Origin of the sequence: Subtercola boreus, from assembly GCF_003399635.1 — a bacterium.
In the GTDB taxonomy this organism is placed as follows: domain Bacteria; phylum Actinomycetota; class Actinomycetes; order Actinomycetales; family Microbacteriaceae; genus Subtercola; species Subtercola boreus_B.
Genome location: NZ_NBXB01000019.1, coordinates 1 through 55,177 on the forward strand (window position 1 = coordinate 1; position 55,177 = coordinate 55,177).

At 68.0% G+C, this 55,177-nt stretch carries 59 protein-coding genes, 1 tRNA gene and 1 rRNA gene; 44 read left to right on the forward strand and 17 right to left on the reverse strand.

The genetic code is table 11. The features are described 5' to 3' along the window. Nucleotides 1–8: 8 nt before the first annotated feature. The 24 genes from rrf (at nucleotide 9) to B7R22_RS19460 (ending at nucleotide 25,585) form a co-directional block, all read left to right on the forward strand. Nucleotides 9–125, forward strand: a 5S ribosomal RNA gene (gene rrf, locus B7R22_RS06325). A gap of 173 nt (nucleotides 126–298) precedes the next feature. Next, nucleotides 299–1,342 carry a hypothetical protein gene (locus tag B7R22_RS06330; protein ID WP_253258915.1) on the forward strand — a complete coding sequence of 348 codons (1,044 nt, stop codon included), beginning with the start codon at nucleotides 299–301 and terminating at the stop codon, nucleotides 1,340–1,342. Continuing rightward, nucleotides 1,314–2,336 carry an HAD-IIA family hydrolase gene (locus B7R22_RS06335; protein WP_437184138.1) on the forward strand — a complete coding sequence of 341 codons (1,023 nt, stop codon included), beginning with the start codon at nucleotides 1,314–1,316 and terminating at the stop codon, nucleotides 2,334–2,336. The genes B7R22_RS06330 and B7R22_RS06335 overlap by 29 nt, the downstream gene beginning before the upstream one ends. A gap of 21 nt (nucleotides 2,337–2,357) precedes the next feature. Beyond that, nucleotides 2,358–2,531, forward strand: coding sequence for a hypothetical protein (locus B7R22_RS19145; RefSeq protein WP_172582242.1), 174 nt, complete (start codon nucleotides 2,358–2,360; stop codon nucleotides 2,529–2,531). Continuing rightward, entirely contained in the window at nucleotides 2,524–3,378 is an 855-nt protein-coding gene (locus B7R22_RS06340) for a TlyA family RNA methyltransferase (protein WP_437184139.1), read from the forward strand. The genes B7R22_RS19145 and B7R22_RS06340 overlap by 8 nt, the downstream gene beginning before the upstream one ends. Next, nucleotides 3,375–4,292, forward strand: a complete 918-nt coding sequence (locus B7R22_RS06345; RefSeq protein WP_253258917.1) for an NAD kinase — start codon at nucleotides 3,375–3,377, stop codon at nucleotides 4,290–4,292. The genes B7R22_RS06340 and B7R22_RS06345 overlap by 4 nt, the downstream gene beginning before the upstream one ends. Continuing rightward, nucleotides 4,285–6,084 (forward strand): DNA repair protein RecN, encoded by a 1,800-nt coding sequence (gene recN / locus B7R22_RS06350; protein WP_253258918.1) that lies wholly within the window; start codon nucleotides 4,285–4,287, stop codon nucleotides 6,082–6,084. Before B7R22_RS06345 ends, recN begins: the two co-directional genes overlap by 8 nt. 30 nt (nucleotides 6,085–6,114) lie before the next feature. Continuing rightward, nucleotides 6,115–7,818 carry a CTP synthase gene (locus B7R22_RS06355; RefSeq protein ID WP_301182596.1) on the forward strand — a complete coding sequence of 568 codons (1,704 nt, stop codon included), beginning with the start codon at nucleotides 6,115–6,117 and terminating at the stop codon, nucleotides 7,816–7,818. Between the two features lie 11 nt (nucleotides 7,819–7,829). Continuing rightward, nucleotides 7,830–8,477 (forward strand): NUDIX domain-containing protein, encoded by a 648-nt coding sequence (locus B7R22_RS06360; protein ID WP_116410942.1) that lies wholly within the window; start codon nucleotides 7,830–7,832, stop codon nucleotides 8,475–8,477. A gap of 17 nt (nucleotides 8,478–8,494) precedes the next feature. Next, nucleotides 8,495–9,421 (forward strand): site-specific tyrosine recombinase XerD, encoded by a 927-nt coding sequence (gene xerD, locus B7R22_RS06365; RefSeq protein WP_437184141.1) that lies wholly within the window; start codon nucleotides 8,495–8,497, stop codon nucleotides 9,419–9,421. Between the two features lie 242 nt (nucleotides 9,422–9,663). Further along, entirely contained in the window at nucleotides 9,664–10,572 is a 909-nt protein-coding gene (locus B7R22_RS06370) for a ParA family protein (protein ID WP_116410944.1), read from the forward strand. After that, on the forward strand, nucleotides 10,556–11,401 hold the full coding sequence (locus tag B7R22_RS06375; RefSeq protein ID WP_437184140.1) for a segregation and condensation protein A: 846 nt from the start codon (nucleotides 10,556–10,558) through the stop codon (nucleotides 11,399–11,401). The genes B7R22_RS06370 and B7R22_RS06375 overlap by 17 nt, the downstream gene beginning before the upstream one ends. Continuing rightward, a complete protein-coding gene (scpB, locus tag B7R22_RS06380) occupies nucleotides 11,391–12,029 on the forward strand; it encodes an SMC-Scp complex subunit ScpB (RefSeq protein WP_116410945.1) in 639 nt (212 codons plus the stop codon). The genes B7R22_RS06375 and scpB overlap by 11 nt, the downstream gene beginning before the upstream one ends. Beyond that, nucleotides 12,013–12,873: a pseudouridine synthase gene (locus B7R22_RS06385; protein WP_116410946.1), complete on the forward strand. Its 861-nt coding sequence runs from the start codon at nucleotides 12,013–12,015 to the stop codon at nucleotides 12,871–12,873. The genes scpB and B7R22_RS06385 overlap by 17 nt, the downstream gene beginning before the upstream one ends. Further along, nucleotides 12,866–13,948, forward strand: coding sequence for a prephenate dehydrogenase (locus tag B7R22_RS06390; protein WP_116410986.1), 1,083 nt, complete (start codon nucleotides 12,866–12,868; stop codon nucleotides 13,946–13,948). The genes B7R22_RS06385 and B7R22_RS06390 overlap by 8 nt, the downstream gene beginning before the upstream one ends. Before the next feature lie 35 nt (nucleotides 13,949–13,983). Beyond that, a complete protein-coding gene (gene cmk / locus B7R22_RS06395) occupies nucleotides 13,984–14,712 on the forward strand; it encodes a (d)CMP kinase (protein WP_116410988.1) in 729 nt (242 codons plus the stop codon). After that, nucleotides 14,690–16,228 carry a ribosome biogenesis GTPase Der gene (gene der, locus B7R22_RS06400; RefSeq protein ID WP_116410947.1) on the forward strand — a complete coding sequence of 513 codons (1,539 nt, stop codon included), beginning with the start codon at nucleotides 14,690–14,692 and terminating at the stop codon, nucleotides 16,226–16,228. Before cmk ends, der begins: the two co-directional genes overlap by 23 nt. A gap of 145 nt (nucleotides 16,229–16,373) precedes the next feature. After that, entirely contained in the window at nucleotides 16,374–16,934 is a 561-nt protein-coding gene (locus tag B7R22_RS06405; RefSeq protein WP_116410948.1) for an MOSC domain-containing protein, read from the forward strand. 60 nt (nucleotides 16,935–16,994) lie between these two features. Then, nucleotides 16,995–17,068 (forward strand) — tRNA-Pro (locus B7R22_RS06410). A gap of 82 nt (nucleotides 17,069–17,150) precedes the next feature. Then, nucleotides 17,151–19,175 (forward strand): amidase, encoded by a 2,025-nt coding sequence (locus B7R22_RS06415; RefSeq protein ID WP_116410949.1) that lies wholly within the window; start codon nucleotides 17,151–17,153, stop codon nucleotides 19,173–19,175. 55 nt (nucleotides 19,176–19,230) lie between these two features. Further along, a complete protein-coding gene (locus B7R22_RS06420; RefSeq protein WP_253258919.1) occupies nucleotides 19,231–21,711 on the forward strand; it encodes an ATP-binding cassette domain-containing protein in 2,481 nt (826 codons plus the stop codon). A 357-nt stretch (nucleotides 21,712–22,068) separates the two neighbouring features. Further along, nucleotides 22,069–22,893 carry a DUF3320 domain-containing protein gene (locus B7R22_RS06430; RefSeq protein ID WP_116410950.1) on the forward strand — a complete coding sequence of 275 codons (825 nt, stop codon included), beginning with the start codon at nucleotides 22,069–22,071 and terminating at the stop codon, nucleotides 22,891–22,893. A gap of 475 nt (nucleotides 22,894–23,368) precedes the next feature. Beyond that, the gene (gene ligD, locus B7R22_RS06435) at nucleotides 23,369–24,397 is read left to right on the forward strand and encodes a non-homologous end-joining DNA ligase (protein ID WP_172582244.1); all 1,029 of its coding nucleotides are present in this window, start codon (nucleotides 23,369–23,371) and stop codon (nucleotides 24,395–24,397) included. A gap of 297 nt (nucleotides 24,398–24,694) precedes the next feature. Next, the gene (locus tag B7R22_RS19460) at nucleotides 24,695–25,585 is read left to right on the forward strand and encodes a hypothetical protein (RefSeq protein WP_216363406.1); all 891 of its coding nucleotides are present in this window, start codon (nucleotides 24,695–24,697) and stop codon (nucleotides 25,583–25,585) included. Between the two features lie 134 nt (nucleotides 25,586–25,719). Here B7R22_RS19460 and B7R22_RS06445 read toward each other — a convergent pair whose 3' ends face one another. Beyond that, complete coding sequence (locus tag B7R22_RS06445) at nucleotides 25,720–26,343, reverse strand: TIGR00730 family Rossman fold protein (protein WP_116410951.1); 624 nt, start codon at nucleotides 26,341–26,343, stop codon at nucleotides 25,720–25,722. Between the two features lie 171 nt (nucleotides 26,344–26,514). Between B7R22_RS06445 and B7R22_RS06450 the strand changes: the two genes are divergently transcribed. Continuing rightward, on the forward strand, nucleotides 26,515–26,910 hold the full coding sequence (locus B7R22_RS06450) for a hypothetical protein (RefSeq protein WP_116410952.1): 396 nt from the start codon (nucleotides 26,515–26,517) through the stop codon (nucleotides 26,908–26,910). Continuing rightward, on the forward strand, nucleotides 26,900–27,112 hold the full coding sequence (locus B7R22_RS06455; RefSeq protein ID WP_116410953.1) for a hypothetical protein: 213 nt from the start codon (nucleotides 26,900–26,902) through the stop codon (nucleotides 27,110–27,112). The genes B7R22_RS06450 and B7R22_RS06455 overlap by 11 nt, the downstream gene beginning before the upstream one ends. Nucleotides 27,113–27,160: 48 nt before the next feature. Here B7R22_RS06455 and B7R22_RS06460 read toward each other — a convergent pair whose 3' ends face one another. Continuing rightward, a complete protein-coding gene (locus B7R22_RS06460) occupies nucleotides 27,161–28,237 on the reverse strand; it encodes an ATP-dependent DNA ligase (protein ID WP_116410954.1) in 1,077 nt (358 codons plus the stop codon). A gap of 49 nt (nucleotides 28,238–28,286) precedes the next feature. Beyond that, entirely contained in the window at nucleotides 28,287–28,751 is a 465-nt protein-coding gene (locus B7R22_RS06465; RefSeq protein WP_116410955.1) for a helix-turn-helix transcriptional regulator, read from the reverse strand. Nucleotides 28,752–29,071: 320 nt separating this feature from the next. Here B7R22_RS06465 and B7R22_RS06470 point away from each other — a divergent pair, with 320 nt between their 5' ends. The 11 genes from B7R22_RS06470 (at nucleotide 29,072) to B7R22_RS06510 (ending at nucleotide 37,729) form a co-directional block, all read left to right on the forward strand. Beyond that, nucleotides 29,072–29,686: a hypothetical protein gene (locus B7R22_RS06470; RefSeq protein WP_147305320.1), complete on the forward strand. Its 615-nt coding sequence runs from the start codon at nucleotides 29,072–29,074 to the stop codon at nucleotides 29,684–29,686. Nucleotides 29,687–29,695: 9 nt separating this feature from the next. Continuing rightward, on the forward strand, nucleotides 29,696–30,565 hold the full coding sequence (locus B7R22_RS06475; protein ID WP_116410957.1) for an LLM class F420-dependent oxidoreductase: 870 nt from the start codon (nucleotides 29,696–29,698) through the stop codon (nucleotides 30,563–30,565). Between the two features lie 345 nt (nucleotides 30,566–30,910). Continuing rightward, entirely contained in the window at nucleotides 30,911–31,210 is a 300-nt protein-coding gene (locus B7R22_RS06480; RefSeq protein ID WP_116410958.1) for a hypothetical protein, read from the forward strand. A gap of 72 nt (nucleotides 31,211–31,282) precedes the next feature. After that, nucleotides 31,283–34,447: a helix-turn-helix transcriptional regulator gene (locus tag B7R22_RS06485; protein WP_116410959.1), complete on the forward strand. Its 3,165-nt coding sequence runs from the start codon at nucleotides 31,283–31,285 to the stop codon at nucleotides 34,445–34,447. A 100-nt stretch (nucleotides 34,448–34,547) separates the two neighbouring features. Continuing rightward, nucleotides 34,548–34,700, forward strand: a complete 153-nt coding sequence (locus tag B7R22_RS19150; protein WP_172582245.1) for a hypothetical protein — start codon at nucleotides 34,548–34,550, stop codon at nucleotides 34,698–34,700. 59 nt (nucleotides 34,701–34,759) lie between these two features. Next, on the forward strand, nucleotides 34,760–35,236 hold the full coding sequence (locus tag B7R22_RS06490; protein WP_116410960.1) for a VOC family protein: 477 nt from the start codon (nucleotides 34,760–34,762) through the stop codon (nucleotides 35,234–35,236). A 4-nt stretch (nucleotides 35,237–35,240) separates the two neighbouring features. Continuing rightward, on the forward strand, nucleotides 35,241–35,798 hold the full coding sequence (locus tag B7R22_RS06495) for a mycothiol transferase (RefSeq protein ID WP_253258920.1): 558 nt from the start codon (nucleotides 35,241–35,243) through the stop codon (nucleotides 35,796–35,798). Between the two features lie 131 nt (nucleotides 35,799–35,929). Next, complete coding sequence (locus tag B7R22_RS06500; RefSeq protein ID WP_216363407.1) at nucleotides 35,930–36,760, forward strand: SDR family oxidoreductase; 831 nt, start codon at nucleotides 35,930–35,932, stop codon at nucleotides 36,758–36,760. An 88-nt stretch (nucleotides 36,761–36,848) separates the two neighbouring features. Continuing rightward, nucleotides 36,849–37,145 (forward strand): NUDIX domain-containing protein, encoded by a 297-nt coding sequence (locus tag B7R22_RS20195; RefSeq protein WP_367379181.1) that lies wholly within the window; start codon nucleotides 36,849–36,851, stop codon nucleotides 37,143–37,145. Nucleotides 37,146–37,172: 27 nt separating this feature from the next. Beyond that, on the forward strand, nucleotides 37,173–37,349 hold the full coding sequence (locus B7R22_RS20200; protein ID WP_367379182.1) for a hypothetical protein: 177 nt from the start codon (nucleotides 37,173–37,175) through the stop codon (nucleotides 37,347–37,349). Between the two features lie 167 nt (nucleotides 37,350–37,516). Further along, nucleotides 37,517–37,729: a hypothetical protein gene (locus tag B7R22_RS06510; protein ID WP_116410962.1), complete on the forward strand. Its 213-nt coding sequence runs from the start codon at nucleotides 37,517–37,519 to the stop codon at nucleotides 37,727–37,729. Here the strand turns inward: B7R22_RS06510 and B7R22_RS06515 are convergent. The 11 genes from B7R22_RS06515 to B7R22_RS06565 all read right to left on the reverse strand — a co-directional run bounded on the left by B7R22_RS06515 (nucleotide 37,654) and on the right by B7R22_RS06565 (nucleotide 46,633). Next, a complete protein-coding gene (locus B7R22_RS06515; RefSeq protein ID WP_116410963.1) occupies nucleotides 37,654–39,183 on the reverse strand; it encodes an FAD-dependent monooxygenase in 1,530 nt (509 codons plus the stop codon). The two genes, B7R22_RS06510 and B7R22_RS06515, sit on opposite strands and share 76 nt — an antisense overlap. A gap of 168 nt (nucleotides 39,184–39,351) precedes the next feature. Then, entirely contained in the window at nucleotides 39,352–40,011 is a 660-nt protein-coding gene (locus B7R22_RS06520) for a hypothetical protein (protein WP_116410964.1), read from the reverse strand. A 212-nt stretch (nucleotides 40,012–40,223) separates the two neighbouring features. Continuing rightward, on the reverse strand, nucleotides 40,224–41,183 hold the full coding sequence (locus B7R22_RS06525; RefSeq protein ID WP_116410965.1) for an NAD-dependent epimerase/dehydratase family protein: 960 nt from the start codon (nucleotides 41,181–41,183) through the stop codon (nucleotides 40,224–40,226). Beyond that, nucleotides 41,180–41,620: a MerR family transcriptional regulator gene (locus B7R22_RS06530; protein ID WP_116410966.1), complete on the reverse strand. Its 441-nt coding sequence runs from the start codon at nucleotides 41,618–41,620 to the stop codon at nucleotides 41,180–41,182. Before B7R22_RS06530 ends, B7R22_RS06525 begins: the two co-directional genes overlap by 4 nt. A 101-nt stretch (nucleotides 41,621–41,721) precedes the next feature. After that, the gene (locus tag B7R22_RS06535) at nucleotides 41,722–41,949 is read right to left on the reverse strand and encodes a hypothetical protein (RefSeq protein ID WP_116410967.1); all 228 of its coding nucleotides are present in this window, start codon (nucleotides 41,947–41,949) and stop codon (nucleotides 41,722–41,724) included. 147 nt (nucleotides 41,950–42,096) lie between these two features. Beyond that, entirely contained in the window at nucleotides 42,097–42,447 is a 351-nt protein-coding gene (locus tag B7R22_RS06540; protein WP_116410968.1) for a VOC family protein, read from the reverse strand. Nucleotides 42,448–42,704: 257 nt separating this feature from the next. Then, nucleotides 42,705–43,238 (reverse strand): alpha/beta fold hydrolase, encoded by a 534-nt coding sequence (locus B7R22_RS06545; RefSeq protein WP_116410969.1) that lies wholly within the window; start codon nucleotides 43,236–43,238, stop codon nucleotides 42,705–42,707. An 86-nt stretch (nucleotides 43,239–43,324) separates the two neighbouring features. Next, nucleotides 43,325–43,690, reverse strand: a complete 366-nt coding sequence (locus B7R22_RS06550) for an META domain-containing protein (RefSeq protein ID WP_253258921.1) — start codon at nucleotides 43,688–43,690, stop codon at nucleotides 43,325–43,327. 26 nt (nucleotides 43,691–43,716) lie between these two features. Beyond that, nucleotides 43,717–44,895, reverse strand: coding sequence for an amidohydrolase (locus tag B7R22_RS06555; RefSeq protein ID WP_116410971.1), 1,179 nt, complete (start codon nucleotides 44,893–44,895; stop codon nucleotides 43,717–43,719). Nucleotides 44,896–44,978: 83 nt separating this feature from the next. Continuing rightward, nucleotides 44,979–45,179 carry a DUF4194 domain-containing protein gene (locus B7R22_RS06560; protein WP_216363408.1) on the reverse strand — a complete coding sequence of 67 codons (201 nt, stop codon included), beginning with the start codon at nucleotides 45,177–45,179 and terminating at the stop codon, nucleotides 44,979–44,981. Then, nucleotides 45,176–46,633: a DUF3375 domain-containing protein gene (locus B7R22_RS06565; RefSeq protein ID WP_116410972.1), complete on the reverse strand. Its 1,458-nt coding sequence runs from the start codon at nucleotides 46,631–46,633 to the stop codon at nucleotides 45,176–45,178. The genes B7R22_RS06560 and B7R22_RS06565 overlap by 4 nt, the downstream gene beginning before the upstream one ends. Before the next feature lie 41 nt (nucleotides 46,634–46,674). Here B7R22_RS06565 and B7R22_RS06570 point away from each other — a divergent pair, with 41 nt between their 5' ends. From B7R22_RS06570 to B7R22_RS06600, 7 genes are all read left to right on the forward strand, one after another. Next, nucleotides 46,675–46,968, forward strand: coding sequence for a VOC family protein (locus tag B7R22_RS06570; RefSeq protein ID WP_147305321.1), 294 nt, complete (start codon nucleotides 46,675–46,677; stop codon nucleotides 46,966–46,968). A gap of 66 nt (nucleotides 46,969–47,034) precedes the next feature. Then, nucleotides 47,035–47,613: a TetR/AcrR family transcriptional regulator gene (locus B7R22_RS06575; RefSeq protein ID WP_172582246.1), complete on the forward strand. Its 579-nt coding sequence runs from the start codon at nucleotides 47,035–47,037 to the stop codon at nucleotides 47,611–47,613. A 143-nt stretch (nucleotides 47,614–47,756) separates the two neighbouring features. After that, a complete protein-coding gene (locus tag B7R22_RS06580; protein ID WP_116410975.1) occupies nucleotides 47,757–48,176 on the forward strand; it encodes a hypothetical protein in 420 nt (139 codons plus the stop codon). After that, nucleotides 48,173–48,745, forward strand: coding sequence for a DUF6036 family nucleotidyltransferase (locus B7R22_RS06585; protein WP_116410976.1), 573 nt, complete (start codon nucleotides 48,173–48,175; stop codon nucleotides 48,743–48,745). The genes B7R22_RS06580 and B7R22_RS06585 overlap by 4 nt, the downstream gene beginning before the upstream one ends. Nucleotides 48,746–48,815: 70 nt before the next feature. After that, complete coding sequence (locus tag B7R22_RS06590; protein ID WP_116410977.1) at nucleotides 48,816–50,045, forward strand: FAD-binding domain-containing protein; 1,230 nt, start codon at nucleotides 48,816–48,818, stop codon at nucleotides 50,043–50,045. Nucleotides 50,046–50,220: 175 nt separating this feature from the next. Continuing rightward, complete coding sequence (locus tag B7R22_RS06595; RefSeq protein ID WP_116410978.1) at nucleotides 50,221–50,559, forward strand: transcriptional regulator; 339 nt, start codon at nucleotides 50,221–50,223, stop codon at nucleotides 50,557–50,559. Next, nucleotides 50,556–51,203, forward strand: a complete 648-nt coding sequence (locus tag B7R22_RS06600; protein ID WP_253258922.1) for a nucleotidyl transferase AbiEii/AbiGii toxin family protein — start codon at nucleotides 50,556–50,558, stop codon at nucleotides 51,201–51,203. Before B7R22_RS06595 ends, B7R22_RS06600 begins: the two co-directional genes overlap by 4 nt. Before the next feature lie 349 nt (nucleotides 51,204–51,552). Here B7R22_RS06600 and B7R22_RS06605 read toward each other — a convergent pair whose 3' ends face one another. From B7R22_RS06605 to B7R22_RS06615, 3 genes are all read right to left on the reverse strand, one after another. After that, nucleotides 51,553–51,861 carry a hypothetical protein gene (locus B7R22_RS06605; RefSeq protein WP_116410979.1) on the reverse strand — a complete coding sequence of 103 codons (309 nt, stop codon included), beginning with the start codon at nucleotides 51,859–51,861 and terminating at the stop codon, nucleotides 51,553–51,555. Nucleotides 51,862–52,385: 524 nt separating this feature from the next. Continuing rightward, nucleotides 52,386–53,669, reverse strand: coding sequence for an exonuclease domain-containing protein (locus B7R22_RS06610; RefSeq protein ID WP_172582247.1), 1,284 nt, complete (start codon nucleotides 53,667–53,669; stop codon nucleotides 52,386–52,388). Nucleotides 53,670–53,774: 105 nt separating this feature from the next. Then, nucleotides 53,775–54,056, reverse strand: coding sequence for a hypothetical protein (locus B7R22_RS06615; RefSeq protein ID WP_116410981.1), 282 nt, complete (start codon nucleotides 54,054–54,056; stop codon nucleotides 53,775–53,777). Nucleotides 54,057–55,177 lie beyond the last annotated feature (1,121 nt).

The following is a 55,177-nucleotide window of genomic DNA, read 5'->3' on the forward strand; positions in this document are numbered from 1 at the left end:
GACAGTGTTTCGGCGGCCATAGCGAGAGGGAAACGCCCGGCAACATTCCGAACCCGGAAGCTAAGACTCTCAGCGCCGATGGTACTGCAAGGGAGACCTTGTGGGAGAGTAGGACACCGCCGGACCCTAATTACGAAAGAAGCCCAACCCTCACCGGTTGGGCTTCTTTCGTTTAACCCACTTCCACCTGCTGCTCAGAGCCGCTCGCATCACCCTTCTCGACGGACCGGGCTTCTGCTGTTTCGACGGGTAGACTCGTTCCACATCTACACAGCGCGCACCAGACGACAGGAGTGTCATGAGCGATTCGCCAGACAGGGAGAAGCGGCCCGGGCGTCGACAGGACGGTGCGCGATCCGACGGGCCCCGGGGCGGGTCCGATCGGCCGAGAGGCACCCGCCCGCCCCAGAAGTCGGGTGAGAAGAAGCTCTGGACGACTGACGGCAAGCCGGCTCGGAGTGCCGCCCCCGGCGCGAGGGACAAAGCCAACCGCGGAGGCTACCGCGATGAGGGTCTCACCCCCGAGGAGCTCCGACAGCGTGAGCTCCGCGCCGTGCGGCCGCACCACGACGATCCGGACGTTCCCGAAGACGTCTCGGTGAAGGAGCTCGACAAGGGCGCGTTCAACGAGCTGAAGACACTGTCGAAGGAGAACGCCGACGGCGTTGCCAAACACCTCGTCATGGTGGCCCGGTTGATCGAGAGCGATCCCGAGCTGGCCCACAAGCACGCGACATCCGCGTCCCGTCGGGCTGGCCGCATCGCCATGGTTCGGGAGACCCTGGCGATTACGGCCTATGCCACTGGGGACTATGCCCTGGCGATTCGGGAGCTCCGCACGTATCGTCGTATCTCGGGTTCGAATGAGCAACTCGCTCTCATGGTAGACAGCGAACGCGGTCTCGGACGCCCCGACCGGGCGCTCGAACTCGGTCGGTCGGTTCCCCGTGAGAGCCTGACGCCCGCCACCCAGGTCGCTGTGGCGATCGCCATGTCCGGTGCGCGACTCGACCAGGGGCAGCCCGAGGCTGCACTCGCCGAGCTGCACATTCCGCAGCTCGATGCCAAGCGTGCCTACACCTACAGCCCTGAGTTGTTCTGGGCCTATGCGGAGGTGCTCGACGACCTCGGCCGGCAGAGAGAAGCAGCCGAGTGGCGGGAGAACGCCGACCGGGCCGAAGCGGCGCTGTACGCGGCATCCACCGACGAGGACGACGATCTGGTCGAGGTCTTCGAAGAGGACGGCTCGGACGACGATGCGACGCCTGCCCTGGCGCACGACACGACGGAAGACACGACGGAAGACACGACGGTTGAACCTGTTCCCGACACGAAGGAGTAGAGCTGTGGCATCCACCCCTCTCGATGGAGTCGACGTCATCCTCGCGGATCTCGACGGTGTGGTCTACACCGGCAGAAACGCGATCGAGCATGCTGTGGAGGCCCTGGGCCGGGCTGTGCGCGATGGTGTGGCTGTCGGCTACATCACCAACAATGCCTCGCGTACCGACGTGCAGGTGGCAGAACATCTGACCAGCTTCGGGCTCACCGTGGCTCCACGGGATGTCGTCACGAGCCCCCAGGTAGCAGTGCTGCTGTTGGCCGCGCTGGTGCCCGCTGGTTCGACGATCCTGGTGGTCGGTGGCGAGGGTCTCACGAGCGAGGTCGAGAAGGCCGGTTTCAGTGTCACTCGCCAGGCGTCCGACAACCCTGCTGCGGTCATCCAGGGCTTCGCGCCGACGGTGGCCTGGAGCGATCTCGCGCAGGCGAGTTTTGCACTGCACACGGGCATCCCGTGGGTGGCCACGAACACGGACTGGACCATTCCGGTGGAGGGCGGCATCGCACCGGGCAACGGAACCCTCGTCTCGGCCGTGCACACCGCGGTCGGCACACTGCCGGTCGTCGGCGGCAAGCCCGAGAAGGCGATCTTCGACGTGGCGGTGGAACGATTCGACGCGAAGACGCCGCTCTTCATCGGCGACCGTCTCGACACCGACATCGTGGGCGCCAATCGGGCAGGCATGAGGTCTGTACATGTGCTGACCGGGATCGACGGACCCAAGCAGCTTCTGGCCGCCGACAAGGACTTCCGCCCGACGTTCGTTCTGGACGATCTGCGCGGGCTGTTCGAGCCGTACCCCGTGACGGAGTTCTCGAAGGACGGCAACACGGCAACGGTCGCTTCGGCGGTCGTGCGCCTGAAGGGGAACGCGATCGAGGTCGTGCGACGGGGGGAGAGCCCGGTCGACAGGCTGCGTGCAGCGTCATCGCTCATCTGGGCATCCGGTCGCCCCATCTACGGTCTGGAGGTCGCGCCTGAGCTCTACAGCTGAGGCGTCGGGTAGCCTGAAGGGGTGACGGACGAGAGCAGCGAGGTCGGCGGTGAGGCGCTCGAGGGTGAGCTGCTGACGCGCCTGCGGGTGATCGAGGACCAGCCGCTCGCGGCGCGTTCGACCGCCTACGTGCAGCTTCACGACGAGTTGCGGAGCCGCCTCGAGGGCGGAGACGCCCCCGGTTCGCGTGCCTGAGCTGGAGGACGGCGACGGCCAGGCCGTGGGCTTCGCCGAGGGCAGCCGGCTCGATTCCGCGCTGGCGTCCACCGGTCTGGCGCGCTCCCGCAACCACGCGGCACAGCTGATCGCCGACGGCTTCGTGAGCGTCGACGGCGTCGTGGTGGTCAAGCCGTCGGCGAAGGTGTTCGGGGGGCAGGAGCTGCGGGTCGAGGGCAGCGACCACTATGTGAGTCGAGGGGCGGGCAAGCTGGTCGCTGCGCTCGACGCGTTCACCGGTGTTGTCGTCGAGGGGCGGCTGGCTCTGGATGCCGGCGCGTCCACCGGCGGGTTCAGCCAGGTTCTGCTGGAGCGGGGCGCGCGGGCTGTGCTCGCCGTCGATGTCGGACACGGCCAGCTGTCGCCGGTGCTGGCGACGGATGCCCGGGTGAGCATGGTGGAAGGGTACAACATCCGCTACGGCACGCGGGAGTCGCTCGCCGCGGCGTCGGGCGTGACGGAGGCTCCCGCCCTGGTGGTCGCCGACCTGTCGTTCATCTCCCTCGTCACCGTGCTGCCGGCTCTCGTGGCCCTCGCTCGGCCCGATGCGGACTTCGTGCTGCTGGTCAAGCCGCAGTTCGAGGTGGGCAGGACGGGCATCCGTGAAGGCGTCGTGCGAAACGCCGGGCTTCGGGCGGATGCCATCACCGGGGTGCTCTGGGCGGCCTTCGACGCGGATCTCGGCACGGCGGGGCTCATCTCGTCCCCAGTCATCGGAAACGCCGGGAATCACGAGTATCTGGTCTGGCTGAGCGCCTCGGCCGGAACCAATCCGACAGAATGGTTGCACCGCGCACATTCACTTTCAGGAGTCCAGACGTCGTGACGACACCCCGCTACTTCCTCGTCGTGCTGCACACCGGGCGACGCGATTCGGTCGACGCCGCCGTGCAGGTCTGCGACCAGCTGGCGGCCTCCGGGGTGACCCCGGTGCTCTCGCCGAGCGACCTCGACGACATCGCGGGGCGTCTGACCGATTCGTCGATCATCGCCCTGCTCGGGGTCGATGTTGAGACGGCCGGGCTCGAATTGGTGATCGTTCTGGGTGGCGACGGCACCATCCTCCGCGCGGCAGAGGTCGTGCGCGGCTGCCCGGTTCCCCTGCTGGGTGTGAACCTCGGGCACGTGGGGTTCCTCGCCGAGAGCGAACGGGAAGACCTGAGGGCATCGGTCGAGCGGGTTCTGCACGGTGACTACATCGTGGAGGAGCGCATGACGCTCGACGTCGTCGTCACGCATCGCTCCGAGGTGGTTCATACGGGCTGGGCCCTGAACGAGGCGACCGTCGAGAAGGCGAGCCGGGAGCGGATGATCGAGGTGGTCATCGAGGTGGATGGCCGGCCCCTGTCGAGCTTCGGGTGCGACGGGGTGGTCATGGCCACGCCGACCGGTTCCACCGCCTATGCGTTCTCGGCCGGCGGGCCCATCGTCTGGCCGAGCCTCGATGCGCTGCTGTTCGTGCCGCTGAGCCCGCACGCACTGTTCTCCCGTGCGCTGGTGATCGGCCCCGAGTCGGTGCTCGCCGTCGAGATGCTCGAGCGCACCCCCGGTGCCGGTGTGCTCTGGTGTGATGGTCGGCGGGGATTCGACCTGCCCGCGGGCTCCCGCATCGAGTCGCGGAGGTCGGCGGTGCCGGTGCGGCTCGCCCGGCTGACCCATGGCCCGTTCTCCGACCGGCTGGTGCGCAAGTTCGCGCTGCCCGTCGACGGTTGGCGTGGCCCGGTGGAACGCCATGAGTGAGGCGGCGGGCGGTGTGATCGACGAGATCACGATCCGCGACCTCGGTGTGATCGCCGAGGCGGTGCTACCGCTCGGCCCCGGGTTCACGGCGGTGACCGGGGAGACCGGTGCCGGCAAGACGATGGTGGTGCAGGCGCTCGGCCTGCTGATGGGTGAGCGGGCCGTGGCCGGCCAGGTGCGGGTGGGCCGTGCGCAGAGCTGGGTCGAGGGGCGCTGGCGCGTTCCGCTCGACGGGGTCGTGGCCGACCGGGTGCGGGATGCCGGGGGCGAGGTCGAGCCGATCGAAACCGATCCGATCGAATCCGGGGCGATCGAAACCGAGGCGGGCGAATCCGGGGCGGGCTCGCCGGATCGCGGTGTGCTGGCCGAGCTGATCCTCTCCCGCTCGGTGTCGGGCGAGGGCCGGAGCCGGGCGATCGTCGGTGGGCGGAGCGCTCCGGTGGGAGTGCTGGGTGAGCTCGGCGAGAGCCTGGTGGTGGTGCACGGCCAGTCCGACCAGCTCAGGCTCCGATCATCCACCGAGCAGAGATTCGCGCTTGACCGATTCGCCGGGCGCGCGTTCCGCGAATCGCTCGAGGGCTACGAAGACGCCTTCCGCTCCTGGCAGGCCCTGCGGGACGAACTCGAGACACTGGTGACGCAGCGCGAAGCGCGCATCCGGGAAGCCGAGACGCTGCGTGTCGCCGTGACCGAGATCGATGCCCTCGCGCCGGTGGCAGGGGAGGAGGAGTCGCTTGCCGAACGCGCCAGTCGGCTCACGAACCTCGAAGACCTGCGGCTCGCGGCGGCTTCTGCGCGGGAGTCGATCTCCTCGAACGAGCTCGACGGCCGGGCCGACACGGTGGGCCTGCTCGACTCTGCGCTCCGCCAGCTCGAGCGGGTGGTGGCCCATGACGGTGCACTGCAACCGATCGTCGAGTCGTTGGCCAGTGCATCGTTCCTGGTCGCCGAGATCTCGACCCAGCTCTCGAGCTACCTGGCCGAACTCGACACCGATGGCGGCACGGAGCTCGACGAGGTACAGGACCGCCGCGCGGCCCTGTCGGTGCTGGCGCGCAAGTACGGCCCGACCATCGACGACGTTATCGTCTACTTCGAGGGTGCCGGGCCGCGCCTGATCGAGCTCGACAACGACTCCGACCGCATCGAGGAACTGACGGATGCCGTCGCGGACGCCCTGGGCCTTGCCGAGACGCTCGCCGCCGACGTGAGCGACGCACGGATCGAGGCGGCCGGCCGGTTGAGCGGTCTGGTGTCCGACGAACTCACGGCACTGGCAATGGGCGGATCGCGTCTCGTGGTCGAGGTTCTGCCGGGAACGGAACTCACCCCGACCGGCCGCGACACGGTGCACTTCCTGCTGGCCTCCCACGCCGGGGCCGAGCCGCGGCCGCTCGGCCGGGGGGCGTCGGGCGGTGAGCTCTCCCGCATCATGCTCGCGATCGAGGTGGTGCTGGCGGCGACCGATCCGGTTCCCACGTTCGTGTTCGACGAGGTCGATGCGGGCGTCGGGGGAGCATCCGCGATCGAGATCGGCCGACGGCTCGCTCAGCTGGCCCGTGGATCGCAGGTCATCGTGGTGACCCACCTGGCGCAGGTCGCCGCCTTCGCGACGAACCACCTCTCGGTCGTGAAGGACAGTGAGGGCGCCGTCACGGAGTCGAGTGTGAGGCAGCTCACCGGCGAAGACCGGGTGGCCGAGATGGCGCGGCTGCTGTCGGGGTTGCCTGACTCCGAGAGCGGGCTCGCGCACGCCCGCGAACTGATCGAGCTGGCAGCGACAGGTCGGTGACGGGCATCCGTACTGTTAGAGTGGAACTCCGTGGATGATGATCAAAACGGAACGCTGTTGAACGCTTCGACCAAGTCGGACAAACTGACGAAACATATCTTCGTGACCGGCGGTGTCGTCTCCAGCCTCGGCAAGGGGCTCACGGCTGCCAGCCTCGGAAACCTCCTCACGGCGCGCGGGCTGCACGTCGTGATGCAGAAGCTCGACCCGTATCTGAACGTCGACCCGGGAACGATGAACCCGTTCCAGCACGGCGAGGTCTTCGTGACCGACGACGGGGCGGAGACCGACCTCGACATCGGGCACTACGAGCGCTTTCTCGACATCAACCTGAACCAGGCCGCCAACGTGACGACGGGCCAGATCTACTCGACCGTCATCGCGAAGGAGCGGCGGGGCGAGTACCTCGGCGACACCGTGCAGGTCATCCCGCACATCACCGATGAGATCAAACGCCGCATGCGCCTGCAGGCACAGGGCGAGAACGCACCTGACGTGATCATCACCGAGATCGGCGGAACGGTCGGTGACATCGAGTCGCAGCCCTTCCTCGAGTCGGCCCGCCAGGTGCGCCACGAGCTCGGCCGCAGCAACGTGTTCTTCGTGCACGTGTCGCTGGTGCCGTACATGAACGCGTCGGGTGAGCAGAAGACCAAGCCCACGCAGCACTCCGTCGCCGCACTCCGGTCGATCGGCATCCAGCCCGACGCGCTGGTGCTGCGGAGCGACCGGCCCGTCTCCGACCCCAACAAGCGCAAGATCGCGCTGATGTGCGACGTCGACGAAGACGCGGTTGTGAACGCGATCGACGTGCCCTCGATCTACGACATCCCGACGATGCTGCACGACCAGAAGCTCGACGCCTACATCATCGACCACTTCGGCCTGACGACGAACGACGTCGACTGGTCGGGATGGTCCGCCCTCCTCGAAGCTGTTCACGAACCCAAGCACGAGGTCACGATTGGCCTCGTCGGCAAGTACATCGACCTGCCCGACGCCTACCTGTCGGTCACCGAGGCGCTGAAGGCCGGCGGGTTCGCCCACCGCACCAAGGTCAACCTGAAGTGGATCGCCTCCGATGAGTGCGAGACGCCCGAGAAGGCCGCGAAGGAGCTCGGCGATCTCGACGGTATCTGCGTGCCCGGCGGTTTCGGGGTGCGCGGTATCGAGGGCAAGCTCGGCGCGCTGCGCTTCGCCCGCGAGAACGGGCTGCCCACCCTGGGCCTCTGCCTCGGCCTCCAGTGCATGGTCATCGAGTACGCCCGGAACGTGGTGGGTCTGAGTGACGCCTCGTCGAGCGAGTTCAACCCCGACACTCCCTTCCCCGTAATCGCAACGATGGCCGAGCAGGTCGACATCATCGCCGGCGGCGACCTCGGCGGCACCATGCGACTCGGGCTGTACGAGGCGAAGCTCGCTCCCGGCTCGCTGGTCGAATCGCTCTACGGTGCGCCGACCATCGAGGAGCGCCACCGTCACCGCTACGAGGTCAACAACCACTACCGGGGCCAGATCGCCGATGCCGGCCTGTGGTTCTCCGGCACCTCGCCGGACGACCACCTCGTCGAGTTCGTCGAGCTGCCGAAGGATGCCCACCCGTACTATGTGGGAACCCAGGCGCACCCCGAGCTCCGGTCGCGCCCGAACCGCGCGCATCCGCTGTTCGACGGGCTCATCTCTGCCGCGCTCGAGCGCCAGGAGGCGACCCGCCTGTTCCCGACCGACGCCTAGGAAGGCCCGTTGTGACCGAGAGCATCCCGTCGCCGCTCCGCGATGAGCCCGACGACCAGCGGATCACGTCGAGCGAGGTCGTCTTCGACGGCAAGATCTGGGACGTGCGGCGGGAGACGTTCGTCTACAACGGCGCCGACACCGTGCGGGAGTTCGTCGACCACACCGGCGCTGTGGCGATCGTCGCGCTCGACGAGAACGACCGAATGCTGCTCATCAAGCAGTACCGGCACCCGATCCGGGCCCGGGAGTGGGAGATCCCGGCGGGGCTGCTCGACATCGCGGGGGAGGACTTCCTGGTGGGTGCAAAACGCGAGCTCGCCGAGGAGGCCGACCTCGAAGCCGACCGCTGGAACGTGCTCACCGACTACGCGACCACGCCCGGTGGCAACAACGAACTCATTCGCATCTACCTGGCGCGTGAGGTACGGCCGACCGCCGACGCGTTCGAGCGCGAAGACGAGGAGGCCGACATCGAGGTGCGCTGGGTCGACCTCGACGAGGTGGTGGATGCCGTGCTCAGCCGTGAGCTGCAGAATCCGAATCTCGTGATCGCGTCGCTCGCGCTCGCTGCGAGCCGTTCACGCGGGTGGGTCTCGCTTGGTGCAGCCGACGCGCCGTGGCCGGAGTACTCGCGGCTGCACCCGACCGCCTCCTAGCGGCCGGGCGGCTGCCGGTGTCGGCGATCGACGACGTGATCGACGGGTATCTCCGCCACGTCACGATCGAGCGGGGGCTCTCGGCCAACACGCTGGCCGCCTACCGGCGCGACCTCGGGCGGTATGCGGCGTGGCTGGCGGCCGCGTGCATCCAGAGCCCGCAGGCGGTCGGTGAGGCGCACATCGCTGCCTTCACGCGGCAGTTGCAGACGCTTCCCGAGGCGGGAGTCGCCACGAAACCGCTGGCCGCGACATCCGTGGCCCGCATTGTGTCGTCTGTGCGGGGGCTGCATCGGTTCCTGGCCGAGGAGGGCACGACGGTGACGAATGCCGCGCGGGAGATCAAGCCGCCGAAGCTCGGTCTGCGGCTGCCGAAGGCGATTACGATCGCCCAGATGACGACACTGCTCGAGGCGACGGCGGGGGACGATCCGCTTGCGCTGCGGGACAGGGCGCTGCTCGAGCTGCTGTACGCGACCGGCGCGCGGGTCTCGGAGATCGTGGCGCTGAACGTCGACGATGTGGGGAGCCACGACGACTTCGTGCGGGTGGTCGGCAAGGGCAGCAAGCAGCGGGTGGTGCCGGTGGGGAGCTTTGCGCGGGCAGCGCTCGACGCGTACCTGGTGCGGGTGCGGCCGCTGTTCTCCGCTCGCGGCCGGGCGACCCCCGCCCTGTTCCTGGGGCTCAGGGGCGACCGGTTGAGTCGGCAGGGCGCGTGGCTGGTCATCCAGGCGGCGGCGAAGCGCGCGGGGCTAGAGACGCACATCTCCCCTCACACGTTCCGGCATTCGTTCGCGACGCACCTGATCACGGGCGGGGCGGATGTGCGGGTCGTGCAGGACCTGTTGGGGCACGCCTCGGTGACGACGACGCAGATCTACACGCAGGTGACCGCCGACACGCTGCGGGACATGTACCAGACGGCGCATCCGCGGGCGCGGTGAGTACAGCGCGGTGACGCCGGCGGCGTGAGACACCTGCGCGCCGGTGAGACCTGCGCGCGCGTCTCACGTGGGTGCAGGTGTCTCACCTCGGGTGGGTGGGGTGGGGTGGGCGCGGGTGCGGGCGAGAGCGGGGTGGGGCGAGAGGGGCGGCTCGCGGCGCGGTTCGCCGGGTGGGGCGGCGCGCGCGAGTAGAATCGTGGCACCGCCCTGGGAGAGGTCGGGGTACGTGAGGAGCACCGCCTGTGACGGCCAAGAACAACGCCAGTGCACCCAAGCAACACGGTGCCTCTGAGCTTCCGGGCCTCGAGGCGCCCGTTCTCGGCCCGACCGGCCGCCCGAAGCGGGTGTTCCCGCAGCCCGCGCCGCTGAAGAGCCACGGGCCCGCGCGCATCATCTCCCTCTGCAACCAGAAGGGCGGCGTCGGCAAGACCACGACCACCGTCAACCTCGGGGCGACGCTGGCGGATGACGGGCGACGCGTTCTTGCGATCGACTTCGACCCGCAGGGCGCGCTCTCGGCCGGGCTCGGCGTCGACACGCACGACAGCCTGACGATCTACGACCTGCTGCTCGGCACGGAGAAGGACCCGCGCAAGGTCATCCGGTCGACGAGTGTTCCGAACTTCGACATCATCCCCGCGAACATCGACCTGTCGGCCGCCGAGGTGCATCTCATCAGCGAGGTGGCCCGCGAGACGATCCTTGCGCGGGTACTGCGGAAGGTCAGCGACGACTACGATGTCATCCTGATCGACTGCCAGCCCTCGCTCGGCCTGCTGACGGTGAACGCGCTGACCGCGAGCCACGGCGTGCTGATCCCTCTCGAATGCGAGTTCTTCGCGCTTCGCGGTGTCGCCCTGCTCGTCGAGACGATCGAGAAAGTGAAAGACAGGCTGAACCCTGCCATCAAGCTCGACGGCATCCTCGCGACGATGTACGACCCGCGCACCCTGCACTCCCGCGAGGTCATGCAGCGGGTGGTCGACGCGTTCGGCCCCGACGTGCTCGAGACGGTGATCGGGCGAACGATCAAGTTCCCCGACGCGAGCGTCTCCGGCACCCCGATTACCCAGTTCGCCCCCGATCATCCGGCGGCGACTGCGTACCGCCAGCTGGCCCGAGAACTGGTCTTCCGTGGCGCGGTCGCCTAGGGCCGTACCGGTTGCTGAGAGTGGGGCCCCGGATGTCGCGCCCGCCGCTCCCGGGTTCTCGCTGAGTCTTTCGAACTTCGAGGGGCCGTTCGACTTGCTGCTGTCGTTGATCTCGAAGCACGAGGTCGACATCACCGAGATCGCCCTGAGCGCGGTGACCGACGAGTTTCTGGGCTACCTCCGGAACCTCGACTCCGAGGAGGAGTTGGAGCGGGCATCCGAGTTCCTCGTCGTGGCGGCGACGCTGCTCGACCTCAAGATCGTCGGACTGCTCCCGCAGGGTGAGCTTGTGGACGCCGAGGATGTGGCGCTTCTCGAGGCGCGGGACCTGCTGTTCGCCAGGCTTCTGCAGTACCGGGCGTTCAAGCAGGTGTCACTGTGGTTCGCCTCCCACTTCGACGACGAAGGTCGTCGGCACGCGCGCGTAGTGCGGCTGGAGGAGAAGTTCCGGCAGCAGACGCCCGAACTGGTGTGGTCGCTCAGCCCCGACGACTTCGCGGCGCTCGCCGTGCTGGCGCTGACGCCGCGCGAGGTTCCGGTCGTCGGGCTCGAACATCTGCACGCACCGCTGGTGAGCATCCGGGAGCAGGCGGCGCACGTCGTGGCGACGCTCCGGTCGGGCGAGACGGTGTCGTTCCGGCGGCTGATCGAGGGGATCGTCGAGAAGGGGATCGTCGTGGCGCGGTTCCTCGCGGTGCTGGAGCTCAACCGGCACGCGGCGATCGCGTTCGAGCAGCTCGAGCCGCTGGGGGAGCTGACGATCCGGTGGACCGCCGAACACTGGTCGGAAGAGAACCTCTCGAACCTGGGGGCCGACTATGACAACTGAGACGGTGGCAACTGAGACGGCGTCGACGGAGGCCGCCCCGGCATCGCCCCGCGAGCAGGCTCCGGATGATCATCCGCTCGATCTTGAACGGGCGCTCGAAGCGATCCTGACGGTCGCCGATGAGCCACAGAGCCTGATGACCCTGGCGACGGCACTCGCGAGACCCGTAGCCGCGGTACGGCAGACCATCGAACGGCTGGTCGCCGACTACGACGGGGAGAACGGGGGAGTGCGGCGGGGGTTTGAGCTGCGCGAAGTCGCGGGCGGCTGGCGACTGTACGTGCGGAGCGAGTACGACCAGGTCGTTCGCGACTTCGTGGTGACCGAGAACCCGTCCAAGCTCTCCCAGGCAGCCCTCGAGACGCTCTCGGTGATCGCCTACAAGCAGCCCATCACGAGGAGCGCGATCGCGTCGATCCGAGCGGTGAACGTGGATTCGGTCGTGCGCACCCTGCTCGGCCGCGGCCTCATCACCGAGGTCTCGACCGACGGCGAGACGGGCGCCATTTACTATGGAACGACAGACGTGCTCCTGACCCAGCTCGGTATCAACTCGCTTGACGAGCTCCCCAAGATCTCACCACTCCTCGCCGATGGTGCGGAAGGTTTCGATGACCAGTTCCAGTGAAGACGAACGCACGGGCCCCGAGGGTGTGCGCCTGCAGAAGGTTCTGGCGGCAGCCGGCGTGGCATCCCGTCGCGTGTCGGAAGAGCTGATCACAGCCGGCCGGGTGCGGGTCAACGGCGAGGTCGTGCGGGAACTCGGGCGTCGCATCGACCCCGACAGCGACAAGGTCGCCGTCGACAATACGGCCGTGCAGCTCGACACGACCAAGCGCTACGTTCTGCTGAACAAGCCGGTGGGTATCGTCTCGTCTCTCGCCGACCAGCACGGTCGTCCCGACCTCTCACGGTTCACCTCGCAGTACGAGGAGCGGCTCTTCAACGTGGGCCGGCTCGATGCCGAGACGAGCGGTCTGCTCATCCTGACCAACGACGGTGAGCTCGCGCACGTTCTGGCGCACCCGTCGTTCGGGGTGCTGAAGACGTACATCGCCCAGGTCGAGGGTCGCGTCGCGCCGCAGACGATCGCGAAGCTGACGAAGGGCGTCGAACTCGACGACGGGCCGATCGTGGCCGACAAGGCACGCCTGCTCGGCTCGTCGAACTCCTCCAGCCTGGTGGAAGTGACGCTGCACTCCGGCCGCAACCGCATCGTGCGCCGGATGCTCGAGGAGGTCGGCCACCCGGTCATCGAACTCGTGCGGCGGCAGTTCGGCCCGTTGCATCTCGGGTCGCTGAAGGCCGGGGAGCTGCGGGACCTCACGCGCGAGGAGCTCGGGGCGCTGCTGACGCTGTCGCGGGAGGCGAAGGCCGGGCCGGAGGCGGGCGCTGCTGGCGCTGCTGGCTCGGCGGGAGCAGCCGGCACGGCTGGCGCTGCGGGCTCGAAGGGTGCAGCCGATCGTGGTTGAGAGCCGGCTCACCGGCTCCGTGCGTGTCGTCGGCGCCGGATTGCTCGGCACCAGCATCGGTCTCGGCCTCCGCGCCCGCGGCGTCGACGTGATCGTGGCCGACGCATCGCCCACCCACGTGAGCATCGCGGTCGACTACGGCGCGGGTCGCCCGGCGGCTCCGGATGATCACCCCACCCTCATCGTCGTGTGTGTTCCGCCCGACGTCACTGCTCACGTCGTCGCGGCCGAACTCGAAGCCTTCCCGCACGCGACGGTCACGGATGTCGCGAGCGTCAAGCTCAGCGTGCTGCACGAACTCCGGGCATCCGGAGCCGACGTCTCGCGCTACATCGGCACCCATCCGATGGCCGGTCGCGAGCGGGGCGGGCCCCTGCAGGGGCGCGCCGACCTCTTTCTCGGGCGACCCTGGGTCGTCGCCGCGCACGACGGCATCTCGTACCAGCGGGGAGGGGTCATCGACGACCTCATCCTCGATCTCGGAGCGACGCTCATCGAGATGACGCCCGAGGCCCACGATGCGGGCGTGGCGCTGGTCTCGCACGTTCCGCAGGTGGTGTCGACGCTCATGGCGCGGCGGTTGGCCGACGCTCCGGCAGCCGCGGTGAACCTCGGGGGGCAGGGGCTTCGCGACGTGACCCGGGTTGCGGCGAGCGATCCGGGGCTCTGGGTGCAGATCCTGGGGGCGAACGCGGGGCCTGTGGTGGGCATCCTGAAGTCGTTCCGGTCGGATCTCGACCGCGTGATCGAGACGCTCGACGCGCCCGAGGCCGTGGGTGCCCGGCGTCGGCTCGCCGAAGAGCTGCTCGGTGGCAATGTCGGAGTGGCGCGCATCCCGGGCAAACACGGGCAGGACCGGCGGTTTGCCCAGCTGGTGGTGATGGTGGATGACCGGCCAGGCGAGCTCGCCCGGCTGGTGAGTGACATCGGTGAGGCCGGCGTGAACCTCGAAGACCTCCGGTTGGAGCATTCGCCGGGCGCACAGATCGGACTGGCGGAGATCGCCGTGGTACCCGAGGCTGTGGCGGGGCTGACAGAGTGGCTCGGCGGACGCGGCTGGCGGATCGCCGGATGACGGATTCAGATGAGGACAACGGACAGGTGCGCGGCATGACGGAACGAGACACCCGGGACGGGCATCCGGGAACCCCCGTCGTCGTCGCGATCGACGGCCCGGCCGGCAGCGGCAAGTCGAGCGTCAGCAAGGCCGCCGCGCGAGAACTCGGCTTCGCCTACCTCGACACCGGGGCCGCCTACCGGGCGCTCGCGTGGATGCTGCTCGACCGGGGCCTCGACGCCGAGAACCCCGAGGTGGTCGTCGCGTCGCTTCCCGAGTTCGCATTCGCCATCGGCACCGACCCCGACGACTACTTCGTGAAGGTCGGCCCCGATGACGTGACGATCGCCATCCGTGAGCCGTGGGTGACGAGCGAAGTGCGGCTCGTGGCGCGGCTGCCGGAGGTGCGTTCGTTCCTCACCGCGCTGTTCAGGAGCACCATGGCGGCGACATCCCGGCCCGGCATCGTCGTCGAGGGGCGAGACATCACGACGGTCGTCGCACCCGATGCCACGAGCCGGATCCTGCTCACCGCCTCGGAAGACGCTAGAATGAAGAGGCGTTCAGCAGAAATTGTCGGATCGACAGCCGCCGTTGTCGGCGAACAGCTGAGATCTCGTGACCGGGCTGACTCCCGGGTCGTCGACTTCATGAATGCCGCAGACGGGGTCACCACCGTCGATTCAACCGAACTCGACTTCGGCCAGACCGTGCAAGCGGTGGTTGCAGTTGTCACTCTTGCACGAACGAAGGCTTCAGATGGTCAATATACACAGCGCTGACAAAGACACCGACGGCGAGTACGACGAGTACCCCCAGGTCTCGAACGCGATCGTCGAGCGTCTCAGCGACCTCGACGAAGACCTCGTCACGAGGCGTGCGGATGCCCTGCGGAGCGGCCTCGCCGACTACGACCTCGGCGACGAAGACCTCGCGATCCTCCAGGCTGCCAGCGACGACCCCGATGCGATCACCTACCTGCCGGCCCTGCCTGTTCTCGCGATCGTCGGGCGACCGAACGTCGGCAAGTCGGCTCTCGTCAACCGCATCATCGGCCGCCGCGAGGCCGTCGTCGAAGACACGCCCGGCGTGACCCGCGACCGCGTGAACTACAAGGCCGAGTGGGCCGGGCGTCACTTCACCATCGTCGACACCGGTGGCTGGGAGCCGGATGCCCGCGGCATCGACGCGTCCGTCGCCGCCCAGGCCGAGATCGCGATCGACCTCGCCGACGCCGTGCTCTTCGTGGTCGACGCGAACGTCGGCCCGACCGCGACCGACGAGCACGTCGTGCGCATGCTCCGGAAGACCAAACGCCCCGTCTTCGTGGCGGCGAACAAGATCGACGATGTGCGCCAGGAGCCGAACGCGGCCTCCCTCTGGTCGCTCGGTCTCGGCAACCCGTACCCCGTCTCTGCGCTCCACGGCCGCGGCGTCGCCGATCTGCTCGACCAGATCATGAAGGTGCTCCCCGAAGTCTCGGCTGTCGCCAAGCAGGAGGTGGGCGGCCCCCGCCGCGTCGCCATCCTCGGTCGGCCGAACACCGGCAAATCGTCGCTGCTCAACCGCGCTGCGGGCGAGGAACGTGTCGTCGTGAACGAACTCGCGGGCACCACCCGCGACCCCGTCGATGAGCAAGTCGAGATCGCGGGCAAGATCTGGCGCTTCGTCGACACCGCGGGCATCCGACGCCGTGTGCACCTGCAGCAGGGCGCCGACTTCTACGCGTCGCTCCGTACGTCGGCCGCGCTCGAGAAGGCCGAGGTCGCGGTCGTCATGATCGACGTGTCGCAGCCGATCAGCGAGCAGGATGTTCGCATCATCGACCTCGTGCTCGAATCCGGTCGCGCACTGGTGCTCGCCTTCAACAAGTGGGACCTGCTCGACGACGAACGCCGTCGCTACCTCGAACGGGAGATCGAACAGGATCTCGCCCACGTCTCGTGGGCGCCGCGCGTGAACATCTCGGCGAAGACCGGGCGTCACATGGAGAAGCTGGTTCCGGCCCTGGAACTTGCACTCGAGTCGTGGGACACCCGGATTCCGACCGGAAAGTTCAACGCGTTCCTCGCCGAGCTCACGGCCGAGCATCCGCACCCCGTTCGCGGAGGCAAGCAGCCGCGCATCCTGTTCGGCACCCAGGCGTCGTCGCGCCCGCCGACCTTCGTGCTGTTCACCACCGGGTTCCTCGACCCGGGCTACCGCCGATACATCACCCGTCGCCTCCGCGAGATCTGGGGCTTCGAGGGCAGCCCCGTGAACGTGAACATGCGGGTGCGCGAGAAGCGCAAGCGCTGACGCGCCTCTCCTCCCACCTCCCGCCCACCCCCCTCTCAATCGAGTGGGCGGTTTGGGCCCCAAAGTCTGCGATTTAGGGCCCAAACCGCCCACTCGATTGGCGTTTCGGGGTTGGTAGGGTGGCCTGGAGAGGTCGGAGGCTTTTGTGGGCGTGTTGGTGGCGGCGTGCGTGGTGCAGGGGTTACGGGCCGACGCGGGCAGCGTCGGGGTGACCGCGATCGACAAGCGTGCGGTCGAGGGGCCCGTGCGGGTGCGTCCGCTCGGGCTGCACGCCGACGTGCAGGCCAGCCGCAAGCATCACGGTGGGCTCGACAAGGCGCTCTACGTGTACTCGGCCGATGACGCCGCGTACTGGGAGTCCGAGCTCGGCCGGCCGCTGTCGGCGGGCTGGTTCGGCGAGAACCTGCGCGTATCCGGGATCGACGTGTCGGGCGCACGCCTCGGCGAACGTTGGCGCATCGGCGCCACCGTCGTCGTCGAGGTCACCACGCCGCGGACCCCCTGCCAGACGTTCGCCCGCTGGGTCGGGGGAGCGGATGAACGGGGTTGGGTCAAGCGTTTCGCCGCCGCCGCGCGCCCCGGCGCCTACCTCCGGGTGGTGACACCTGGCTCGATCGAGGCCGGCGACGAGATCGAGGTCGTCTCGGTTCCCGAGGATGCGCCGACCATCGTGCAGGTGTTCACGGGCGAAGCCGCGCTGGTCTGACGCACCGGTTCGCGGGTGCCGCGCGGGTGGGCTAATATGGACAAGTTGTCATCCCACCCACGGGCTGTAGCGCAGCTTGGTAGCGCACCTGACTGGGGGTCAGGGGGTCGCAGGTTCAAATCCTGTCAGCCCGACAACACGAAAAGGGCCGCCCTCCGGGGCGGCCCTTTCTTGGTTCCCGGGCTGGGAGGATGGGGGTGACGAAAGGCGGGCGACGTGCAGCGGATCGATGTGGTCGAACTCAGCATCAGCGAGATGAAGGCGGCGCTCGACGAGGGCCGGGTGACGAGCGTCGAGCTCGTGTGCGCGTACCTCAACCGCATCGCCTACTACGACCGCACGGGGCTGTGCCTGCACGCGATCGCGGTGCTCGACCCGACCTGCCTCGAGCAGGCGGCAGCCTCGGACGCCCGCCGCGCCGCAGGCCAGCCGGTGGGTGCGCTGGAGGGCATCCCGTTCACCGTGAAGGACAGCTACAAGGTGAAGGGCCTGACCGTGGCATCCGGCAGCCCCGCGCTCGCCGAGCTGGTGGCGACCGACGACGCGGCATCCGTGGCCCAGCTGCGTGCGGCCGGGGCGGTGCTTCTCGGCAAGACGAACATGCCCCCGATGGCCGCGGGCGGCATGCAGCCGGGGCTCTACGACTACGCACGGAGCCCGTACCACCCGCAGTACCTCACGGCGGCCTATGGATCGGGTTCCTCGAACGGATCGGGTACAGCGACCGCGGCCAGTTTCTGCGCCTTCGGCATGGCCGAGGAGACGGTGTCATCGGGGCGCGCGCCGGCCTCGAACAACTCGCTGGTGGCGTACACGCCCTCGCGCGGGGTGCTGTCGATCCGCGGCAACTGGCCGCTCAGGCCGACCTGCGACGTGGTGGTTCCGCACACCCGCACGGTCGCCGACCTGCTGCTGCTGCTCGATGTGCTCGCTGTCGGGGATCCGGATCGCTCGGGCGACTTCTGGCGACAGCAGAGCGCGGTGGAGCTGCCGGCACCCGAAGAGGTGCTGCCGCATCCGGTGTCGAGGCCCCGCCCCTCGCGGCTCGACGGCCTGCGGATCGGTGTGCCGCGCCTCTATATCGGTGAGGATGCCGCGCCCATCGACCCGCCGGTCATCCGGCCGAGCGTGCGGGCGCTCTGGGACCGGGCAGCCGACGACCTGCGGGCGCTCGGTGCCGAGGTGGTCGAGGTCGATTTTCCGGTGGTGTCGAACTACGAGGAGGACCGCCCCGAGGCCGAGGGTCTTGCAGCGCGCGGCCTGGTGCCGCAGAACTGGCGGGCGCTCGAGGGCGGGCCGATCACGGCGATGGCGCTCGACGCGTTCCTGCGCGACAACGCCGACCCGCACCTCTCGAGCTGGGCGGACGTCGACGGTGACACGGTGTTCCCCCTCGCGGACGCCCCTGTTCCGGTCTGGATCACCCGGGCGCGCGGCGGCTTCGATTGGCAGCGTCTCGCCGAACTGGTGAAGCAGGGCCTGCCCGCGACCTTCGACGAGGTGCCGGGCCTCGCGCACCTGCTGCGTGGCCTCGAGCAGGCCCGCACGGTCGACTTCGAGGAGTGGATGCTCGCCCAGGGGCTCGACCTCGTGGTCTTCCCCGCCGCCGGAGATGTCGGCCGGGTCGATCTGTTCAGCCGTCCGGAGAGCCTCGAGGCGGCGTCGCGGAATGGCGTCGTGTATTCGAACGGCAACCGCGTGCTGCGGCACCTCGGCATCCCGACCGTGACTGTTCCGATGGGGTTCATGGGCGACATCCAGATGCCCGTCGGCCTCACTTTCGCGGGTGCCGCCTACAGCGACGACCGGCTGCTCGACTCTGCGTCGGCGTACGAGCAGGCGACGCTGCGGCGGCAGCCCGCGTTCCTGACGCCGACCCTGCCGAGCAACCAGATCGATGTGGATGTCCCGGGCGACGCGCGGGGCGGGGTTGATGCTCGGGGCGAGGCCGCTTCGGCGGCGATGACGTCGACGCTGACCATCGTCTCCGTCGAGGCGCGCGACCGGTCGTGGGAGGTCGACGTGCGCGTCGGTGACGGCGAGGGCCCGGCCCGGGCATCCACCACCCGCGTGTGGGCCGACGGGCACATCCTGCGGGCCGACCCAGCGGAACCGGGGCGCTACCGGGGCACGGTGTCGCTCTCGCGGGCCCGCCTGACCGACGAGCTGATGGTGCTGGTGAAGACCGGCAGGTCGGCGGCGTCGCTGGTCTTCGCGGCGCTGCCACCACTCGCACCGTAGCCTCCGCCTCCAATGACATGAGCGAATGTCGGAAGCCTTCGCTAGCATCGGTGCCATGACCGATACCCGCCACGCAGCCGACAGCCACGACCTCATCCGGGTGTTCGGTGCGCGCGAGAACAACCTCAAAGACGTTTCGGTCGACATTCCGAAGCGACGGCTGACGGTCTTCACCGGGGTCTCCGGATCGGGCAAGAGCTCGCTCGTGTTCGGCACTATCGCCGCCGAGTCGCAGCGGCTCATCAATGAGACGTATCCGGCGTTCGTGCAGAGCTTCATGTCGAGCCTCGCACGGCCCGACGTCGACGGACTGACCGGTCTCAGCGCCGCGATCATCGTCGACCAGGAGCGGATGGGGGCGAACTCACGATCGACCGTCGGCACGGCGACCGACGCGAATGCGATGCTGCGCATCCTCTTCAGCCGCCTGGCCGAGCCGCACGTGGGGCCGTCGTTCCACTACGGTTTCAACAGCGCCGAGGGCATGTGCCCGCGCTGCGAGGGGCTCGGCGAGGTGAACGACATCGACGTCGACGAGCTCGTCGACCGGTCCCTGTCGCTGCAGGATGGCGCCATCAAGGTGCCCGGGTACACGGCCGACGGCTGGTACGTGCGCATCTACACCGAGTCGGGCTTCGTCGACGGGGCGAAGAGGGTCGCCGACTTCACGCCGCAGGAGCTCGACGACTTCCTCTACAAGCCTGCGACGAAGGTCAAGATCGTCAACACGAACATGACTTACGAGGGTCTCGTGCCGAAGGTGCAACGGTCGATGCTGTCGAAAGACCGGGACTCCGTGCAGCCGCACATCCGCGCCTTCATCGAGAGGGCCGTCACGTTCACAACCTGCCCCGAGTGCCACGGCTCGCGCCTGAAGTCGGAGGTGCTCGCCTCCACGATCGACGGGCAGAGCATTGCGGACTGCACGGCGATGCAGATCAGCGACCTGAGCGTGTTCGCGCGGGGTATCACCGGCGCATCCGTCGCGCCGATCATCGAGACGCTCAGCCAGACCCTCGACTCGTTCGTCGAGATCGGGCTCGGCTACCTGAGCCTCGACCGCACCAGCGGATCCCTGTCGGGTGGGGAGGCCCAGCGGGTGAAGATGGTGAGGCACCTGGGCTCCAGCCTGACCGACGTGACGTACGTCTTCGACGAGCCGACCGTGGGGCTTCACCCGCACGACATCCAGCGGATGAACGGGCTGCTGCTGCGCCTTCGCGACAAGGGCAATACGGTGCTGGTCGTCGAGCACAAACCGGAGACGATCGGGATCGCCGACCACGTGATCGACCTGGGGCCGGGGGCCGGCACGAACGGCGGGGAGATCTGCTTCACGGGCACGGTGACGCAGCTGCGGGCATCCGACACCCTGACCGGGCGGCACCTCGGCGACCGCACGCGGCTGAAGGCCTCTCCTCGCGTCTCGCGGAAGGTGCTCCAGATCCGGGGTGCGACGCGGCACAACCTCCGGAACGTCGATGTGGATGTTCCCCTCGGTATTCTGACGGTGGTGACGGGGGTTGCGGGGTCGGGTAAGAGCTCGCTGATCCACGGGTCGATTCCGCGGGGCGCGGATGTGGTGTCGGTCGACCAGGCGCCGATCCGGGGTTCGCGGCGCAGCAACCCGGCGACCTACACGGGTCTGCTCGACCCGATCCGCACGGCATTCGCCAAGGTGAACGGGGTGAAACCGGCGCTGTTCAGCGCGAACTCCACCGGCGCCTGCCCGAACTGCAACGGCGCGGGGGTGATCTATACCGACCTGGCGATGATGGCCGGGGTGGCGACGGTCTGCGAGGAGTGCGGGGGAGCGCGGTTCCATGCGCAGGTGCTCGAGTACCGGCTGGGCGGGTCGAACATCGCGGAGGTGCTGGCGATGTCGGTGGCCGAGGCGGCGGCGTTCTTCGGAAGGGTGGGAGTGGGTGCCGGGGCCACGGCGGGTGTGGGGGCCAGTGCGGGTGGCGGCGCCGGTGCTGAGGCCGGGGCCAGCGCTCGCGCGAGTGGCGGGACCCGGGGTGGCGCGATGGTGGGTGCGGTGGATGGTTCGGGCGTGGGTGACGGGGCCTGGGTCGGTGCGGGAGCCGCTGACGCGGCGAAGGCCGGGGCCGGTGCTGCGGCGAAGGCGGCGCACGCGATCCTCCGACGGCTGAATGATGTCGGGCTCGGCTACCTGAGCCTCGGGCAGCCGCTCACGACCCTGTCGGGCGGGGAACGGCAGCGGTTGAAGCTGGCGATCCACACGGCGGAGAAGGGCGGCATCTACGTGCTCGACGAGCCCACCTCCGGGCTGCACCTCGCCGACGTGGAGCAGCTTCTCGGGCTGCTCGACCGGCTCGTCGATTCCGGCAAGTCGGTGATCGTGATCGAACACCACCAAGCGGTGATGGCCCACGCCGACTGGATCATCGACATCGGTCCGGGTGCGGGGCACGACGGCGGGCTCGTGGTGTTCGAGGGCACCCCCGCCGAGCTGGTGGCCGCGAAGTCGACGCTCACGGGCATCCACCTCTCCGAGTACGTCGGCGCCGTCTGACCCTCCCGCCGACCACCACGCCGCCTTCGGCGCAAGTTCGGCGCATCCGCGCCAGCTCGAACAGGAGCCGATGCGCCAAACAGGCGCGCACGCCACAGGGGGTGGCGGCGGCGGGGGCGTTGGCCGGTGTGGCTGCGGCGGAGGTGTTGGCGACGGTTGCGTCGCGGCGCTCGGCCCGGTGGCCTGAGGCGGTAGCGGATCCCCAGTAGGCTCGGTAGTGAACGGGACGTCATCCTGTTCTCCATCGCGTTCGCGAAGAACGATCGCGGCGGCATCCTGCTCGGCGGGCTGGCTTGGCGTTCGCGCCTGACGGCCGGCGACCGGGATGCCCTGCCCGCCGAGCTGCTGACGACACGCATGGGCTGGCCGGCCGTCGAGCGGGTCTGGTTGCCGACCTGGTTGCGCGACCGCGACGCCGAGGTCGAACGCCTTGTGCGTGCGGCCCGGGAAGCTGCGGGGCAGGGTGCAGCGGGGCAGGATGCTGCGGTGCAGGGTGCAGCGACTCAGGATGCCGCGGGGCCGAGCGATTCGCAGGGTGCCCCGGAGGCGGCTCCCGTCGAAGCACGTGCGGCCACGACTGCCGGATACGGCGGCCGCGTCTGTGACGGCGGCCGAGCCGCCGACGTTTGGGCCGACGTTCCCGAGAGGCGTGCGTACACGCCGAGCCGTCGCGGCCAGCCCGTCGACCTCGACCGGCTGCACGATCCGGCGACGCGGGCGCAGCTGACCTTCGCGGCGGCCGAGATCATCCAGATCGAGGGCCCCGTCTCGCCGGAGCGTCTCGTGCAGCACTGGGGTGCCTCGTTCGGCCTGCAGCAGGTGGTCGCCCGCCGCTCGGGGGATCTGCTCGCGCTCGAGCTGCCCGGCATCGTGCGGGGAGAGGAGGGCTTCCGGTGCCTCGAGGGAGAGTCCCCGGGCATCCATTCGCACTGGCAGAGGTCCGGCCGGGTTGCCGGGCGCGCCGTCGAAGTCATTTTGCTGGTCGAGCTCAGCAACGCCATGCAGGCGATCGCCCGCCGCCGATTCGGCGTCAGCCACGCCGACCTCGCGCGGGAGACCGGCCAGGCCTTCGGACTCGCCCGCCTGACGGCAGGCATCCGAGTACGACTGGAGCGTGTACTCGCCGTAGCGGTCGCACGCGGCCTGCTCACCGAGCGGGCAGAACGCCTCTACGCAGCGTAATGACGTGCGCATTTCAGGCACAGCCGGCCGTCAGCGCACATTCCGACGTGAAGTGGCCTCTGGCCTGAGTTACGGGTGCCGGGGTGCCGGGTGCGGGCGTGCGTCCACGCTGCGATTCCCTGCCACGTCAGCCCGGACAGGAAATCGCTTGGCTCATCGAAAATCCCGATCGACGCATTTCGAAGAAGGCCGCGAGTTGTCAAAGAATCAGCGACGCTCTTCACCGTGCAGTGAATCACAAAAGTTTTCGAGGTGAACCTCGGCGGGGTCGTACCGGCAGGAAGGTGGACATCCCGAGGGCCTCACCGCATGCTGCCTTAGCAAATGCCTGGTGTGGCGCCGGTCGAGAAGATGTCTTCATGCCCCGTGCTCGAGCTTCCGCAGGGCGGTCAAGCGAGCAGCCAGAACCATATCACAGAATGAACATCGATCACCAATCCGTGTCTCGACGGACCACCACCACTACCGTGGAACCATGGCAAGCGAAGCGGTGATGCTCGATGTACCCGGTGTCGGCGACGGTGAGGCGAGACAGGTGCGTCTCTCGAGCCCGGGCCGTGTGCTCTGGCCCGGGCCCGGCATCACGAAGCTCGACCTCGCGAACTACATGATCGAGGTCGGTGAGGCGTTCGTGCGGGCGAACGGCGACCGTCCGGTGTCGCTCCAGCGCTTCCCCGAGGGCATCGACGGCGAGCAGTTCTTCTCGAAGAACCCACCGAAGGGCGCGCCGGCGTTTGTGCGCTCGGTGATGGTGGTCTACCCCAGTGCGCGCACGCATCCGCAGCTCGTCATCGACGAACCGGCGGCCGCGGTCTGGGCCGTGCAGATGAACACGGTGGTGTTCCACCCCTGGGCGTCGCGAGCCGAGACCAGCGACTTTCCCGACCAGTTGCGAATCGACCTCGACCCGCAGCCGGGAACCGACTTCGACGACGCGATACCCGCCGCGATCGAGCTGCGGAAGGTGCTCGAAGAGGCCGGCCTCGAGGCGTTCGTGAAGACCTCCGGTAACCGTGGCCTGCACGTCTTCGCGCCCATCGAGCCGACGCACGAGTTCCTCGAGGTGCGGCATGCCGTCATCGCGGCGGCCCGTGAACTCGAACGGCGGATGCCCCAGAAGGTCACCACCGCCTGGTGGAAGGAGGAGCGCGGCACCCGCATCTTCGTCGACTTCAACCAGGCGAACCGCGACCGCACCATGGCCGGTGCCTACAGCCCCCGCGCTCTCGCCCATGCGCCCGTGTCGACACCGCTTCAGTGGACCGAACTCGAATCGGCCGACCCGAAGGCGTTCACGATCGGTACGGTGCCCGAGCGGCTCCGGATGACCGGCGACCCGTGGGAACGGATGCACGAGCATCCGGCGACCATCGACATCCTGCTCGCCTGGTGGGATCGGGACGTCGCTGCAGGGTTCGGCGAACTGCCGTTTCCGCCCGACTATCCGAAGATGCCAGGGGAGCCGCCACGCGTGCAGCCGAGCCGCGCGAAGAAGACCGAATAGCGTTTCTGAGCGGGATTTCGTGCGCTCTATAGGCATTTGTTCAGGAAGTCGACGTATTTTTGCTGCTTCGCCCGGCTGACAACCCCAGGTCGCGGGCGTTCGGTGAGATGACCCCCCTGCGTCTCGCCTACGAATCCGACTGACATCCTGTCCGCGTGAGGCCGCTTACCCCGGCTGGTGCGGAGCCTGTTGCGCCCGAGCGGCCGACACTCAACGGATGCCCGTGTGCCCCAACGCGAGGCGACACCGGTCGGCCGACCATTGGAAGTCATGCAGCCCGAATCATCCGCTTCACCCGTGTCCGAATCGGCAACACCCGAATCGGCAACACCCGAAACAGCAGTACCCGGATCATCCGGTCCCGCATTCCCCACCCGTCGCTCGCTCCGGAAGCCCGGCAAGCGGTTCCGGAGCCGCAAGGTGCTCCTCTCCGGCGCGATCGTCGCCACCGGCCTCCTGGTCGGCTCGGGTTTCGTCGTGCAGTCGACCGTGTCGGCGAACCAGGCCGCTGCCGAGGCCGCTGCATCCACCGCCCGCACCCAGACCGATGTCGTGGCGCGGGTCGAGCAGTCGAAGATCGACGCCGACGCCCAGAACGCCCTGTCGAAGGCGAACACCGTTGTCGACCAGGCGCAGACGAAGGTCGACGCGACTCCGCTCATCGCCTCGATCGCGACGCTCAACAACTATTCCGAGCTCGACATCCAGACGGTGACGGCGCTCACGACGCAGACGGTCTCGCAGGCCGACACCATCGCCGCAGCCACCGCCGAGGCCGACCGGGTTGCTGCCGAGGCCGCCGCCGCAGCCGCTGCGAAGGCCGAGGCGGATGCCGCCGCCGCTGCCGCAGCTGCAGCCCAGGCGCTCGCCGACGGCAACACCGTCTCGGGCGCCAAGGCCACCGCCGCGAGCCTTGCCTCCAGCGAATACGGCTGGGGCGACAGCCAGTTCTCCTGCCTCGTGTCGCTCTGGTCGAAGGAATCCGGATGGTCGTACCAGGCCTACAACGCGTCCAGTGGCGCCACGGGCATCCCGCAGGCCCTGCCCGGAAGTAAGATGGCGACGATCGCCGACGACTGGAAGACCAACGCCACCACGCAGATCAAGTGGGGCCTGGCCTACATCAAGGGTTCGTACGGAACGCCCTGCTCGGCCTGGTCGCACTCGCAGTCGGTGAACTGGTACTAGCCCTGGGGTTCCCCAGGGCGCTGCCGGCACTGCTCGGCCGCTGATTCGGGCCCCGAAGTGACCCATATCGCTCCAACCCTACGCGGGCAGAGCGATATGCGTCCCTTCGGGGCCGAGCCCGCGACATCCGGAGATCAGGGCTGCACGGGCAAGAGGTTGCTCATCTCGCTGCCGGGGGAGACCGCCACTCGGGCGGGCGGCTGGTAGCTCCGGAACGACGCCACGAGCTCGTCGATCGAGTCGGAGAACTGCAGCATCCCGGTGTACCGCGGGTGCGTGAATCCGCGATCGCGCATCGACTCCACCAGCACGACCAGCGGGTCGTAGTAGCCGGACACGTTCAGGAAGCCGCAGGGCTTCTCGTGGATGCCGAGCTGGGCCCAGGTCCACTGCTCGGTGATCTCCTCGAGCGTTCCGGGGCCGCCGGGCAGCGCGAGGAATGCGTCGGAGAGCTCGGCCATCATCAGTTTGCGCTCGTGCATCGAGTCGACGATGAAGAGTTGGCTGACGGTGTCGTGGATGATCTCCCGCTCGTGCAGCGCCCGCGGAATCACCCCCGTGACCTGCCCGCCCGCCTCGAGCGCAGCGTCAGCGACCGCGCCCATGAGCCCCACATGTCCACCGCCGTACACCACGCCGATGCCCTGCTCGGCGAGCGTCCGGCCGACGGTGTGTGCGGCTTCGAGGTAGACGGGGTCGTTGCCGGTGCTGGATCCACAGAACACGGCGATCGTGAACGGGCGTGCGGGTTCTGTCATGTGAGCCTTTCGGTGCACCCCGAAACTAGGCCACCGGTGTTACGGCTGCGTTACCGCCCGGCAAACTCGCCCCTCCCGCGCTGGCACAGGGGGCTGAATATCGCGATTTTCATGTGAAAATGTGTCAATGAATCTCTGTCCTGCTCGTCTCTACGCGGCTACGCTGCCGGGATGACCGTGGAAGACTTCGTGAACAGCGCCTGGGAATGGATCCGATCCCCGGGATTCGCGGGCTCGGCCGCCGTGGTCGCTGCGGTCATCGCGTTCACGACGGCTCGGAAGGATCGGCGTCAGAAGGAACGAGCCGAACGAAAGGCCCAGTGGTGGAGCCGTGCGGAGTGGGCGCTGAATCAGGTGACAGACCGGGACGATTTCACAGCCCAGATTGGTCTGAATGTCCTCGACGCGCTGGGTAACAGTGAGTGGGCTGGCGAGCACGAGGGGGATGTCATCGCGGCCGCAACCGCCCCTTTTCTCAGCGAGAACCAATCGGTGGTTGCTGACAATCCGTCACAGATGGGTGATAATGGGGTGAAAACGAGATCGGAGGCCCACGATGACGAATGACGACAGAGCGACGTCGACCTCTGCCTCGGTGCGGAGGCTCTCGAGCGTGGCAGAATCGCAGGCGGCGGGCGCGACCGACGCTCGTGTCGGTGTGAGCCGCGGCACGCGGATTGCTGCCGCCCGCGCCCGCAGGACGGCCGATGTGAAGCGTGGCAAGGTCACACCGCCGTGGATTATCGAGTTGGCGGAATCCGCAGGCTGACCCCGAGGGCCAGTGCGCCGCGTCCGCGCGACACGTCTGCGGTCGGCCTCAGACCAGCACCTCGGAGAGGTCGTAGGCGATCGGGCGCTCGAGCTGCTCGTAGGTGCACGAGCGCGCCTCGCGGTCGGGCCTCCAGCGGTCGAACTGCACGGTGTGCCGAAAACGCTGGCCCTCCATCTGGTCGTAGCGAACCTCGACGACGAGTTCGGCGCGGAGGCGCACGAACGAGACGTCCTTCGATCCCGAGAAGCGGCTGCGTTCGGTCTCGCCGCGCACCATCTCGCCGTCGGCGTCCCGCTCGACGTAGGGTTCCAGCTCGTCGATGAGTTCCAGGCGGCGGGCGTCGCTGAAGGCGGAAGCACCGCCGACATTCTGCAGGTCGCCGCCTGAGTTGTAGAGGCCGAGCAGCAGGGATCCGACGCCCCGGCCGCTGGCGTGCATCCGGTATCCGAGCACCACGACATCGGCCTCACGGTGGTGCTTGGCCTTCAGCATGATGCGTTTGCCGGGCGCGTAGGCTGCGGCGAGCGGTTTTGCGACGACGCCGTCGAGCCCGGCCCCTTCGAACTCGACCAGCCAGCGCCCGGCGAGGGCCTCGTCGGTGGTGACCTGGCTGAGGTGCAGCGGATGCCCGAGGCCCGCCATCAGCGTCTCGAGGGCTCTGCGGCGCTCACCGAAGGGGCGGATCGCGTAGTCGACGTTGTCATCGTCGGAGTCGTCACCCGCGCCGACGCTCAACACGTCGAAGGCGACGAACATCGCCGGTGTCTCGGCGGACAGTTTCGCGACGCGGCTGGCCGCCGGATGGATGCGCTGGCTGAGTGCCTCCCAGTCGAGGCGTTCGCGACCGGGCTCGCCGGAGCGCACGACGATCTCGCCGTCGAGCACGCACGGCCCGGGCAGCAGGGTCTGGAATGCCTCGACCAGCTCCGGAAAGTAGCGCGTGAGCATCTTCGAGCCGCGGCTACCGATCTCGACGTCGGTTCCGTCGAAGTAGATGATGGCGCGGAAGCCGTCCCACTTCGGCTCGTAGCTGAGGCCACCCTCGACGCGGTCGGCGCCAGGCACGGTCGGGGTGGCCTTGGCGAGCATGGGGGTGACGGGGTTCTCCGGGCTGTAACGCATGCTCCGATCATGCAGCACGCGTCGCCCCGGCGACAGTGGCTTGCCCCGGTCAGAAGTCGTGGTCGCGGGCCCACATGGCGGCGCTGGCGCGGTCGTCGACACCGAGGTGCCGGAAGATGCTGCCGATGTGCGCCTTCACTGTGCGCTCGGCGATGCCGAGCTCCTGGCCGATCTGCTTGTTCGAAAGTCCGCGGGTGACGAGTCCGAGCATCTCGGACTCGCGTGCGCTCAGCGGGGAGGTGCGCGCCGAGCCCGCGACATCCTGCGCCGCAGCCGCAGCCGCAGCCGCAGCCGCCGCAGACGGCGCTGGCAGCGCGACCTGCGCACCCGGCAGGAGCGCGCCCGCCACGCGCGGGTCGAGCGGGGAATGCCCGAGGGCAGCAGAGCGGATCGCCGCCCGGTGCGACGGCGGCGCCTGCAGCACCTCAGGCATCCGCAGCCGCCAGCGCGTGCGGGCGCCCGGCGCCGTCGACAGAGCCAGCTCGGCACCCGCCTCCGACACGACGTCTGCCATCACCCGCAGCGGTGGCGACCCAGACGAGCAGGCGCCGTCGTGCGACGGGGGCCTGATCCCGTCGGCCCGCGGGATCCGTCACGACGATCCAGGCGTCGGCGGTGGTCGGGTGAGCTGGCATCGGGTGTCTTGACCCCCTTCTTCGACTCGCGTTCATGTAGGCGACAGGCGCCGGGCGATCCACTCGGTGCCGCACGGCTCGTACAATCTAACTGGCGCGGTTTCGTATTCACGATCGCACAGGTTGCGACAGCGGCGCCCTCGCACGGATTCACAACACGAACGCGGCACTCGGTGCGGCACAGAGGGGCACAACAGTCATGGCAGCAAGCACGGGAATGAAGTGTCCCGTCTGTGGCAAGTCCGTCGGTGTCGGCCTGGTCTCGGGCACGCTGATCCAGCACGAGAACAAGAACGGAGAGCGGTGCGCGGGCACGGGCCAGGCTCCCGTCGTGGCGGCCCCCCGGGCATCCGCAGGCTCCGGATCGGGTTCGGCGGCGACATCCCGCGCCCGTTCCTCCGCGGGTTCGGCGGCGGCCGAGCGGTACAAGCCGTCGACCGGCACGAGTGTGACCGGCGCGGGTTCGGGTGCCGGTGCCGGAGGTTCGGCGGCGGCGCGGCAGACCGCTCCGGCGCGTCGCGGCGTCACCGTGCGGAAGGTCGAAGTCAACCAGGAGTGGTTGAAGGCCCGCGAGGAGAAGCAGGAACGCCTGCGCCTCGAGCGCGAGGACCGCGCGCGCGCCCGCAACGAGATCTACTCGACCGGGATCGGCGAGGAGGGTGCGGGCGCCGATGCCTCCGAGGTTCCGCCCAGCGCCGATGTGCCTGAAGACGACACCGAAACCACCGAAACCACCGAAACTACCGAAACCACCGAAACCACGACCGACAGCACCACCGAAGAATTCACCGGGGAGCCCTCCGCGACGTCGTAGAGTCGGAACATGAGACTCGGTATCCACTTCGCGAACTTCACCCTCCCCGGCGGCCCCGAAGCCCTCGCCCCCACGCTTGCGGCGACGGCCGAAGCGGCGGAGGCGGGCGGCGTTTCGCTGTTCACCCTGATGGACCACTGGTTCCAGATGGAGAGCCTGGCGACATCCTTCGATCCGATGCTCGAGGGCTACACCTCGCTCGGGTTCCTCGCCGGCAAGACGAAGACCATGCGCCTCGGGCTGCTCGTCACCGGAGTCACCTACCGCCACCCCGGGCTGCTGGCGAAGATCGTCACCACCCTCGACGTGCTGTCGGAGGGTCGCGCGATGCTCGGCATCGGTGCCGCCTGGTATGAGCGCGAGCACCTCGGCCTCGGCGTGCCCTATCCCGACATCAGCGAGCGGTTCGAACGTCTCGAGGAGACCCTGCAGATCTGCCAGCAGATGTGGAGCGACAACACCGGTCCCTACGACGGCACGCACTACCAGCTCGCCGAGACGATCTGCGTGCCGCAGCCCCTGCAGAAGCCCGGCCCGCCCATCATGATCGGCGGCAGCGGCGAGAAGAAGACCCTGCGGCTCGTTGCCCAGTACGGCAATGCCTGCAACATCTTCGACATCGGCGTGGAGGGCGTCGCGCACAAGCTCGACGTGCTGCGCGGGCACTGCGACGCGCTCGGCACCGACTATGACGCGATCGAGAAGACGCTCATCACGGGCGCTGACGCTCTGGATGCTCCCGACACGTTCCTCGCCACGATGGAGCAGTACGCGGCCATCGGCATCGAACTCGTGACGACGGCGCCGAGCTCGCCCGAGCCGGCCGCGTGGGTCGCCCGCACGACGGAGGCCGTTGTGCCGCGCCTGTCCGCGATCTGACGCGCGCGATCTGACGCGCGGCTCGCTCACGCTCCTCGAGCGCGCCCGCGTGCGCTCGTGCCGAATGGCGATCGAGAGGACGCTAAGTGCACCAATCCGCGTCCATGGGAGCACTTGGCGTCCTCTCGAGCGCGGATGCGGCGCGTGGCGAGCGCGCGCGGCGGGTGGCGAGCGCGCGCGGCGGGTGGCGACGGAGGGCTGCGCCAGAGGGAGGTGACTGCCGCAGGGAGAGGGGGCTACGGCGGAGATAGGGCGAACGGCGGATGCCCGAGGGGGGTCTTAGCGGCGAGCGTGAGGGCATCGATCCGAGAGGCGCCCGAACGGCGCCGACGAAAGAAGCCGCACATGCAGATCTCCGAAGCCTCCTTCCTCCACCTCCAGGCCAGTGAGGAGCAGCGGTTCACCCGCGAACTCGAACTCCGGCGCCTCGCCCGTGAACGCTTCGGTGACCAGGGCGCGCCGCTCGGGCCCTCGGTGCTCGAGCGAATGATCCACGCCCTCGGGCTCGGTGCCGGGCGCCGGGCGACGAGACGGCTGCACGCGGCCCGCGTCATCGCCGAACGGCGGATGGCGCTCCGCCGCTCATCGGTGGGTGGCGTCGCCCCCGCTGGCCGCCCCGCCGAGCCCGCCTCCGCCGCCCGGTGACGGCGGAGCGGTCGCCCGGCCTCGCCCGTGTCACCCCGTGACGCTGTCGGCGGCCGGTGGCACGATGGGGGAATGCAGACCATCACCCCGGCATCCCTCGTCGGCCGCGAGTCCGAGCTCGCGGCCCTCGCGAGCGCGTATGCCGATGCCGCAGACGGCGCTTTTCGGGTGGTCATCGTGGGAGGTGAGGCCGGCATCGGCAAGACGCGACTGATCGCCGAGTTCCTGGCCGACGTGCCGCAATCCTCGTTCGTCGTGCGCGGCCAGTCCGTCGACCTCGGAATCGACGCCACGCCCTACGCGCCGGTGGTGGCGGTGCTGCGTTCGCTGCGGGAACAACAGGGAGCCGATACGTTCGCCGCTCTCGCCGGGTCGGGATTCCGTGCGCTCGCCGTGCTGCTTCCGGAGATGCTGGCAGCAGGGGGCGGCGGACCTGATCCCGCCGCAGTCGGCGGAGGCGCGGATCCCGGCGCGAGCGCCGGACAGGGGAGTGCCGAACGGCTCTTCGGCGCGGTGGCCTCGCTTCTCGAGGCGGCCTCGGTCGAGCATCCACTCGTCGTCGTGATCGAGGACCTGCACTGGGCCGACCAGGCCACCCTGTCGCTTCTCGGCTTTCTCATCAGGCTCCTCGACGAGGCGGCGCTGCTGTTCGTGCTGACGTTCCGGAGCGATGAGCTGGCCCGAGGCAGCGCCCTGCGCCGGTGGATGCCCGAGGTCGATCGCAGTCCGCGCGTCAACCGGCTCGAACTCCGGCGGCTCACGCGCAAGCAGGTGCGCCAGCTCGCCACGAACATCCGGGGCCGGGCGCCCGACAGTCGGGAGATCTCCCTCGTCGTCGAACGCACTGACGGTGTGCCGTTCTTCGTCGAGGAGCTCTTCGGCTGTGGTCCGTCGTTCAGCATCGACGGGCTTCCGGAGACGCTCCGCGGTATTCTGCTCGCCCGCTACGACACTCTGACCGCGCCCGCCCAGAAACTGATGCGCCTGCTCGCGGCTGGCGGCATGCGGATCGAACACGAGCTCCTTCAGGCGGTCACCGACGAATCGCCCGACGCGATCGACTCCGCCGCGCACGAGGGGGTGCTGGCGAGCATCCTCGTCGTGAACGACACCGCCTACGCGTTTCGGCACGCGCTCGTTCGGGAGGCCATCCACGACCAGCTGCTACCCGGCGAGCGTGTGCGGTTCCACACCCGATTTGCCGAGGCGCTGGCGACTCCGGCCGGCGGCTGGTGTGTCGACTCCTCCGTCGTGTCGTACCACTGGATGATCGCCCACAACTCGCGGAACGCCTTCGAGTCGGCGATCGCTGCCATGGCCGAGGCGAGAAGGGCCTTCGCGTTCCTCGGCGCAGCCCGCATGGGCGAACGCGCGCTGGAACTCTGGGACCAGGTCGAGGAGCCTGCCGCCCTGGCAGGCCGATCCCGGGTGGAACTCCTCGCGGACACCGCGCATTCGTTGCGGAATGCGGGCGAGAGCGACCGTGCTGTCGCGCTGATCGACGACGCGATCGCGCTGGCGGTGGAGGAGGGGCTGGGCCGGTTGCCGGGCGCTGCAGCCGTTGCGAGGCGGACGGGGGTTCCCGGTGAGTCACTCTCTCCCGAAGTCTTCGCCCGGCTCCTTCGCGACAAGGCCTCGTACCTCGCGAACCTCGGCCAGGTCGGCTCGGTGGAGCTGCTGCGCCAGGCACTGGAGGTGCTCGGGGGCAGCCCGCCGAGCGTGCTCCGGGCGAATGTGCTGGGCGAGCTCGCAGCTCGTCTCATGCTCGACGCCCTGTTCGATGACGCGGTCGACACGGCCGATGCGGCCTACGCGGAGGCCGAACGGGTCGACTCCGGTGCTCGCATGTCGGTCGCGCTGAACATCCGCGGATTCTCCCGCTTCGCCCGCGGACAGGTCGAGGAGGGCCTCGCCGATCTGGGTCTCTCGGAGGCGCTCAGCCACGGCAACGACTCGGCCCGGCTCCGTCACGCGGTGAACCTCTCAGACGCGCTCGCGTTGATCGGCCGGTTCGGGGAGGCGATCGAGACAGCGGAGGCGGGTGCCGAGTTCGCCCGCGCCCGCGGCGTGGAGCGCACATCGGGCGTGTTCCTGACGTTGAGCGTCTCCTCGTCGCTCTTCGCCCTCGGGCAGACCGAGCGCGCCGGCGAGCTCCTCGACCACGCCCTCGAGCTCGATCCGCCCATCGGTTACCGCGCACCCGTCCAGAGGCTGAAGCTCCATTCCACCCTGTGGTCGGGCGACATCGCCGAAGCGGAACGGCTGCTGCGGGGGTGGCGCCCGGGGCTCCGGCAACAGTTGCGCATCGACGTCGCGCAGCGCCTCGGGCTGGCGATCGTCGCCGGCGAGATCGCCCTGGCAGTGGGTGCGGTCGAGCGGGCGTGGTCGGAGGTGGCCGTGCTCCTGGAGCCCGGGCATCGGGCCTTCCCCGCCTACGACCTGCCGTTGGTGTGGGTGGCGGCCCGCGTCGTCGCAACCGCGCGGGCGACGGGGTTGCAGCTCACCGTGCCGGTTCCGGATGGCGGCGTTCCGCCGCTGGGCGTGGGTGCCGCCGCGCCGGCGGATCTGCTGCGCGTGGATGCTGCCGTGTCGGCGACGCCGCACCTCAGGGGTGCTGTGGCACCCGCAGACACCTCGATCGCGCTCGAAGAAGGGCTCCGCGGCGTGCTCGCCGCCTCCCTCACCTGGCCCACAGCCGCACCCTACGCCGCCCTGGTGGAGGCCGAGTTCGGCGGCGCCCGCGGAACCGGAACAGACGCAGCGCTGTGGATGCTCGCCGCCGCTGCCTGCGAGGTACCGTCCGTGCCGGTGCACCTCCGCGCCTACGCGGCCCTGCGCGCGGCGGAGGCGTTCGCGCTGGCCGCTGACAGGGCATCCGCTCGCCGTTGGGCGCAGCTCGCCCGCGAGCAGGCGGCACCGATTGGCGCGGTGCTCGTGACCGCCCGCGTCGTGGAGCTCGAGCGGAGGGTCGGCCCGATGGCCGTGGGAACGCGTACCGGGCCGCACACCTCGCCCCGGTCATCCGCAGCTCCCGAACTCACCCTCGAGGTGCCCCTGACGGAGCGGGAGCGGCAGGTGCTCGACCTGCTGGCCCACGGTCTCACCAACCGCCAGATAGCCGACCGGCTCTTTATCAGCGTGAAGACCGCGAGCGTGCACGTGTCGAACATCCTGCGGAAGACCGGCTCCGCGAGCCGCACCGAGGCCGCCTACGTAGCCCGCAGCCTGCGCCTCTGAACGGCTTGGCTCCAGCCGACTAGGGCATCTGCCCGATGTGCGCCCGGCACCTCAGCGACGAATCTCGACACCACACGAGAAACGTCACGAAAGGCGCACCATGTTCTTCCTCATCCTGCTCGCCCTGCTTTCCGCCATCGCCGTCGTGGCCACCATCGTCCAGGTGAGGCGCGACGGGTATGCACCTGTCGCCGCCCGGCCGGGAACACCTCCTGCAAGACAACCCTCGCGGCACGTCGGGGGTGGTCGCTAGGCTGACCGCGAAGGTCGGTTCGGGGAGCCACTGCCGGCCACCGTCACGAAGGAGTTCCCATGCAGGCAATCAGTCCGTTCCTCTGGTTCGACAACCAGGCCGAACAGGCGGCAGAGTTCTACGTCTCCATCTTCGACAACTCGTCGATCACGAGCATCTCGCGCTACCCCGAAGGGTCTCCCTACCCCGCAGGCACTGCGATGGGTGTCAACTTCGTGCTCGACGGCCTCGAATTCCAGGCCCTGAACGCGGGCCCGATGTTCCACTTCACCGAGGCGATCTCGTTCTTCGTGCCCGCCGAGACGCAGGAGCGCATCGACTACCTCTGGCAGGCGCTCCTCGCCGGCGGCGGCACCGAGTCGCAGTGCGGCTGGCTGAAAGACCGGTTCGGGCTGTCCTGGCAGATCGTGCCCCCGGCCCTCGGGCAGTTGTTGGGCGACCCCGACCCCGAGAAGTCCAGCCGCACGATGCAGGCGATGTTGAAGATGCAGAAGATCGTCATCGCCGACCTCCAGCGCGCGCACGACGGGGAGTGAGCCGGTGACCGACAGCACCGCTCCCGGCTCGGACCAGCCCGACGGGATCTCCGCGGTCGACGTGCTGGCCGACGCCTTCACACGCGTGCTCGGTTCGGTGCACGGAGTGCTCCGCGGCGTCACGCCGACCGATCTCGCCGCTCGCATCGACCCGGGGGCCAACACGATCGCGTGGATCGTCTGGCACATCGGCCGGGGGCAGGATGCCCAGGTCGCCGCCCTCGCCGGCACCGAGGAGGTCTACACCAGCGCCGGGTGGCACGAGAGGTTCGGGCTGCCCTTCCCCGCCTCCGCGAGTGGCTACGGGCAGAGCGCCTCCGACGTCGCAGCGCTCGACACCGTCACCGCAGACCTTCTCACCGGCTACGTCGAGGCGGTTCACGCCCGAACGCTCGAGGTCCTGGCCGGGCTCACGCCGGGCGAGCTGTCCCGCATTGTCGACGACTCGTTCGACCCGCCCGTCACCCTCGCCGCGCGGCTCGTCAGCGTGGTGAACGACGGCACGCAACACGTCGGGCAGGCCTCGCTCGTGAAGGGGTTCGCGAGGCGCGCCCGGTCCTGACGATCATCCACACGCCGTCCCCTCGCTGAGCGGGCGATCATCCGTTTCCCACCCGGCGTTCAGCCAATCGGGCAGGTTTCGCACTCCGAATGCGTTGGGCAGAAGGTAGGCAACACGTTGAAGGGAACACAATGAAGGTCTGGTTCATCACGGGAACGTCAAGGGGCTTCGGCCACGAATGGGCTGAGGCTGCCCTCAAGCGCGGTGACAAGGTCGCGGCGACAGCGCGCAACACCGACTCGCTCAAGGATCTCGTCGAGAAGTACGGCGACAACATCCTGCCGATCTCGCTCGACGTCACCGACCGTGCGGCAGGTTTCGCCGCCGTCGCAGCGGCGCATGAGAAGTTCGGCCGGCTCGACGTCGTCATCAACAACGCAGGGTACGGTCACTTCGGATTCGTCGAGGAGATCACCGAAGACGAAGCTCGCGCACAGCTCGAGACAAACGTCTTCGGGGCGCTCTGGATCACGCAAGCGGCGCTGCCGTTCCTCCGCGCGCAGAAGAGCGGCCACATCATCCAGGTCTCGTCCATTGGCGGCATCTCCGCGTTCCCGCTGGTCGGCATCTACCACGCCTCCAAGTGGGCGCTCGAGGGCTTCAGCCAGTCGCTCGCACAGGAGGTCGCCGATTTCGGCATCAAGGTCACCCTGATCGAGCCTGGCGGGTTCTCCACCGACTGGGCCGGATCGTCGTCATCGACTTCCGCCCCTCTCGCCGACTACGCCGAACTCCACACGAAGGTCGCGGAGGCGCGCACGTCCCGTAACGCAACGCCCGGTGACCCGGAGGCCTCGGCCGCAGCGATCCTGAAGGTCGTGGATGCCGACGAGCCGCCTCTTCGCGTCTTCTTCGGCAGCGGCCCGCTCGGCATCGCGAAAGCCGACTACGCCTCGCGGATCGAGACGTGGGAGAAGTGGAACGACGTCTCCGTGCTGGCGCAGGGCGGCTCGGACTCCTAGCCTGCCAACACCACTGGCGGCCCGCCCGCGCCTCCACCTTCAGTGGGGCGGGGCGGGTGGCCAGCGGATGTTCGGCTAGCCTTTCGACATGGCGACACCCGACTTCGTGCTGGACCTCCGCAAGGCCGTCGGCCATGCCCCGCTCTGGCTGATCGGCACCACGGCCGTTCTGACCCGCGAGACGGAGGCGGGGCCGGAGCTCCTGCTCGTCAGGCGGAGCGACAACGGCGCGTGGACGCCCGTCACCGGAATCATCGACCCGCGCGAGGAGCCCGCCGACGCAGCGGCCCGCGAGACTCTCGAGGAGGCCGGCATCGTCGCCGTGGCCGAACGGCTCGCCTGGGTGCACACCATTCCTCGCGTCACCTACCCGAACGGCGACTAGGCCGACTACCTCGATTTCACGTTCCGTATGCGGTACCTCTCGGGCGAGCCGCACCCGGCCGATGAAGAGAACACGGATGCCCGTTGGTTCAGCGTGGACGCACTCCCGCCGATCTCCGCGAATATTCGGATGCGGATCGACCATGCGCTCGCCGATGACGTCGCGACGGAGTTCGTCCGCGCGGTGGCCCGCCCCACGCCCTGACCCGGTCGATCTGACGCGGGCGACGCGGGGGACGCGCACAACCTGACCTGGGCGACCCCCGCCGGTTCGGCAACCGTTCACCGAACCCTCACCCGCGACATCCCGTGCCGCGGCCACAGAAGCGGCCGGGCTGCCTAGCATCGGAGGCACAAGGAAGGATGCCCCCCATGCCCGATCGCCCGCTCCCGATTCCTGACCAGCTCCTCCGTGCGCTCTGGCGTGTTGTCGAGCTGTCCGTCTTCATGGTGCTGATCGTCAAGGATCGCCGTGTCCCCACCTGGAACAACCCCGCCGTCACCACCGGTCAGACTGTTCCGAACCACTCCGTCAGGGCCTCGACCACGCCCGCGCTGCTGCCGCAGCCCACCCAGGCCACGTAACCGTCGGGGCGCACCAGTACCGCCGTCGGCGGCTCGACGGCACCCAGCTCGGGGAGCTCCCAGCCGCCGCTGGCCCGAGCCCACACCAGACGCACCCGCTCCCGCCACGGGCCGGACGACTCCACTGAACCGCCGTCGAAGTCGATCAGCAGGGGCCGAGCTTCGTGCAGGAGGGTGAAGACTCGCACGCTAGACCCATCGGCCAGGAGCAGGTCGAGATCGGGCATCCGGCGCCCAAGAAGTGGATGATCGACACCCTCGGCCTCGCCCGACCTGTAGTGCACCCCGAGGCCTGACAGACGCGCGCCGAACCGTCTGCGCCCGGCCTCGGTCGACAGCAGATCGGCCACAGACGCTGCCACCGCCTTCGAGCGGGCATCCGTCCGGCGGAGCGCCACCTGCGCCAGAGTGTCCTGCAGCACCGCGGCTCCGACCGGGTGACGCTCGCTCTGATACGTGTCGAACAGCGACTCGGGCGACACGCCCGACACCACCTGCGCGAGCTTCCAGCCGAGGTTCATCGCGTCCTGCACGCCTATGTTGAGCCCTTGCCCGCCTGCGGGGTAGTGCACATGGGCTGCGTCGCCGGCGAGCAGGATGCGCCCCGAGCGATACGTCGTGGCCTGGCGCGCGGCATCCGTGAAGCGCGAGATCCAGGTAGCGGAGCGTGCGCCAAAGTCGGTGCCCCACACCTCGCGCATCGCCGCGCGCACCTCGTCGAGGGTGGGCTCGCCGCCCTGGCGCAGCTCACTCTCGGTGACGACGACGCGGATGGTCGACCGTCCCGGCTCGACGGGGCCGATTCCGTGCGTGCCGCGCTCGCCCTGCACCATGCCCCATGCCGGTTCGTCGGTGTATTCGACTTCGGCGACGATGTTGCTGACCGTGGCATCCCACCCCTCGAACCCGATGCCCGCGCCCTTACGCACCAGACTCTGCCCTCCGTCGCAGCCGACGAGGTACTCGGCGCGCAGGCGCGAACCGTCGGCGAGATGCACGGTGACGCGCGGGTCGGCGTTCGGGGCGGCCTCGCTGGCCGCCGCCCCCTCCGCCTCCGCCCGCCCTGCGACCGCTTCGACCCCGATCACCTCGCTGCCATACCGGATCGTCACGCCGAGCTGGGCGAGCCACCCCGCGAGGATCGCCTCGACGCGGTTCTGCCAGAGCCCGAGGCCGTACGGATACCGCGTCGGAAAGTCGCTGATATCGAGAACGGTGCCGCCGAACAGCTGCGTCTGGGCGGGAGAGCCCTCGGCGATCATCCGGTCGGCGATGCCGCGTTGGTCGAACATCTCGATCGTGCGCGACTGCAGGCCACCCGCGCGCGATCCCTTCAGCATATGGTCGGGCCGGCGTTCGAGTAACGCCACGGGGATGCCCGCGAGCGCCAACTCGGCCGCGAGTACCATCCCGACCGGCCCCGCGCCGACAATCGCAACTGCACACTCTTCCATCGGAGGCTCCTGTTCCGGGGCCGGAACCGGCCCTCGGGGCAGTCTGCCGCAGCAGTGGGGTCTTGCGGCAAGCCCCCACCCGGGCGATAATTTGGGTACGGCAGGGAGATGCTCTCCCTGCTTCTTCTCGTTGGGGGAACGGCACCTGACACATCCGAGCGTGGTAGCTCAGGCCCGGTCAGGCCCGAGGATCTGCTCTGCAACGCTGCTCGGCTCCGCACCGGCGATCCGCCCCGCCGCGAGCTGGCCGCGCACCTCGTGTTTGAGCGCCGCGAGCTCGTCGACGTCGAGGGTGCCAGCGTCGACCGCGGCGAGAGCCGCTTGCAGCCCTTGGTGCTGCTCGAAAGCACTCTTCGTGCCAGTCATCGCCGCGACCAGGACCTCGAGACTCCCGAGCTCCGGACGCCTCTGGATGATCGCCAGCGCAGTGACACGCTTGCCCTCGTCGCGCGAGGTCGTCAACTTCCTCACGTCATCCCGCCGCAGCGCCGGCCTCTTGGCGAGCCGATGACCGCGGTCCACACTGGTCTGCAGGGCCGACGTTCTCCCGTTCCCGGTCGGCGCCCCCGCCCCGCCGCGTTCGGCCCCGGCGTGCCCCGCCCCGCCGAGCGCGGCCCCGGTGCTCACGGCCTGCGAAGCGGGCGATTCGGCTGCGGCGGTGAGACGGAGGGCCTCGTCCCGCAGACGCCGTGCCAGCACGACGTCGCCCGCCCCTTCAGCGACATCCGCCCCGATCAACCGTCGCCTGACCTCGCCGAGCGTCACTTCTGCCTGCGACAGCCGCGCAGCCGTGTCGTCCCGTCGTTGATCGTCTCTCCACTTGCGCACCTGCTCAGGCTATCCGCCGGCAACCGCCGAGCACCGCCACTCTTCCCGTTCCCCGCTCGCGGTCGATGCTCATCGGCTCGGGAGTTCCGGTCTGTGATACGGCTGCGGAGCGACGAAAACTCCCGTGTCGATCCGCCGCGGCCGGCCGGAGGCGGGGCGGGTGGCAGGGCGGATGACGGCTGGGCGGCCGCGGGTGGCAGGGCGGGTGGGCGTCAGGCGAGGCCGAGGGCGCGGAGCGACTCCGCGGTCTCGACGATCGTCTCCTCGGCCGGGCGGGGGCGGAAGCCGAGCTCCCGCTTCGCGCGGTCGTTGTGGATGACCAGCGGCGCCGGCTCGTCACCCGGCACCTCTTCGGTCGGCACCCGCGACGCGAACGCGCCGAGCCGTTCGCGCAGAACGTTCGCCACATCGAGGAACGTGCGCGTCGGCCCATCCGCGAGGGCGAGGTAGCGCCTGCCGGCCGCGCCCGGCGTGTTCATCGCCGCGATGTGGAGGGTGGCGACATCCCGTACGTCCGCGATGCCGAAGCGCTGCCGCGGCACCCGCGCGAGAGCCCCGCTGAGCATCCCGGTGAAGAACTGCAGCGATGAGCGCGCGTCGACGGTCAGCGTGGGTCCGGCGATCCACGTCGGGTTGACGACGACCAGGGAGGTGTCGCCGCCTTCCCGCTCAACGAAGTCCCAGGCGGCCCGTTCGGCGACCGTCTTCGACAGGGGGTACGGCGCGAGGCCGGGCGTGGACGGGTCGGTCCAGTCGTCTTCGTCGTAGTCGCGCACGGGTTTCGGCGAGTATCCGATCGCAGCGAACGATGACGTCAGCACGACCCGGCGCGCACCGGCGTCGCGTGCGGCACGCAGCATCCGCAACGCCCCGTCGCGCGCCGGAATGACCACCTCGTCGGGAACCGTCGCCAGCACCATTGGCGACGCCAGGTGGTAGACGTCGGCGATACCGCGGGCGGCGGATGCCCAACCCTCGTCGTCGGTGAGGCTGGCATACACGATCTCGAGCCCGGCGTCATCGGCTCCAGCCCGAGCGAGCGCCGCCCGCAGCCCCGCTTCGCTCCCGGGGGTGCGGATCGTCGTCCGTACCTCGGTGCCCCCCAGCAGCAGATCGGCGATGAGGCGCGTCGCGAGGTACCCGGAGCCGCCGGTCACCAGCACGCGGCTCATGCGAACACCGCTTCGAGCTCGCCGAGCATGGCGTTCACCCGCGCGGATGCCGCAGCCTCGGCCTCCGCGTCACCCCGGTCACGGGCATCCCAGAGCCCCGCCTTCGCTTCGAGGTAGCGGAGGTGCACGTTCAGCGTCGCGATCTCGCGCTCGATGCGAACGGCGTGCCGGTTCAGGATGTCGCGCTGCTCGCCCGCGGCCTCACGGCCCTTGGCGCGGTTCGCCTGGTACGTGCGCATGTCCTCGATGCCGACGCCCATCGCGCGGAGGCAGGCGAGTACTTGCAGGTCGTCGAGATCGCGCTCGCGGTAGCGGCGGTGACCGCTCCGCTCGTCGCGGGCGATCGGGCCGATCAGCCCGACCTCTTCGTAGTAGCGGAGCGTCGGTTCGCTGAGCCTGCTGCGCTGCGCTGCATTCTGGATGGTCACAAGTGTCATGCTGCAATCAGAACAGACTTCAAGCGCTTGAGGTCAAGCGTGTCGCTACAGGGCTCTGCATGGGCATGCCCGCCCGTGCCGAGGCTGTCGGGCGGCCGAGATCAGGGATGCTCGCCGTTGGCGGCCTCCTCGATCCAGTCCGTCGCGCGGTCGGAGAGGAAGAACCCGTTCGGCCCGCTCTCCCCGACCCACCACGCGTCCGAGGTGACGACCCCACCGGCGGCGGTGATCTGCTCCACCAGGTGCGACGGCAGGGCATCGCCGTTGTTCGCCATCAGCCATGCACGCGCATCCTCGGCCAGCTTCGGCCACCATTCTGCAATGTCCATGCGCGTAGCCTTGCACGTGCACGCCGACTTCGGTCGGGTCGTGGATGATTCGCCCCCCGTTGCCCGACAATGGACTCATGAGCGAGCCGCGCCACCGCATCTTCAGCGCCAGTTTCGCGAGCCTCGATCCTACGTGCCTGATCCCCGTCAGCTGCGCGCTGCCAGAACGCAGAACTCGTTGCCCTCGGGGTCGGCCAAAACCACCCACGGCGTATCGCCCTGCCCGATGTCGACGCGCTGGGCACCCATCGACAGCAGCCGCTCGACCTCCGCCGCTTGGTCATCCGGCACGAAGTCGAAGTGCAGCCGATTCTTGCCCCGTCTCTCGTCGGGCGAATTCAGGAACAGCAGTGTCGGCTTCGACCCGTCAGGGTTCTGAAGTTCCAGCTCCCCTTCGCTCTCGTCGATCACGTTCCATCCCAGGGCGGCCTCCCACCAGTGGCCGAGTGTGCGGAAGTCGTGGCAGTCCACGACGATCTCTTCGAACTTCAGCGTCATGCGTCCACGCTATCCGGCGCGAACGACTTCGGCGAGAGCGCGTGCTACCCGCCGCAGTCACCCCGCGTGGAGACCACTGCTACAGATTCGCGGAACTCGTCCTCCCTGAGGAGGGCTTTGTGCTCATGATCGCCGGCCACCCGGACATCTTCGAGAAACGGTACGCGCTCAGGCTTCCGAAGGTCGCCTGACCGTCAAGCGGCGACGACGAGGCCTACCGTCCGAACGCCTCCCTGGCTATCGAGAACGTGACAACCTCAGTCCCAGTCGAGGTAGTCCTCGATCGCCCAGGCGGTCTCCCCGGCCCGCGTCTCCGGGAACCGGTGACCCCCGCCTTCGATGTCGACGACGCTCACCAGTCCCGGAGCTGAATCGCGCAGGGCCGTCCCGTTGGACGGGGGAGTGGCGTCGTCGTCGCTCGCCTGCACGACGAGCACGGGAATGCCCTCAGCCAGCGCCGGCGCCCCCTCAGTCACACCCAGCAGCAGCACGCCGTTCACGCGATCGTGGTTCTCGATGGCGACGGTACGGGCGACGGCTCCGCCGCTGCCGTGGCCACCGATCCACGCATGTTCGATATCGAGACTGTCGAGCACGTCGACGACATCCTGTGCCGTGTCGGTCTCGATGCGCACCACGCGAAAGTCTGCTGCGGAGACCAGGTGGGAGATCGTTCCCAGGCCATCGAGGTCGGATCCCTGGTCGGCCACGAGCACGAGTGCGGGGCCCGCCCCTTCAACCGCAAATGCGAAGGATCGCTCGCCCGACGTGAATATCTGTTTCTCGCTCATTACTCCCAATATACGAGAGCACGCCGCCCGCTGCGCTCACCGATGCCCCTTGCCCTTCCGACAGCGGAAGTGGGCTCGTCTCCTGCCTACTGCTTGTCGAGCGTGCCGATCCTGTCGCCGCCCGTGCGGTACACAGCGAGAGTCTTGGCGTCGACCTTGGCCGTCGAGGCCAGGTTGAGCCACGGCGTGACCCCCTCGCAGGCCACCAGCGTCGACGCGAAGGGTCCGAACGTGAAGGTGTCGCCCGAGATCGTGCCCTGACCCTTCATCGAGTTGCAGCCATCGGTGCCCGAGAAGGTCCCGTCTGACGAGATCGTGAGCGATGGCTGACCGGCGGTGGCTTCGCCCCAGCTTCCGGTGAAAGAGGATGCTGAGCTCGAGCATCCGCTCAGCGCCGCAAGCGCGAATGCCGCGGTGACGGCCAGTGCCATTCGAGCTCTGCGGATGTTCATGCCTGAAGTGTCGCTACGAGGATGTCTCAGCGCAGCCATTCCCGGGAAGCCGTCACCAGTGCAGCGACCCCGCGATCGAGCGTCGGCTGCGGCTCGGGTGCGAAATGCGGCGAGTGGTTCGACGGAATGTCGCGGTCGAGAGTGCCGGCGCTCGCAGCGGCGAGGTACTGCTGGGTGTTGGCGCCGCCGAGGATCCAGTAGACCAGCGGGACTTCCGCGGCGGTTGCCAGCAGGCCCACGTCTTCGCTCCCCGAGACCTGGCCGGGGTCGAGAACAGCCTCGTCACTGAACGCCGCGCGAAAGGCGCCCATCGTTCGTTCGGTCGCGGCACGTTCGTTGACGGTGACCGGAAACGACTCCGCGAACTCGAGCGTCGGCTCAGGCGCCCCAGCTGCCGCGGCCTCGGCCCGCGCGATGCGCTCGATCGAGTCCAGGATGCGCAGCCGCACCTGCTCGCTGTATGCCCGCATGCTCAGCCCGAGCGTCGCGCTCTCGGGAATGATGTTGTTCTTCGACCCCGCGTGAATCTGCCCCACCGTCACCACCGCGACATCCTGCGGCGCGATCTCGCGAGCCACGATCGTCTGCAGCCTTCCGACGATTGCCGCAGCGATCACGATTGGATCGATCGTCGTCTCGGGCCGCGAACCGTGCCCGCCTCGCCCGTGCACCGTGATGTCGAGGCTGTCGGCCGACGCGAACGCCGCGCCAGGGTGAGCGCCGAGCATCCCGGCCGGCGCGGGCCCGACATGCTGGCCGAGCACCACATCCGGGGTCGGAACCTTCTCGTACAACCCGTCGTCGAGCATCGCTCGCGCGCCGTGGCCCACCTCTTCCGCGGGCTGGAACACGGCCACCGCGGTTCCGTTCCACTCGGCTCTCGTCGCGGACAGCTCACGCACCGCGCCGATCAGGCAGGCGACGTGTACGTCGTGCCCGCAGGCGTGCATGACACCGGGTGTGGCGCTCGCGTAGCCGAGCCCGGTCTGCTCCGCCACCGGTAGCGCATCCATGTCGGCTCGCAGCAGCACCGTCGGCCCGTCGCCGTTCCGCAGAACCCCGGCCACTCCGGTCATCCCGACGCCCTCGACGACGTCGAACCCTGCCGCCCGCAATTCGGCTGCGGCAATCGCGGCCGTGCACGTCTCTTCGAATGAGAGCTCCGGATGCTCGTGCAGCTGCCGGTACAGCTCGTCGATCGTCATGCCCTCATCTTGCTCCTTCCCGGCTCACGGTGGGGGGGAAAATCCGGATGATCTTCACCCGTCTCACCCGATCATGGCTAGATTCATCGCATGAGCTCGAGGAACAGATCGTTCAGCCGGGAACGGATGCTGCGCTCGTCAGCCACGAGCGCAGACCACAGCCCGGGCTGCTGACGCCCCGTGAGATAGGGGCCCTTCAGAATCTCGAGCAGCGCCCGCCGGGACGGTTCGAGCAGAGTGCCCGCGTCACCGTCCCAGAGTCCGCGCTGTGGTTCGTCGGTCATCCGGCAACCTCTCCTGTGAACAGATGCAGCTCGATTTCGGCACGGCGCTCGACCCCGTCGAGGCCGTGCCAGACAACCTCTTCCACGGCACCGGCGCGCCGTTCTCCCTGCTGCGTGGCGAGCGACAGAAGACCGATGACGCTCGCGACACCCTGGCTGGCGGGGTGCCGCACAAGCAGGGCGCCGACGCTCACCGGCCCCATCGCGGCGAGCGTCTCGTTGACGTTCGCCGCGAGCTCGGTGAAGTCGATCTCGCTCTCCCGTGCCACGGCCGCGAGAGCTGCGAAGTCGACGACCCCGGGCACATCGTCGGCGAGCTCTGCACCGGTGTCGAAGTCGGAAGGGTCGAACGGGCTGAGTTCGCCCACACTGCTGAAACGCATCGCCGACAGCTCGAGTTCGCCACCGATCTCGGCGTACGGCTTCACCCGCTTGCTTGCCGCAACAGCCGCAGCAAGGGCCTCCTGCAGTATTCCTCTCAGAGCGCGATCGCGTTGGAACTCCTGCGAATGCACGTACCGCCGCAGGCCCCTGGCGAACTCGGTGAGGATGCCCTGCACCTCGCGACTGCCGTCCTTCATCTCCCGGATGAGCCCCCGGAGCCCGCGCCGCGCCTCCACCGACAGCTCGCCGGCGAACTCTCGCCCCAGAATCGCCGACACGTCAGCTTCGAACGCCGCCGAGCGCTCGGGGTCGCGGATGAGCGCGGAGAAGGCCGAGAAAGTGCGCCCTTCGTCTGACGATTCGATGAGGTCGACGCCCCGGAAAACATCGTCGAGCACCGCGCCCTGCGACTCGTCGGTGTTCAGGATGCTCTCCCGCAGCTCGCGGTTGATCTCGCCGAACAGCGCTCGCACTCTGGCGAAGTCGGCGGGCAGCGCTTGGGCCTGCAGAAGCACATCGGTGACCCGTTCGGTGGCTCGCCGGGTGTCGAGCACGGTGAAGTCGCCTCCCCGGATTCGTTCGATCTCCTCGTCGATCCGCCGCTTCTCCCGTTCCAGCGCGTCGAGGCGACGGGTCGAGTCGGGGTCGGTGTCGATCGCGAGCTGCTGCAGGGTTGCCGCGAGGCTCACGAGGCGTGACTCGGTCACCGTGCTGCGAGGCGCCTGCAACTGATTGAGGAGCCGAATCGCGTCGAACCCCGCCGCAGAGAGTTCGTAGGTCTCACCCCGCGCGTCTGTGGCAGGGCGCCGGATCAGGATGCCCGCGTTCCGCCACTCGTCGCAGTACGCCTTCGCGCGCCGGTTCGACAGATCGAAGTGATCCCTCAGCTCTTCCAGGTCGGCGTCGATCAGCTCGTGAAGATCATCCGCCGGTACGCGTGTGCCCGGCTGCCCCAGGCGCTCGGCCACCACCGCTGCGATCACGGCCACATTGTCTTTCCGGAGCATCTGCAGCGCCGGGTTCTCATCGATCAGCCTCTTGTAGGAGAGAGCGGCTGCGAGTGCGGGCATGGATCCATCTTGGCGTGGTTCTCATGGCTCCCGCTAAACTGATGATAAATCATTGGGCGGCCCTCCTCGAGCGCACGGTGAACCCGGGGGCGAGCAGTGAATCGGCATCCATCGCGCCGGGCGACGACCTGTCGAGTGGGCCGACGCTGATATTCTATCGGGTGCTCGAGGCGAAGACGGTGGAGAACCGCATCCACTTCGACCTCGTGACGACCGCGTTCGATGCGGAGCTTGCGCGGGTGGTCGGGTTGGGTGCGACCGTGCGCGCTTCGTTCGAGTCGTGGACGACGCTTGCCGACCCCGAGGGCAACGAGTTCGACCTCATCCGGGGCTGAACGCGGCGAGCGGGGCACGGCTTTGGACAGATCTGTTCGATATCACCGATCATGGCCAGATCGTCAGTGACTCCCGAAACGAAGAAGCCGTCGGCGCGCGACCGCCTGCTGGCGGCATCCGATGAGCTCTTTTACAACGAAGGCATCCACACGGTCGGTATCGACCGGGTCATCGAGAAGGCGGGCGTTGCGAAGGGCTCCCTCTATTGCATCTTCGGGGGCAAAGACCAGCTGATCGAGACGTACCTCTTCAACCGTCACCAGGCGTGGATGGAGGTCGTGCAGCGGGGAATGGATGCGGCCGACGATCCGCGGGCGAAGATCCTGGCCGTGTTCGACGAGCTCGGCACGCTGTTCGCCGCGCCCGACTTTCGGGGGTGTGCGTTCGTGAACGCCACCGCGGAGGCGCTGCCCGGTAGCCCGGAGGATCTGGCGGCGGGGAAGTTCCGGGGGTGGATCCACGAGCTGTTCTTTTCGCTGGCTGTGGCGGCGGGTGCTGTCTCGCCTCGCGTGCTCGCCGACCAGCTGGTGGTGCTCTACGACGGGGCGAACACTACGGCGCAGATGGATAAGACGGCGGCGCCGGCGGTGGTTGCGAAAGGGATGGTGCGGATGGTGCTCGACTCGAGTTCGTACGTCTCGTAGCAGAGAACGCGCTGGTGAAGGCGTTGGCGGGTCGGGGCTTGGCCTGCGGATTGCTATCGATGGAGGGCAGGAGCGTCGGTGGAGTCGTCTACCATGACCGGGTTTTCCGGCTATTTTGGACGAGTCCACCGTAGAATTGGTCCATGTCGGTTTCAGAGCTCCGGGCCCCCAGGGGGCTACTGACACCCACGCGCTCGGCCGATCTCATCCGGAACGAACTCGAGGCGGGCAACACGGATGTTGCCATTCGCGTCATGACGGAAATGGCCGGCCGCTTGCAGTTGGCCTCAGACGACGGCCTCTCCGAACTCCAATTATCGCCTCCGACTACAGGCCGACCGGAGTGGGACACATTTCTTGCGACCGTAGTCATGTGGGATTCTCACAAACGCGGTCTGGATGCGCCCTCGTGGACAGACCGTCCGCCCCTGGTGTCGGAATGGTTCGTCGGATACGAACAGTCCACTGAGGCGGGTTGGCGCGAGGTTGTGCGTTCGGAGACTCCGGCAGAGTTTCTCGGGCGCGGAATTTTGATCCGCGAGAAGAGCCTCGGCATCCGGTGATCGACGACCAGGTTCTCTTCTCGAGGGACGATCTGATGGAGCTGCTCACCGAGCTGGGGCGGAGATTGGACGCTCGGGGCGTGACCGCCGAGGCATACATCATCGGGGGAACCGCCATGGCGATCGGGCTGGGTTCCTCCCGCCGGACAGGAGACGTCGACGGCTGGTTCAAGCCTATGAAGGAAGTCCTAGAGGAGGCGCACACTATGGCCGTCGAACGTGGCCTAGCGACCGACTGGCTGAACACGCACGCCTCTGGCTTCATGTCGTTCTCGCCCAAAGACGACGTCGGCGCGCAATCGATCACTCTCAGAGGAATGCGGATCCGGTTGGCCTCGCCTCGGTTTCTTCTTGCGATGAAGCTGGCTGCTGGCCGCGCCAAAGACGCGGCCGATATCTCGAAGCTGATCAATGAGCTGGGGATCAGCGATGCAGACGAACTGGTCGATCTTGCATTTGATGTCTTGGGTGAAGACGGCGTGACGCTCACTGACTCGCGCGAGTCCCTCACCTTCCAGGCTCGGGATGCGATTGCCGCCGCAGCCCGAGAGCGCAGCCGAGACGCCTGAACGCCCTACCCCGACGCGTTCCCCGCGAACAGCCTGAGCTTTCAGACGAGCCGATGCTCATAATGAAGAGGTGTTCACCCCCACCCGCTTGGCCGCACTCGAAGCCCTCACCGATTTCGTTCCCCGCGCGGGGTCGCAGTATGCGCGCGCCCGGAACGTCGATATGGGGCCCGGTCGCGACAATGTCTCGTCGCTCTCGCCCTATATTCGGCACCGGCTTCTGACCGAGCGCGAGGTCGTTGCCGCCGTGCTCGAGCAGCACCGGCTCTCGTCGTGCGAGAAGTTCGTGCAGGAGGTGATGTGGCGCACCTACTGGAAGGGCTGGCTCGAGCAGAATCCCGAGGTGTGGATGCGCTACCGCCGTGATGTCGACGAACTCGTGCAATCCGGCGAGACCGAGAGCGCTGCATATCGTGATGCCGTCACCGGGCACAGCGGAATCGACGCGATGGATGCCTGGGCCCTCGAACTCGTCGGGACCGGCTACCTGCACAACCACACGCGCATGTGGTTCGCGAGCATCTGGATCTTCACGCTGGGCCTGCCGTGGCAGCTGGGCGCCGACTTCTTCTACCGACATCTGCTCGACGGGGATGCCGCATCGAACACGCTGTCATGGCGATGGGTGGCCGGGCTTCAGACAGTCGGTAAGACGTATCTCGCGTCGCAGTCGAACATCTCCCGGTACACCGATGGCCGGTTCTCGCCGGAGGGGCTGGCTACGACCGCACGAGCTCTGGTTGAGGATCCGCTGCCGGCGCGCTCGGCTCTCGCGCCGCCGGAAGCGAGTCCCAGCGGGCGACGGCGGGGGTTGATTCTGCACGAGGAAGACCTGGATTGGCCGAGTCTGCTGGCTGAGCATCCGTTGGCCGGTACAAGCGGCCAGGGGCCGGTGCCCGTGCCTGTGGCCTTTGCCGGTTTCGCCCGAGCCGACGACCGGTCGCCGCTGGGTGCGTCAGAGGTCGTGCGCGAGTTCACCCGGTCGGCTCTCGTCGACGGGGTGGGGCGAGCCCAGCCTCCGGTGCCGCGCGAGCAGCCACGCGTTCTGGCCGACACGTTCGCTTCGACGGTTCTCGAGTGGGCGGCTTCAGAGAAGGTGGATTCGATCGTGATGCCGTTCGCTCCGGTCGGGCCGGTGCGTGAGCGGATCGACTCTCTTCGGGCGGTCGTCGCTTCGGAGGGGCTCATGCTGACGATGCTGCAGCGGCGGTGGGACACTCTGGCGTGGCCGCACGCGTCACGCGGGTTCTTTCCTTTTCGGGAACAGATTCCGAAGTTGCTGGCGCAACAGGGTCTCTGACGACCGTCAGGCGTGCGCCGTCGTCGGGGCGCCAAGTGTCGTAGCGGCGGGGGTGACTTTGACGACGCCTACCCGGCAGTCCTGGCGGTCAGCTGTGGTGGGTGTGGGTGGCGTCGCTCGAAGACGGTCCCGAGGGAGCCTCAGGTAATGCCGGCCAGCGGACTAGAATCGGCTCATGATCGAACAGGCACATGTCGTCATCGATGAACGGGTGTTCTACCGTGACATCAAGCCGTACGACGCGCCTCAGGAGCTGGCCGAGTTGCACGGGCCGTCACAGGGGCAGATGGTGCTGCCGATCAATGTCTACTGGGGGCCAGCGCACACCTTCGATCTCGACAACAAATCGGACGTCGTTGAGGCTTACCAGGCGGTGCTCCGGGAGGGACGTGTCAAGGATCAGGCCGAGATCCTGAACTCCGGCCTGCTGGTTTCGGTCTGGCCTCAGCTGCTCCTTCCTGCTCGTGTCCAGGCGCTTTGGGAGAATCGGTTCCCGATTCTGGCCGCGGCGTGAGCGATGATCTCCAGCTGCAATGGGATCTCACCCAGCTAGCGCTGACCGCACTGCGAGATCATGCGTTTGCGCTGGCCGGTTCCGGTGCGATCAGGGAGCACGGCTTCACCAATCGGCACACGCAGGATGTCGACCTTTTCACGAACGACCCCGATCCCGAATCGTTCGATGACGCAGTCGACGGGTTGACGTTGGAACTGGAGCTCGTCGGCCTGAATGTGGAAAGTGTGCGTCGGGCACCCCGGTTTTCGCAACTGCGCGTCACCACCGCGACCGGTCACTCCGTCGACATGGATCTCGCCGTCGATTGGCGTCAGCGCGATCCTGTCGCTCTCGCCGTCGGGCCGGTGCTGAGTCTTGAGGACGCGGTCGGCAACAAGGTGAGCGCCCTGTACTCGCGGGCCGAGGCGCGCGACTACCTCGACGTCGATGCGATTCGCTCCAGCGGGCGGTTCACTGATGCTCAGCTTCTCTCAGCCGTCGCGGAGCGGGACGCGGGCTTTGACGTGATGATGTTCGCGAGCCAGCTGGAACTGGTGACGCACATCCGTCCAGAACGAGTCGAGAGGTATGGCGTCAGCGCCGAACAGCTTGACGCAATCAGGAAGCGCTTCGTTCGTTGGGCCGCGGAGATCCGCTCGTAGCTTCTGTTCTGTTTGGCCTGGTCTGTCTCTAGCCTCGTGCGGCTGCCGCCGCTGAGAACGCTGGTGCCGCGGTCAAGGGTGCGGCTTTGAGCGTAAGCCGGGCGCTCGGATCGACATCGAAGCGAAAGCCAGACAAGAAGGTCTGAGGCTAGGACGCGCCATCACCGGGCTGAGCGAATTTCACGCCGTGCCTCTGCGATGAGATGGTCGTGATTGAATCCGACAGCCGTTCTCGAAGCACCATCAGCTCGATCCAGTATCGGGGTGGCTGCGCTGCGGCGGCGTCGAGATATCCGTTGCACGATCGCGTCATCTGTGACAGCATCGGCTGAGCTAGGGAGCTAGGGAGCTAGGGAGCTAGGGAGCCAGGGCGCACGGCATCACGGGTGCGTCTGATCTCGTCTCGAATGCTGATCACGCTCGAGGTGCAGCGACGGTAGTCGTCTGACTCCGCAGCATCCGGAACCGTTCGGGGCTCCCCGTGGTCGATAAGCGCTCGTCGGTGGTGGATCTCGTTGATGAGGGACTGCAACGCCTGCCCCTCTGAGCGCCGCCGCTGAACCAAGTAGGTGACGAGCGCGATCGCCACAGTCAGGACTGAACCAAACACGGCGCCGATGATCGAGACGACCAGGTCAGGCCCAAAGCTTTCCCCCATGTAAGCCATCTTCTCAGGTGCGCAGTGGACCACCTTGCGTTGTGAGGTCCACGTGAACAGCCAGAGCGAAGGGCGTCGGTGGCCACGCTGAGGGTGGCAGCCGTCAATCGGTCACCGTCGAGCGTCACGATCAGAGTGCTGCTCCCGCGCAGCCGTGTCGTCTATCAGAGGTTCTGGTCACATTGCGGCCCACCTATCGGGATGTAGCGGGCCGCAACGCTCCCCACTACATCGAGGCGCAGGTCTTACAAAGCCTGTAGCCATTTGTGCCCGGAGCTTTGTTCGCCGCGGGGATCTGTTGTCCGCTTGGGCAGTCGTTGTGATTGTGGTGAACGTCCGGGTCGGAGATGTTGGTCGAGTAGTACGGGTTTACTAGCAATGGACGCTCCTTGATCTGATGGCCGCCGTCTGACGACACGATCGAAACGTATTCGCTGCCACCGACATTCATTGGAGCGTTGGGTGTCCAAGGTCAGATCGTCGCTTCGTTCAGAGAGTGGCTGTCACGCGGACACCTCCGCGATCTAGAGAAGCCCGAGCAGATGGTCTATGCCGACGATCGGGATGCCGTAGTCGTGAGCCTTGCGGGCCTTGCCCGAAAGGCTGTCGGGGTCGGCCGCGACGACGAGCTTGACCTTCTTCGTGACGGCCGTCCATGGCACGAGTCCTGCTGCGGCGAGTTTGTCCTCGTAGTACGAACGAGGTTCGGGCATCTCGCCGGTCAGAACGACGAGATCGCCGGGCGCCAGCTGGATGACGTCAGTCTCAGCCGAGCCGGAATGCTTGCCGACGTGGTCGGGCTGCCGCGGTGCGGGTTCGGTCTTGCGCGCGGGCTCGTTCAGGGCATCCGTCACCGCCTTGTCGGGGATGTCGAGCAACAGGGCGACCTGCGCGATGTCGGCGATCTCGTCGTCGGTCAGGATGCCGTCGGCCCAGGCGACCGTGACCAGGTCGTCGAAGTAACGCTGGTGGAGGCGCTCGCGGGTGAAGGCGTCGATGCCGAGTGCGGCTGCCATGTCGTGCAGGGCGTCGGCCTCGCTGAGCGAGAGGAATCCGTCGGCGAGTGCCTCGTCGAGCAGTGCAAGATAATCCTGCTGACTGGGGTTGGCCCGCGGGTCGATGTCGACGGCGGGCAGGAGCGCCATCGTCGTGCCGAGGAATGAGCGGGCGTTCGGGGCGTCGGTGTCGTGGCTGCGGGGGTGCCAGGGTGCGCGGGCTGGGGGAGCGCTGAGAGTCGGCCAGAGGTGCCTGGCCGCGTGTGACTCGTACTGTTTCCAGAGTGGATGCCCGGGGTTGTCGTCGAGGTAGCGGGCCAGTAGCTCAGCGGTGGCGAAGGCATCGACGGCGGCCTCGTGCGCGTTGACGAGCTCGATGTCGTAGGCGGCGCAGCAGTCGGCCAGAGAGCGCCCGGCGCCGGGGAGGAACTCGCGAGCCAGCCGCATGGTGCAGAGGGCGTGGTCGTTCGCGACGGGGCTGGCGGCGTCGATGCGGGCCAGCTCGGCGCGAAGGAAGCGGGCCTCGAAAGAGGCGTTGTGGGCTACGAGCACTCGGCCCGCGAGCAGCTCGACGAACTGCGCCGCAACCTGTTCGAAGAGGGGGGCCTGGCGAGCATCCGCCCCTCTGACTCCGTGGATGTGGGTGGGGCCGAGATCGCGCATCGGATTGACCAGCGTCTGCCAGGTGCCCTCGATGGCGCCGTGCGGATCGACATGCACGACGGCGATCTCGATGACGCGGTGGTGATATTCGGGGGCGAGGCCCGTCGTCTCGAAGTCGATGACGGCGAAGCCTTGGGAGGGTTTGGGCACGGTGTGAGTCTGGCAGAGGATGGTCGCTCCCTATGAAATGCTCGCCCGGCGCCGATGGGACGGTGCGGTCAACCACCGCCGGCGAAGAGACTGCTTGAGATGCGCCTAATCGGACCTTCGGAATACAAAGCGGTTCTCGTTGTCTGGATCACCGTAGATATAGGAGAGTCTCGGGTCGGCGACCGTGCCCGTCACGTCCAGGAAGGTGCCGTACGCGAGGTGGCCAGGCCGCGCATCTGTCTCGAAATAGATTTGAGGAGTCTCCCATTTTCCATTGTCGATCACGTGCCACGACCCCTCCAATGACACGAGCTCGGTCCAGTCAAGGCGCTCGTTCCAATGTTCGTCTGACGGGCTCTCAAATACTTGGATCGGAATGCCGTTCACCTCGAACCTTCCGTCACCCCGAAAAACTAGACTTGCGAGGGAATGGCTCTGATCGTCGTTCACCCACCGTCCAACCACGTCGGCGGCGTCGGGGGTTCGTGCGGGAAAGATCGAACACGACGTGAGGACGAGTGAGGCGGCCAGAAGCAACGACGTCAGGCCGACAACTCGACGTCGAGCCCGTGTCGGAACGGTTCTGACGCGGCGCGCAGCAAGATCGTACAGTTGGCTGAAGGAGTGTCTTCTGCCAGCGGCACTCCTGGCTAATCGCAGCGAATCAAAGTCAGTCCCGCGCGTTGTCATCTTGTTTGCTTGCTACGGGCAGTCGATCGCCGATCTGACCTGGGCCGCGCCAGGGTTATGGCCAAGCCCCCGACGGCACAGCCCAAGATGAGCAGGGAGATATTCTTCTCGTTGCCGTCCGAGGCTTCGACTGCAAGACGAATGGTCGACGCGCAAGGGTTGTAGTCGAACCCGCATCCGGGCTGATCGGCTTCGATTTGACCACTTCCCGGAGAAGCGCGGGGTCCCTCACGGTCAGCACGATTTGGACTAGAGGCAATCACCATAATTGCTAATACGGTCAAAACGATAAGGAAGAGTAGAGCGCTGACCTGCCTGCCTCGATGTGTCATTGACGATTTGTCGGCCTGGTTTCGTCGCTCCGATAGGTGCGCATCCGGTTCCATCGGCTCAGCCTACTGCGGCATGAGACAAACTCACTAATTTTGGTTGACCGATACAGGACCTCTGCCTATCAAAGTGCAGGTGATCCGCGCATTTGGGGCTCATCATGGCGTGCCTCTCTTGAAGAGATAGCGGTCGCCATCGTCGATAGAGCCCACGATTATGAAGAGCGAGAACGGTGCCGAGCTCGTGTCGATCCACAGCTGTGTGCTCCGGGACATACCTGGGGGAAGATCACCCCCAGACCCCCAAGTGAGGAGAAGATGGGGGGTCTGATTGGTTTCAAGATCCCCAACGGCCTCCCAAGTGTCAATGGCCAATGGTTTGTGCCCATGGGTGGCCAGCGGAAGTGCCCGCTGGTGGCCATGAAAAGTGCCCGTGTGTGGCCAACAGTTCTGCCCACCTGGTTTCTGGTGGTGCTGGCCACGGCTCGC

What these genes read in the sequence shown, in the direction of transcription:
- B7R22_RS06330 (WP_253258915.1), top strand. Translation starts at nt 299, where the DNA reads ATGAGCGATTCGCCAGACAGGGAGAAGCGGCCCGGGCGTCGACAGGAC.
- recN (WP_253258918.1), top strand. Translation starts at nt 4,285, where the DNA reads ATGAGTGAGGCGGCGGGCGGTGTGATCGACGAGATCACGATCCGCGAC.
- scpB (WP_116410945.1), top strand. Translation starts at nt 11,391, where the DNA reads ATGACAACTGAGACGGTGGCAACTGAGACGGCGTCGACGGAGGCCGCC.
- B7R22_RS06385 (WP_116410946.1), top strand. Translation starts at nt 12,013, where the DNA reads ATGACCAGTTCCAGTGAAGACGAACGCACGGGCCCCGAGGGTGTGCGC.
- cmk (WP_116410988.1), top strand. Translation starts at nt 13,984, where the DNA reads ATGACGGAACGAGACACCCGGGACGGGCATCCGGGAACCCCCGTCGTC.
- der (WP_116410947.1), top strand. Translation starts at nt 14,690, where the DNA reads ATGGTCAATATACACAGCGCTGACAAAGACACCGACGGCGAGTACGAC.
- B7R22_RS06420 (WP_253258919.1), top strand. Translation starts at nt 19,231, where the DNA reads ATGACCGATACCCGCCACGCAGCCGACAGCCACGACCTCATCCGGGTG.
- B7R22_RS06430 (WP_116410950.1), top strand. Translation starts at nt 22,069, where the DNA reads ATGGGCTGGCCGGCCGTCGAGCGGGTCTGGTTGCCGACCTGGTTGCGC.
- ligD (WP_172582244.1), top strand. Translation starts at nt 23,369, where the DNA reads ATGGCAAGCGAAGCGGTGATGCTCGATGTACCCGGTGTCGGCGACGGT.
- B7R22_RS06445 (WP_116410951.1), bottom strand. Translation starts at nt 26,343, where the DNA reads ATGACAGAACCCGCACGCCCGTTCACGATCGCCGTGTTCTGTGGATCC.
- B7R22_RS06450 (WP_116410952.1), top strand. Translation starts at nt 26,515, where the DNA reads ATGACCGTGGAAGACTTCGTGAACAGCGCCTGGGAATGGATCCGATCC.
- B7R22_RS06455 (WP_116410953.1), top strand. Translation starts at nt 26,900, where the DNA reads ATGACGAATGACGACAGAGCGACGTCGACCTCTGCCTCGGTGCGGAGG.
- B7R22_RS06460 (WP_116410954.1), bottom strand. Translation starts at nt 28,237, where the DNA reads ATGCGTTACAGCCCGGAGAACCCCGTCACCCCCATGCTCGCCAAGGCC.
- B7R22_RS06465 (WP_116410955.1), bottom strand. Translation starts at nt 28,751, where the DNA reads ATGGCAGACGTCGTGTCGGAGGCGGGTGCCGAGCTGGCTCTGTCGACG.
- B7R22_RS06470 (WP_147305320.1), top strand. Translation starts at nt 29,072, where the DNA reads ATGGCAGCAAGCACGGGAATGAAGTGTCCCGTCTGTGGCAAGTCCGTC.
- B7R22_RS06475 (WP_116410957.1), top strand. Translation starts at nt 29,696, where the DNA reads ATGAGACTCGGTATCCACTTCGCGAACTTCACCCTCCCCGGCGGCCCC.
- B7R22_RS06480 (WP_116410958.1), top strand. Translation starts at nt 30,911, where the DNA reads ATGCAGATCTCCGAAGCCTCCTTCCTCCACCTCCAGGCCAGTGAGGAG.
- B7R22_RS06485 (WP_116410959.1), top strand. Translation starts at nt 31,283, where the DNA reads ATGCAGACCATCACCCCGGCATCCCTCGTCGGCCGCGAGTCCGAGCTC.
- B7R22_RS19150 (WP_172582245.1), top strand. Translation starts at nt 34,548, where the DNA reads ATGTTCTTCCTCATCCTGCTCGCCCTGCTTTCCGCCATCGCCGTCGTG.
- B7R22_RS06490 (WP_116410960.1), top strand. Translation starts at nt 34,760, where the DNA reads ATGCAGGCAATCAGTCCGTTCCTCTGGTTCGACAACCAGGCCGAACAG.
- B7R22_RS06500 (WP_216363407.1), top strand. Translation starts at nt 35,930, where the DNA reads ATGAAGGTCTGGTTCATCACGGGAACGTCAAGGGGCTTCGGCCACGAA.
- B7R22_RS20195 (WP_367379181.1), top strand. Translation starts at nt 36,849, where the DNA reads ATGGCGACACCCGACTTCGTGCTGGACCTCCGCAAGGCCGTCGGCCAT.
- B7R22_RS20200 (WP_367379182.1), top strand. Translation starts at nt 37,173, where the DNA reads ATGCGGTACCTCTCGGGCGAGCCGCACCCGGCCGATGAAGAGAACACG.
- B7R22_RS06510 (WP_116410962.1), top strand. Translation starts at nt 37,517, where the DNA reads ATGCCCGATCGCCCGCTCCCGATTCCTGACCAGCTCCTCCGTGCGCTC.
- B7R22_RS06515 (WP_116410963.1), bottom strand. Translation starts at nt 39,183, where the DNA reads ATGGAAGAGTGTGCAGTTGCGATTGTCGGCGCGGGGCCGGTCGGGATG.
- B7R22_RS06525 (WP_116410965.1), bottom strand. Translation starts at nt 41,183, where the DNA reads ATGAGCCGCGTGCTGGTGACCGGCGGCTCCGGGTACCTCGCGACGCGC.
- B7R22_RS06530 (WP_116410966.1), bottom strand. Translation starts at nt 41,620, where the DNA reads ATGACACTTGTGACCATCCAGAATGCAGCGCAGCGCAGCAGGCTCAGC.
- B7R22_RS06535 (WP_116410967.1), bottom strand. Translation starts at nt 41,949, where the DNA reads ATGGACATTGCAGAATGGTGGCCGAAGCTGGCCGAGGATGCGCGTGCA.
- B7R22_RS06540 (WP_116410968.1), bottom strand. Translation starts at nt 42,447, where the DNA reads ATGACGCTGAAGTTCGAAGAGATCGTCGTGGACTGCCACGACTTCCGC.
- B7R22_RS06545 (WP_116410969.1), bottom strand. Translation starts at nt 43,238, where the DNA reads ATGAGCGAGAAACAGATATTCACGTCGGGCGAGCGATCCTTCGCATTT.
- B7R22_RS06550 (WP_253258921.1), bottom strand. Translation starts at nt 43,690, where the DNA reads ATGAACATCCGCAGAGCTCGAATGGCACTGGCCGTCACCGCGGCATTC.
- B7R22_RS06555 (WP_116410971.1), bottom strand. Translation starts at nt 44,895, where the DNA reads ATGACGATCGACGAGCTGTACCGGCAGCTGCACGAGCATCCGGAGCTC.
- B7R22_RS06560 (WP_216363408.1), bottom strand. Translation starts at nt 45,179, where the DNA reads ATGACCGACGAACCACAGCGCGGACTCTGGGACGGTGACGCGGGCACT.
- B7R22_RS06565 (WP_116410972.1), bottom strand. Translation starts at nt 46,633, where the DNA reads ATGCCCGCACTCGCAGCCGCTCTCTCCTACAAGAGGCTGATCGATGAG.
- B7R22_RS06570 (WP_147305321.1), top strand. Translation starts at nt 46,675, where the DNA reads ATGATAAATCATTGGGCGGCCCTCCTCGAGCGCACGGTGAACCCGGGG.
- B7R22_RS06580 (WP_116410975.1), top strand. Translation starts at nt 47,757, where the DNA reads ATGTCGGTTTCAGAGCTCCGGGCCCCCAGGGGGCTACTGACACCCACG.
- B7R22_RS06595 (WP_116410978.1), top strand. Translation starts at nt 50,221, where the DNA reads ATGATCGAACAGGCACATGTCGTCATCGATGAACGGGTGTTCTACCGT.
- B7R22_RS06605 (WP_116410979.1), bottom strand. Translation starts at nt 51,861, where the DNA reads ATGGGGGAAAGCTTTGGGCCTGACCTGGTCGTCTCGATCATCGGCGCC.